Source organism: Burkholderia sp. BCC1999 (assembly GCF_905339975.1).
Taxonomy (GTDB): domain Bacteria; phylum Pseudomonadota; class Gammaproteobacteria; order Burkholderiales; family Burkholderiaceae; genus Burkholderia.
In genome coordinates, this window is sequence record NZ_CAJPHP010000031.1 from 1 (window position 1) to 57,671 (window position 57,671).

The window sequence follows — 57,671 nt, forward strand, 5'->3', positions numbered from 1 at the left end:
AGCGAACAGGAAGAGAAACGCGCGCGCTCAGCGCCCGCCCGTCTTCTGCACATTATCCGACTGCTTCCCCCGCACCAGCTTCCACACCGCGCCGAGCGCGACCGGCACGATCGCCGCACCGATCCCGACCAGCACGATCACGTTCAGGTACTGGCGGATGAACGGGATATTGCCGAAGAAATAGCCGAGCAGCACGAGCAGCAGCACCCAGACCAGCGCACCGATCACGTTGAAGAGCTGGAAGCGCGCGGCACTCATCGTCGACGCGCCCGCGACGAACGGCGCGAACGTGCGCACGACCGGGATGAAGCGCGCGAGCACGATCGTCTTGCCGCCGTGCTTGTCGTAGAACGAGTGAGTCTTCTGCAGCGCGGCGCGGTCGAGGAAACGCTCGAGCACCGGGATATGCGTATTGAACACCTTCGGGCCGACCCAGCGGCCGATCAGGTAGTTCACGGTATTGCCGGAGATCGCCGCGACGAGCAGCAGTACGATCAGCGCGCCGACGTTCATTTCGCCCGTCGCCGCGAACGCGCCGCCGATGAACAGCAGCGAATCACCCGGCAGGAACGGGAACACGACGAGCCCCGTCTCGCAGAACACGATCAGGAACAGCACAAGATAGACCCACGCGCCGTACTGCCGGATGAAGTCGCCGAGGAAGGCGTCGATATGCAGGACAAGGTTGACGAAATGAAGCAGCGTATCCAAATGCGATTCCTCGAAGGCGATAGGGCCGGAACGGCCGGAAAAGGCCAGAAATGGCGGAGGCGCCCGCCAGCCAAGGCGGCGCGCGCAACGGAGTCATGATACCGAAACTACCTTAAGGCTCCGTGAAAAAACGTAACGGTTCGCCGCCCCGGCACACCTGCGCGGCCTCGCTATAATTCGGCCATGTCCGAAATCACCGAAACGGCCGCGGGCGCCGCGCCCGCCCCTGCTCCGCGCCCGCTGCGCGCGATCCAGCCCCTGCCCGACCAGCTGATCAGCCAGATCGCCGCCGGCGAGGTCGTCGAACGCCCGGCGTCGGTCGTCAAGGAGCTGCTCGAGAACGCGATGGACGCCGGCGCGACGTCGCTGCGCATCGTGCTGGAAGAAGGCGGCGTGAAGCGCATCTCGATCACCGACGACGGCTGCGGGATTCCGCCCGACGAGCTGGCGCTCGCGCTGATGCGCCATGCGACCAGCAAGATCCGCTCGCTCGAGGAGCTCGAAGCCGTCGCGACGCTCGGGTTCCGCGGCGAAGCGCTCGCGTCGATCGCGTCGGTCGCCGAAATGTCGATCACGAGCCGCACGGCCGATGCCGCGCACGCGATGAAGATCGACGCGCAGACGGGCGTGCTGTCGCCCGCCGCCGGCTCGACCGGCACGACGATCGAGGTGCGCGAGCTGTACTTCAACACGCCCGCACGGCGCAAGTTCCTGAAAAGCGAGCAGACCGAATTCGGCCACTGCCTGGAAATGATCCGCCGCGCGGCGCTGGCGCGGCCGGACGTCGCGATCTCGGTGCTGCACAACGGCAAGGCCGTCGAGCACTGGAACGCGACCGAGCCCGCACAGCGTGTCGCGAAGATCCTCGGCGACAGCTTCGCGACCGCGCACCTGCCGCTCGACGAACAGGCCGGCCCGCTGGCCGTCTACGGCTGCGCCGGGCTGCCGACCGCAAGCCGCGGGCGCGCCGACCAGCAGTATTTCTTCGTCAACGGCCGCTTCGTGCGCGACAAGCTGCTGACGCACGCGGTGCGCGCGGCCTACGAGGACGTGCTGCACGGCGACCGCTACCCGTCGTACGTGCTGTTCCTCGACCTGCCGCCCGAAGCCGTCGACGTGAACGTGCATCCGTCGAAGATCGAGGTACGCTTCCGCGATTCGCGCTCGATCCACCAGTACGTGTTCCACGCGGTCCAGCGCGCGCTTGCGCGCCACGCGGGCGCGTCGCCGGAAACCACGGCGGGCGGCCACGCCGCGCATATCGAACCCACGCCGCGCGGGCCGTCGTCGTTCCTCGACACGCCGCTCGGGCAGAGCCAGGGCCACGCGACCGGCGGCAGCGCCGGCATCGGTGGTAGCGGCTTCTCGTCGCCGTCGTCCTCATCGTCAGGCAACACCTGGATGCGCCAGGCACGGATGACGCAGGGCACGCTGCCCGTCGCGCAGCCGCTCGCGCTCTACGACGCCATGTTCGGCCGCAAGGATGCGGGTGCCGGCACGCCGGACGGCACGACGACCATCGCAAGCGGTTCGGCCGGCGCACCCGTCGCGCCCTTTCCGGCCTTCACCGCATCGCCGATCGCGGCCACCACGCACGACGAGCAGCCGCTCGGCTTCGCGCTCGGCCAGATCCACGGCATCTACGTGCTCGCGCAAAACGCGTACGGCCTCGTGATCGTCGACATGCACGCGGCGCACGAACGGATCCTCTACGAACAGTTCAAGAACGCGCTCGCCGACCGCACGGTGGCCGTGCAGGCGCTACTGCTGCCGATCTCGATGACGGCCACGCCGGTCGAGATCGGTACGGTCGAGGAGGAACGCGACACGCTCGAGTCGCTCGGCTTCGACCTCGCGGTGCTGTCGCCGACGACGCTCGCGATCCGCGCGGTGCCGGCGCTGCTGAAGGATGCCGACCTGCAGTCGCTCGCGCGCGCGGTGCTCGCCGACCTGCACGCGTTCGGCGGCTCGCGCGTGCTCACCGAGCGCCAGCACGAACTGCTCGGCACGCTCGCGTGCCATCACGCGGTGCGCGCGAACCGGCGCCTGACGCTCGACGAGATGAACGCGCTGCTACGCCAGATGGAGGCGACCGAGCGCGCCGACCAGTGCAATCACGGTCGGCCGACCTGGTATCAGCTCACGCTGAACGATCTCGACCGCCTGTTCATGCGTGGCCAATGAGCGCTTCACCGCAGTCCTCTCCGACGACGATCGCCTGCCTGCTCGGCCCCACTGCTTCAGGCAAGACGGCCGCGGCACTGGCGCTCGCCGCGCGCCGCCCGATCGAAATCGTCAGCGTCGATTCGGCGCTCGTCTACCGCGACATGGATATCGGCACCGCGAAACCGTCGCGCGAAGAGCGTGCGAGCGTGCCGCACCACCTGATCGACATCATCGACCCGGCCGACGCGTATTCGGCCGCGGAATTCCGCACGGACACGCTGCGCCTGATCGGCGAGATCATCGCGCGCGGCCGCACGCCATTGCTCGCAGGCGGCACGATGCTGTACTACAAGGCGCTGACGCAGGGGCTCAACGACCTGCCCGGCGCCGATCCGGACGTGCGCGCGACGCTCGATGCCGAAGCCGAGCGCGACGGCTGGCCCGCGCTGCATGCGCGGCTCGCGCAGGTCGATCCCGACACGGCCGCGCGGCTCGCACCGAACGATTCGCAGCGGATCCAGCGTGCGCTCGAGATCTTCATGCTGAGCGGGCAGCCGATGTCGGTGCTGCTCGCCGCACCGCGCCGCACCGACGATGCGGCCGCGGCGTTCCGCTTCGTGCCGGTCGCGCTCGAACCGTCGGATCGCGCGGTGCTGCACGCACGGATCGCGCAGCGCTTCGACGCGATGCTCGATGCGGGCTTCATCGACGAAGTCGAACGGCTGCGCCGCCGCGAGGATCTCCATCCCGACCTGCCGTCGATGCGCTGCGTCGGCTACCGGCAGGCGTGGGAATTCCTCGACGGCGACACCGATTACCGGACGATGCGTGACAAGGGCATCTTCGCGACGCGCCAGCTGTGCAAGCGCCAGATCACGTGGCTGCGCGCCATGCCCGAGCGGATCGTCGTCGACTGCATCGCGCCAGACTCGACGGCCCGCGCGCTCGACGCGCTCGAACGCGCGCTCGACGGCAGCACGCCGGAAGGCTGACCGCGTCAGCCCGCGTGACGCGCCGCAAGACGTGCACGCGCGCCGTCGACGATCCACGCGATGCCATGCTCGAACGCGTCGTCGCCGCTGCGCTCGCGCAGCGCGGCCCAGCCCTTCGCGAGCAGCGGATACTCGGCCGCATCCGGCAGCGAAGCGTCGGCATCGGCGTCCGGTTCCGCCTGCTCCTCCAGCACCCAGCCGACCACGAAGCGGCCTATCGCAACCATCACGTCGACCGCTTCGTCCGGCGTGAAGCCCGCTTCACCCAGCAGCGCGACCTTGCGCTCGATCGAACTGAAATGCAGCGCGCGCGGCCGCGTCCCGGCATGCAGGCGCGCGCCGTCGCGATAAGCCAGCAGCGCGCGACGGAAACTGCGCGCATTCTCTGCCAGCCACACATCCCACACGTCGCCCGATCGCGGTAGCGATGCATCGTGGCGCTCGAGCATGATCGCCTCGGCCATCGCATCGAGCAGCTCGGCCTTGTTCCTGAAATGCCAGTACAGCGTCGGCGACTGCACGCCGAGCCGCTCGGCGAGCCGCCGCGTCGACAGTCCATCGATCCCCACTTCATCCAGCAGGTCGAGCGCCGCGCGCAATACCGTGTCGCGCGTCAGTCGCGCCCCTGTGTCCTTCATCTCTATCACCGATAGGGAAACTATGGAATAATCGTCACTCTATCACTGATAGAGTCACCTCTTGAATCCATCCCTGATTGCCATCCTGGCCACGGTCCTGCTCGACGCGATCGGCGTCGGGATCGTGATGCCGATCCTGCCCGGGCTGCTGCGCTCGCTCGCCGGCGCGGGCAGCATCGACGCCCATTACGGGATCCTGCTCGCGCTGTACGCGTTTGCGCAGTTCCTGTGCGCGCCGCTGCTCGGCGCGCTGAGCGACCGCTTCGGCCGCCGCCCCGTGCTGCTCGCGTCGCTCGCGGGCGCCGCGCTCGACTACCTGCTGATGGCGCTTGCGCCAACCCTCGCGTGGCTTTACGTCGGGCGGCTGGTCGCGGGCATCACCGGCGCAAACGTCGCGGTCGCGACCGCCTATGTGACCGACGTGACGGCCGAACCCGACCGCGCCCGGCGCTTCGGCCAGCTCGGCGCAATGATGGGTATCGGCTTCATCGCCGGCCCGCTGATCGGCGGGTTGCTCGGCGCGCTGCACGTGCGCGCGCCGTTCGTCGCGGCCGCGCTGCTCAATGCGCTGAATCTCCTGCTCGTATGGCGCGTGCTGCCGGAATCGCGGCCGCGCTCGGCCCGCGAAGGCCGGACGGTCGGCGCGCTCAATCCGTTCGCGAGCCTGCGCCGGCTGCGCGGCGCGCCTGCGCTCGTGCCGCTGATCGGCATCTACGTGATCGTGGCGCTCGTCTCGCAGGCGCCCGCGACGCTGTGGATCCTGTACGGCCAGGAACATTTCGGCTGGTCGACGCCGGTCGCGGGGCTGTCGCTCGCCGGCTACGGCGCGTGCCACGCGCTTGCGCAGGCGTTCGCGATCGGCCCGCTGATCGCGCGGCTCGGCGAGCGGCGTGCGCTCGCGCTGGGCCTCGCGGGCGACGCGCTCGGGCTCGCGGTGATCGCGTTCGCGACCGCCGCATGGGTGCCGTTTGCACTGCTGCCGCTGTTCGCGGCCGGCGGCATGACGCTCCCGGCGTTGCAGGCGATGCTCGCGCGGCAGGTCGACGATGCGCGCCAGGGCGAACTGCAGGGCACGCTCGCGAGCGTGGCCAGCCTGATCGGTGTCGCGGGGCCGCTGGTCGTCACCGCAACCTATGCGGCGACGCGCGCGACATGGCCCGGGCTCGTGTGGGCCATGGCTGCCCTGCTCTACCTGCTCGTGCCACCGTTGCTGGCCGGCGCGCGTCCGGCTGGCGCGCGGCAGTCGGCATGAGCATCTGCGAGCAGGGCGACGGCGCCCGCGCCACCGCGCTCAGTGCACGAGCGTCACGAGATTCGCGTCGCGCACGAGCTGCCAGCGGCCGTCGGTCTTGCGGAAGATCGTCAGCGTATGGCCCGAACGACGGATCGTGTCGCCGCCCGGCGGCGTCGCCTCGATTTCGATGAAATTGCGCATGTACGCCCAGTCGCCGATCACGCGCAGTTCGTCGATCCGGTAGCGGCCGTCGACCTTCGGCGCGTGCTCGGCGCCCACGTTCGCGTCGCGCGACGCAGCCGCGAACGCCGCCTTGTCGAACGGCGGCTTGCCGGCCACCATGAAGATCGCGTCGTCGGCGATCAGGTCGAGCACGGTGGCCAGATCGCCACGCCGGCTCGACACGAACCAGTTTTCCACGAGCGTGCGGATCGCATGTTCGTCTTCGGTCATCGTCGTCCCTCCTTCATCGTCGCGCGTCCGCATGCCACGCGGTGCCCGAAAAAAAAGCCGCCCGGATCGACTCCGGGCGGCTTTCATTGCTGCATCTGCTGCTGCGGCGGTCAGACCACGACCGTCTGCGCCTCGCCTTCGCGGGTCGCACGCACGGTGCCGATCTTCCACACCTGTTCGCCGGCGGCGGTCAGGTCGGCGATCGCTGCGTCGGCATCGGCCGCCGAGACGATCACGGCCATGCCGATGCCGCAGTTGAACACGCGGTGCATTTCCGCATCGGCGACGCCGCCGTGCTCCTGCAGCCACTTGAACAGCGGCGGCAGCGGCCATGCGTTCTGGTCGAGCTCGGCGGTGAGGCCTTCGCGCAGCACGCGCGGGATGTTCTCGACGAGACCGCCGCCCGTGATGTGCGCCATGCCCTTCACCGACAGCTTCTGCATCAGCGCGAGCAGCGGCTTCACGTAGATGCGGGTCGGCGCCATCAGCGTGTCGGCGAGCGAGCGGCCATGGAAATCGGCCGACAGGTCGGGGTTCGCGCGCTCGATGATCTTGCGCACGAGCGAGAAACCGTTCGAGTGGATGCCGCTCGATGCGATGCCCAGCACCACGTCGCCTTCGGCGATCGTGCTGCCGTCGATGATCTTGCTCTTCTCGACCGCACCGACCGCGAAGCCGGCCAGGTCGTATTCGCCGTCCGGGTACATGCCCGGCATTTCAGCCGTTTCACCGCCGATCAGCGCGCAGCCCGACAGTTCGCAACCCTGCGCGATGCCCTTGACGACCGTGGCGGCCGTGTCGACGTCGAGCTTGCCGCACGCGAAGTAGTCGAGGAAGAACAGCGGCTCGGCGCCCTGCACGAGGATGTCGTTCACGCTCATCGCGACCAGATCCTGGCCGACCGTGTCGTGTTTGTTCAGATGAAACGCCAGCTTGAGCTTGGTGCCCACGCCGTCGGTGCCCGACACGAGCACGGGCTCCTTGTACTTCTTCGGCACTTCGAACAGCGCGCCGAACCCGCCGATGCCGCCGAGCACGCCGTCGCGCAGGGTTTTCTTCGCAAAAGGCTTGATCTTGTCGATGAGCGCGTCGCCCGCGTCGATGTCGACACCTGCGTCGCGATAGGACAGACCCTGAGCGTCAGGAGCGGATTTCGGAGGATTCATGGGGGAATGCGAGAAGGTCGGTAAAATGCGATTTTACCCGAAGCCGGCCCGTTGGCCGGAATTCCCAGCACCGAATCGTCAGGGATTGCATCTTGGTCAACACGTCCCCGTTTTCAACGCCGAGCAAACCGCGCCGAAACCCGCGCGGCGCCGTGCGTGCGGCCGCGCGTGAAGCCCACGGATCCGCAGCCCCCGGCGCGTGCCCGGCGTACGGCGCGCGTATTTTCAACCGACCCGCATTGTGACTGTTGTGTCCCGTCAACTGACGCTCGATCTCGGCACGCCGCCGCCCGCCACGTTCGACAACTTCATCATGAACGAGGAGAACGACGAGCTCATCTCGCGCCTGCAGAAGCTCGACCTCGCGCTCGCGGCGGGCCCCGTGCCGGACCGGTCGTTCTACATCTGGGGCGAGCCCGGCAGCGGCCGCACCCACCTGCTGCAGGCGCTCGTGAGCGACGCGTCGTACGGCTATGCGCGCTATCTCACACCGCAAAGCCCGCTCGGCGCGTTCACGTTCGACCCGCGCATCGGCATCTACGCGATCGACGACTGCGACCGGATGAGCGACACGCAGCAGGTCGCGCTGTTCAACCTGTTCAACGAAGTGCGCGCGCACCCGTCGAGCGCATTCGTCGCGGCGGGCCCCGCGGCGCCGCTCGCGCTCGACGTGCGCGAGGATCTCCGCACGCGCCTCGGCTGGGGGCTCGTGTTCCACCTGTCGCCGCCGTCCGACGCCGGCAAGATCGCGGTGCTCAAGCTCGCCGCGAAGGAGCGCGGGATCGCGCTCACCGACGACATCGCCGCCTACCTGCTGACCCATTTCCGCCGCGACATGCCGAGCCTGATGGCGCTGCTCGACGCGCTCGACCGCTTCTCGCTCGAGCAAAAACGCGCGGTCACGCTGCCGCTGCTGCGCCGGATGCTCGCGCGTCCGGGTGACGACATCACACCATCGGGCACGGGCCCGAACCGCTTCGAGTAAAATGCGCTCCCATGACTAATCTGGCACTCTTTGACCTCGATCACACGCTGATCCCGACCGATAGCGACCACGAATGGGGTCGCTTCATGGTGAAGCTCGGCATCGTCGACGCGGAAAGCTTCTCGCGCCAGAACGATCAGTTCTTCGCCGACTACAAGGCCGGCAAGCTCGACATCCACGCGTACCTGACGGCGATGCTCACGCCGCTCGCGAAGTACTCGCGCGCGCAGCTCGCCGAATGGCACGAGCAGTACATGCACGAGGTGATCCGGCCCGCGATGACGCCCGCTGCGCTCGAACTCGTGCGCAAGCACCTCGATGCGGGCGACCTGTGCTGCGTCGTGACGGCGACCAACGAATTCATCACGCGCCCGATCGCGACCGCGTTCGGCGTCGATACGCTGATCGCGTGCGAGGTCGAGACGACCGACGGACATCCCGACTCACCGTACACGGGCCGGCCGACCGGCACGCCGAGCTACCGCGAAGGTAAGATCGTGCGGACGGAAGCGTGGCTCGCGTCGCTCGGCAAGCACTGGGACGACTTCGCGCACAGCTATTTCTACAGCGACTCGCACAACGACATCCCGCTGCTCGAGAAAGTCACCGACCCGATCGCGACCAACCCTGACGACACGCTGCGTGCGCATGCAAGCACCCGCGGCTGGCGTATCCTCGATCTCTTCTGAACGTCGTGATCAAAAAATTCATCCGCAAGCTGCTCGGCCAGGACGAAACCGAGCAAACGTCACCCGCAGCGGCCCCGGCCGACGAAGCGGCCCCTGCTGCCCCGCGCGCGCCGAAGGGCACTCGCGGCGGTGGCGCGAAAAAGCCGCGCAGCAACCATGAGCCGACCGTCGTGCCGGCCAGCGTGCACGGCATCAATCCGGCGCTGATCTCGAAGAACGCCGTGCGCGTGACCGACACGCTGCAGCAGGCGGGTTTTCGTGCATTCATCGTCGGCGGCGCGGTACGCGACCTGCTGCTCGGCATCGCACCGAAGGACTTCGACGTCGCGACCGACGCGACGCCGACCGAAGTCCAGCGCCTGTTCCGCCGTGCGCGCCTGATCGGTCGCCGCTTCCAGATCGTCCACGTGCAGTTCGGCCAGGAACTGATCGAGGTGTCGACGTTCCGCGCGCTGGTCGATGCGCCGCCCGAGGCAGCCGCCGCCGAGCCGCCGAAGCGCCTGAAGCGCGACGAACTCGATCGCCGCACGCACGCGGTCGACGCGAGCGGCCGCGTGCTGCGCGACAACGTGTGGGGCGAGCAGCATGAAGATGCCGCGCGCCGCGACTTCACGATCAACGCGATGTACTACGACCCGTCGACGCAGACGGTGCTCGACTACCACGACGGGATGGCCGACATGCGCGCCCGCCTGTTGCGGATGATCGGCGATCCGGCCACGCGCTTCCGCGAGGATCCGGTGCGGATGCTGCGCGTCGTGCGTTTCGCGGCGAAGCTCGGTTTCGAGATCGAGCCGCATACGCGCGAGCCGATCAACGCGCTCGCCGACCTGATCAACAACGTGCCGGCCGCGCGCCTGTTCGACGAAATGCTGAAGCTGCTGCTGTCGGGCCACGCGCTCGCGTGCCTGACGCGGCTGCGCAAGGAGGGCCTGCACCACGGGCTGCTGCCGCTCCTCGACGTCGTGCTCGAACAGCCGCAGGGCGAGAAGTTCATCACGCTCGCGCTGAACAACACCGACGCACGCGTACGGGCCGGCAAGCCGGTGTCGCCGGGCTTCCTGTTCGCGACGCTGCTGTGGCACGACATGCGCCAGCGCTTCGAGCAATACACGGCCGAAGGCGAAATTCCGGTGCCGGCGCTCCATCGCGCGATGGACGACGTGCTCGACATGCAGACCGAGAAACTGGCGATCCACAAGCGTTATTCGGCCGACATGCGCGAGATCTGGGGCTTGCAGCTGCGCCTCGAGAAACGCTCGGGCCGCAGCGCGATGCGGCTGCTGGAACACCAAAGGTTTAGAGCGGGGTATGATTTCCTCCTGTTACGCTGCGAATCCGGCGAGCTCGATGCGGAAGTCGGACAGTGGTGGACGGATTTCATCGAAGGCGACGCGGCTGCTCGCGAGGCATTGCTCACGCAGGGCGGCTCAAAGGAAAAATCGCCCCGCAAGCGGCGCCGCCGCGGCGGTGCGCGAAACCGCAATCCGGGTGAAGGTGCCGCCGAGCAGGCACCGGATACCTCGGGCGGGTCCGACGACTGACGCGCTCGCCGGCGAACGACGTAGGAAGTGATGCCATGACGGTTGCATATATCGGACTGGGGGCGAATCTCGGCGATGCGCGCCAGACCCTGAAGGACGCGGTGGTGTGCCTCGCGCAGCAGCGCACCATCTCGATCCTCGGCAAATCGAGCCTGTATCGCACGGCGCCCTTCGAAGCGGGCGGCGACGACTACTACAACTGCGTCGTCAAGCTCGACACGACGCTGTCGGCGCGCGAGCTGCTCGCGCTTTGCCAGAAGATCGAACATCACTTCGGGCGCGAGCGCCCGTATCGCAATGCGCCGCGCACGCTCGACCTCGACATCCTGCTGTTCGGCACCGATTCGATCGACGAACCCGACCTGATCGTCCCGCACCCGCGCCTCACCGACCGTGCGTTCGCGCTTGTGCCGCTCGTCGAGATCGACCCGGCGCTCGACATCCCCGCGCGCGGTCGTGCCGACGCCTTCCTCGCCGCCGTGGCAGACCAGCGCGTCGAGAAGGTGCAAACCTGCCAGTGCCTGATGCAGAAGGCGCTCGCCGCCGGCGAAGACGCCGACAAGACCCGCTGCCGATGAACTCGACTCCGCTGACCGTCACCGCGCCCGACCTGCGCGCCCCGCACCGCTACCTCGTCATTGAAGGCCCGATCGGCGTCGGCAAGACGACGCTCGCGCGCCTGCTCGCCGAGCGCTGGTCGATGCAGACGCTGCTCGAACGCCCGCAGGACAATCCGTTCCTCGAACGCTTTTACCGCGACACCGCGCGCTACGCGCTGCCCGCGCAGCTGTCGTTCGCGCTGCAGCGCGCGCAGCAGGCGCGCGAGCTGATCGGCGCGCTCGAAACGGGCCGCCCCGTCATCGCCGATTTCATGCCGCAGAAGAACGACATCTTCGCGCGGCTGAACCTGCCGGAAGACGAATGGCAGCTGTATCGCTCGGTCGCGACACACGTCGACGTGCCGCAGGCGCCGTCGCCCGACCTCGTCGTCTATCTGCAGGCGAGCCCCGAAGTGCTGTTCTCGCGCATCCAGAAGCGCGGGCTGCCGATGGAGCTGCAGATCAGCGATGCGTACCTGCGCTCGCTCGTCGACGCGTACAACGAATTCTTCTACCACTACGACCGCACGCCGGTGCTGACGGTCGCCGCGGAACATCTGAACCCGCTGGATTCCCCCGAAGATCTCGCCCTGCTGGTCGAGCGCATCGAGACGATGCGCGGCCGCAAGGAATTCTTCGTCAAGGGCGAGACGACGCGCTGACGCGTCCCGCCTGTCGTTCTTCACCCATCGACCCGGATTTCCCATGACCTATCTCCAGGAATCGAGCCGACCTGCCGTGACGGTACCGAAGCTGCAGGCAATGCGCGACGCCGGCGAGAAGATCGCGATGCTCACCTGCTACGACGCGAGCTTCTCCGCGCTGCTCGATCGCGCGGGCACCGACGTGCTGCTGATCGGCGATTCGCTCGGCAACGTGCTGCAGGGCCACACGACCACGCTGCCCGTGTCGCTCGACGACATCGCGTATCACACGGCCTGTGTCGCACGCGCGCAGCCGCGTGCGCTCGTCGTCGCCGATCTGCCGTTCGGTACGTACGGCACGCCGGCCGAGGCATTCGCGAACTCGGTCAAGCTGATGCGCGCGGGCGCGCAGATGGTCAAGCTCGAAGGCGGCGAATGGCTGGCCGATACGATCCGCTTCCTCGTCGAACGCTCGGTGCCCGTGTGCGCGCACGTCGGCCTCACGCCGCAATCGGTGCATGCGTTCGGCGGCTTCAAGGTCCAGGGCAAGACCGAAGCCGGCGCCGCGCAGCTGCTGCGCGACGCACGCGCGATCGAGGATGCAGGCGCGCAGCTCGTCGTGCTCGAAGCGGTGCCGACGCTCGTCGCGTCCGAAGTCACGCACATGCTGAAGATTCCGACGATCGGCATCGGCGCGGGCGTCGACTGCTCGGGGCAGGTGCTCGTGCTGCACGACATGCTCGGGGTGTTCCCCGGCAAGCGGCCGCGTTTCGTGAAGGATTTCATGCAGGGCCAGCCGAATATTCAGGCGGCCGTCGAATCTTACGTGAGCGCGGTGAAGGACCGGTCGTTCCCCGGTCCGGAGCACTCATTCTGAAGCAGAGGGCAGGATAAAAAAGCGCGGCGCCCTTTGCGGGGCGCCGCGCTTTTTTGTTTGTGCGCTGAAAGTCCGGATGCCGGCGCGAGCGCCGTGCCGGCTCCGTCACATCGTCATCTCAAAACCGCGTCGAGCGCACCGCGCAATGCATTGGTCAGCAGCAGCCCTTGCGCGCGTGCAAGATCGTCCTGGGTCACGACGCGCTCCACCGCACCGAACGCACGGTCATCGAGCAGCACGCCGCGCATCACGCCCGGCAGCACGCCGGACGCCAGCGGCGGCGTCACCCACTGGCCGTCGAGCTTCACGAACAGGTTCGAGCGCCCGCCTTCCGTCACCTCGCCGCGTTCGTTGACGAACAGCATGTCGAAACCGCCGAGCGCCTCGGCTGCCTGCCACGCGCGGTCATATTCGGCGCGGCGCGTGGTCTTGTGCAGCAGCAGCGCGTCGCTCGCGCGGGTCGGCGCGAAACCGTGCGCGGACGCCAGCATCACGCCGACGGGCCCCGCCGGCAACGGCTTGAGCGGCGCCGCGATGATCTCGATCGTGCCGTCCTTCGCGAGCGCGAGCTTCATCCGGTAAGCATCGTCGCCGTCGAGCGCCGCGCAGCGCGCATCGATCTCGCCGCGCAACGCATCGACGTCGAAGCGGAAGCCGAACGCGTCCGCGCTGCGCTGCAGCCGCGCGAGATGGCGCTCGAGATGCCGGATGCCGTCCGCACGCGTGGCCGCGGTCGTTTCGAACAACTGGAAGCCGGGATCGGCATCCGTCAGGAATCGCGCTTTCAATTCGCACTCCGCATATTCGTCGGCCGCGACGCTGTCGAGCACGATACCCGCGCCGACACCCATCGTGCCGTGGTGCCGCGTTGCCGAACCGGATGTGTCGACATCGGCGTCAGCCCCGTCGAGCGTCAGCGTACGGATCGCAACCGACAGGCAGAAATCGCCGCAACCGGCCGCGTGGTCGCCAGGCGCGTCGAGCCAGCCGATTGCGCCCGTATAAAGGCCGCGCGGCGTCGATTCGATCGTGTCGATCAACTGCATCGTCTTGTACTTCGGCGCGCCCGTGATCGACCCGCACGGAAACAGCGCGCGCAGCATCTGCGCGAACGTCGTGCCGTCGCGCCAGCCGGCCTCGACCGTCGACGTCATCTGCCACACCGACGCATACGGTTCGACGGAGAACAGCGCCGGCACCTTGACGGTGCCCGTGCGCGCGATCCGCGACACGTCGTTGCGCAGCAGGTCGACGATCATCACGTTTTCGGCGCGGTTCTTCGGATCGTTCGCGAGGAACGCGGCAGCCGCCGCATCGTCGCGCGGATCGGCCGAACGCGGCGCGGTGCCCTTCATCGGCCGCGCGCGCAGCACGTCGCCGTGCTTCTCGACGAACAGCTCGGGCGAGCACGACACGACCCACGCGCCGCCGGGCAGCGCGATCAGCGCGCCGTACCGCACGGGCTGGCGCGCGCGCAGCCGCCGGTACAGCGCGAGCGGCGTGCCGAATACGTCGAAATTCAACCGGTACGTGTAGTTGACCTGATACGAATCGCCCGCGCGCAGTGCATCGTGCACCGCGCCGATCGCCGCGTCGAACGCATCTCGCGACACGCTCTTCGCGACATGCGCGACGCCCGCGATCGACGGCGCGCCATCGCCGTCGCGCTGCGCGAGCCATGCGTCGACTTCGTCGCGCGACAGGCGCTCGCAATGCGCATACAGCAAAAAGCGCAGCGGGGCATGGCCCGGCTGCGCTCGTTGCAGGTTGCGTCCGAATTCGTAATCGCCGACGACGACCGCATGCAGCCCGTCGCGCAGGTCCTGTGCGACCGCCGCATCGATTTCGTCGAGCCGCGCCGGATCCGTGCACACGCGTTCGCGCACGAATCCCGAATACAAACGACTCGACCGCGCGGACGCGGTCGAGTCGCAATCGTCCAAGAGCGCGAACGACGCGCTCTCGTTGCCTTCAGTCATGCTTTACTCGAAGAAACTCTTCACACGGTCGAACCAGCTCTTGCTCTGCGGGCTGTGACGCGCACCGCCCTCGGCCAGCGACTTCTCGAACTGCTTGAGCAGGTCGCGCTGGTTGTCGGTCAGCTTCACGGGCGTCTCGACCTGCACGTGCACGTACAGATCGCCCGCGATGCTCGAACGCAGCCCCTTGATGCCCTTGCTGCGCAGGCGGAACGTCTTGCCCGACTGCGTGCCTTCCGGCACCGGGAACGACGCACGGCCGGCCAGCGTCGGCACCTCGATCTCGCCGCCGAGCGCGGCGGTCGTGAACGGGATCGGCATCTGGCAGTGGAGATCGTCGCCGTCGCGCTCGAACACCGAGTGCGGCTTGATGTGAATCTCGACGTACAGGTCGCCCGGCGGCCCACCGTTGATGCCCGGCTCGCCGTTGCCGGCCGAGCGGATCCGCATCCCGTCGTCGATCCCGGCCGGGATCTTCACTTCGAGCGTCTTGGTTTCCTTCACCTTGCCCGACCCGTGGCAATGCACGCACGGCTCCGGGATATAGGTGCCCGTGCCGTGGCACTTCGGGCAGGTCTGCTGGATGCTGAAGAAGCCCTGCGACATGCGCACCGTGCCCTGGCCATGACAGGTCGGGCAGGTTTCCGGCTTCGTGCCGGGCTTCGCGCCCGACCCGTGGCAGACCTCGCACGACACCCAGCTCGGCACGCGAATCTGCGTGTCGTAGCCGTGCGCGGCCTGCTCGAGCGTGATTTCCATGCTGTAGCGCAGGTCGGCACCGCGATACACCTGCGGGCCGCCACGGCCACCGCGTGCGGCGCCGCCCGCGGCCTGGCCGAAGATGTCGCCGAAGATGTCGCCGAACGCATCCGCGAAGCCGCCGAAACCCTGTGCACCCGCACCGCCCATGTTCGGATCGACGCCCGCGTGGCCGTACTGGTCGTACGCGGCCCGCTTCTGGCCATCCGACAGCATTTCATAGGCTTCCTTCACCTCTTTGAAATGCTCTTCCGCATCCTTGCTGTCCGGATTGCGGTCAGGGTGATACTTCATCGCAAGCTTGCGATATGCCTTCTTGATTTCGTCGTCGCCCGCATTCTTCGCGACGCCCAGAACCTCGTAGTAATCCCGTTTCGCCATATCGATTCACTGTGCCGCCACGCATCGCGCACGCGGCGGCTCCTTTCGCCTGCAGTAAAGTCTCTCGACTCGTCTGGCGCTGCGCCGTCCGCGGACGGCTCGCGCAGCACCCGCCAAAAAACAAATGTGCCCGGAGGGCCGCGAAGCCCGCCAGGCGTGGAGTCGATCCGGCCATCCGGAAGGAAAGACAGACCGCTTTTCAGCCGCTGGTCAGTCGCGCCGCGCGCGTTTCCACGCGCGGCGTGCGGTGCCATTGCAACCCGGCTTAGTCCTTCTTCACTTCCTTGAACTCGGCGTCGACGACGTCGTCGGCGGCCTGCTGCGCGCCACCTGCCTGCGCCGCGCCTTCAGCTGCACCGGCCGCGCCGGCTGCACCTGCCTGCTGGGCCTGCATGTCGGCGTACATCTTTTCGCCGAGCTTCTGCGACACCTTGCCGAGTTCCTCGACCTTCGCGTCGATCGCAGCCTTGTCGGCCGACGTGTCCTTCAGCACTTCCTCGAGCGACTTCAGCGACGCTTCGATCGCTTCCTTCTCGCCCGCGTCCAGCTTGTCGCCGTACTCGGTGAGCGCCTTCTTCGTGCTGTGGACGAGTGCGTCGCCCTGGTTGCGCGAATCGGCCAGCTCGCGCAGCTTGTGGTCTTCCGCTGCGTTCGCTTCCGCGTCCTTGATCATCTGGTCGATTTCAGCCTCGGACAGACCCGAGTTGGCCTTGATCGTGATCCGGTTTTCCTTGCCGGTCGCCTTGTCCTTCGCGCCGACGTGCAGGATGCCGTTCGCGTCGATGTCGAAGCTCACTTCGATCTGCGGCACGCCGCGCGGTGCGGGCGGGATGCCTTCGAGGTTGAACTCGCCGAGCAGCTTGTTGCCCGCTGCCATTTCGCGTTCGCCCTGGAACACCTTGATCGTCACGGCACCCTGGTTGTCGTCGGCCGTCGAGTACACCTGGGCGTGCTTCGTCGGGATCGTCGTGTTCTTGCTGATCATCTTCGTCATCACACCGCCGAGCGTCTCGATACCGAGCGACAGCGGGGTCACGTCGAGCAGCAGCACGTCCTTGCGGTCGCCCGACAGGACCTGGCCCTGGATCGCCGCGCCGACTGCGACGGCTTCGTCCGGGTTCACGTCACGGCGCGGATCCTTGCCGAAGAACTCCTTCACCTTTTCCAGCACCTTCGGCATGCGCGTCTGGCCGCCGACCAGGATCACGTCGTCGATGTCCGACACCTTGACGCCTGCGTCCTTGATCGCGATGCGGCACGGTTCGATCGTGCGCTCGACGAGGTCTTCCACCAGCGCTTCCAGCTTCGCGCGGGTGATCTTCAGGTTCAAGTGCTTCGGGCCCGACGCGTCTGCCGTGATGTACGGCAGGTTGATTTCGGTCTGCTGGCTCGACGACAGCTCGATCTTCGCCTTTTCAGCGGCTTCCTTCAGGCGCTGCAGCGCGAGCACGTCCTTCGACAGGTCGACGCCCTGCTCTTTCTTGAACTCGCCGATGATGTAATCGATGATGCGCTGGTCGAAGTCTTCGCCGCCGAGGAACGTGTCGCCGTTGGTCGACAGCACTTCGAACTGCATTTCGCCGTCGACGTCTGCGATCTCGATGATCGACACGTCGAACGTACCGCCGCCGAGGTCATACACGGCGATCTTGCGGTCGCCCTTCTCGGCCTTGTCGAGGCCGAACGCGAGCGCGGCTGCCGTCGGCTCGTTGATGATCCGCTTGACTTCGAGGCCCGCGATGCGGCCGGCGTCCTTGGTCGCCTGGCGCTGGCTGTCGTTGAAGTACGCCGGCACCGTGATCACGGCTTCCGTGACCGGCTCGCCGAGGTAGTCTTCGGCCGTCTTCTTCATCTTGCGCAGCACTTCCGCCGAAACCTGCGGCGGTGCGAGTTTTTCGCCGTGCGCTTCGACCCATGCATCGCCGTTGTCGGCCTTGACGATGCTGTAAGGCATCAGGCCGATGTCCTTCTGGACTTCCTTCTCTTCGAAGCGGCGGCCGATCAGGCGCTTCACCGCGAACAGCGTGTTCTTCGGGTTGGTCACCGACTGACGCTTGGCCGGCGCGCCGACGAGCACTTCGTTGTCGTCCATGTAGGCGATGATCGACGGCGTGGTGCGCGTGCCTTCCGAGTTCTCGATGACCTTGACCTGGTTGCCTTCCATGATGGCGACGCACGAGTTCGTGGTGCCGAGGTCAATACCGATGATCTTTCCCATTTTTTCCTAATCTCCAGAAATGCCTGTTTGCTGCACGAAACCCCGCGTTTTTGGGCGGTTTCGCACGCCAGAATTCAACTCTGTTCCCGAAATGCGTCCGTCCGGTCCGTTTTCAAGACCCGACAAGCGATGCGGATATTAAATTTTTTCAATCGCCGCCGGCTAGCGGATCGCTGCCTGCCGAATCACCGGCCACCGCCGCCGCGACCTTCGCCCGCGCCGCCGACACGGCCGCCTGGAACTGCGCGAGGCCATGCCAGCCCGTCGCGCGGCCCAGCCGCTTGCCGCGGTGGAAGAAGAACCACGTCGGCACGCCGTGCAGCCCGAAGCGGCGCCCCAGCTGATGGTGTTCGTACACGTTGCAATGGAACCACTTCAGGTCCAGTGCGCGGATGGCGTCCGACTGGGCGAGCATCGCCTTCTTCGCGATCTCGCAGTTGAAGCAGTCGATGCCCCAGAAGAACACCACCGCGAGCGCGTCGCCCGCGCCGTCGATGGCCGCGTCGAACGTGCTGGCGTCGAGCGCCTGCATGTCGAACGCGTCGAACGCGGCCGGATCGACGCCGGCGGGCACCATCCCGGCGGCCTTACTTCGGCTGGGCGACGGTGACGAGCGCCGGACGCAGCACGCGGTCGGCGATCGTATAGCCCTTTTGCAGCACGGTGACGACGGTGTTCGGCTCCTGGTCGGCCGGTACCATCGAAATCGCCTGGTGCTGGTGCGGATCGAACTTCTCGCCGACCGGGTTGAGCGCGACGACGCGGCCCTTCTCGAGCGCGCTCGTCAGCTGGCGCAGCGTCAGCTCGACGCCTTCACGCACCTTCGCGATATCGCCGGACGTATCGTTGACGGCCGCTTCCAGGCTGTCCAGCACCGGCAGCAGGTGTTCCGCGAAGCTCTCGATCGCGAACTTGTGCGCCTTCGAGACGTCGTCCTGCGCGCGACGGCGGACGTTCTCGGTCTCGGCCTTCGCCCGCAGGTAGCTCTCCTGCAGCTCGGCGACCTTGGCTTGAGCCTCCGCGAGCGCCGCGTCGGCTGCTTCGGCGGCGGGAGCAGCGCCTTGCGCCGCCTGCTTCTCGCTACCGATGTCTTCGGCCGATTGGGTAGCCGGGTTCTCTTGCGTGTTTTCCATGTCGCTGAAAGTCGATTAGAGGTTGAAGCCAAATCGGCAACCGCCAGACCGTATACCCGGCGGCACCGCACATTGTTGGTGCAAATAAGGGTGAAAACTGCGATTTCAAGAGGGTTATTCGCCGGCATTCTCCAATGCCGCGAAACAACCGTGCTGCCCGACGGTGCGTTGCCCGCATAGTCCGCCAGATCGGGCGAAACTGGCTGTAACAACGCTTACCTGGCAAGTACTAGCTTGGCACAGGCCCGCTGCACTACACTCCACTCAAGCGTCGAAAAAGCGTGTTTACCCTTAGCTGACCGACGCCTTACAACCACCACCTGGCGCCGTTTTCACCCTTCTTCTCGAGGGGAGTACCGTGAAACTGACCTTTGCGATTTCGGTGGTCGCGCTGGTACTCATTGCCGGCACCACCACCATCTGCCTGTCGGGAGCCGTCACCGACCGCACGACCGAATACGGGAGCGCGCGGGCGACGTTCGACCAGATGTTCAGCTCCCACCAGAAAATCTGTCGATGATGCGCCGGTCGCGCTTCGTCGGCCGGCCGTGCAGTTCGGCCGCCGGCTCGCGATACGTGCGACGCCGCTCCAGTTCGGCGAGCCGCGCGGCCCGCCCCGCTTCCGTTTCCGTATAAAGCGTCTGGGCAACGCTCGCCGGCCCGCGCACGTCGCACACGCCGAGCACGGCAATGTGCCAGACGATGCCGTCCATCGCAATCTCGACCTCGTCGCCGACGCGCACTTCCTTGGCCGGCTTGACCGCCGCGCCGCCGATCTTCACGTGCCCCTTGTCGACCGCATCGGTCGCGAGCGAGCGCGTCTTGAAGAAGCGGGCCGCCCATAGCCATTTGTCGATGCGCAGCTTCGCGCCCGGTTCTGTCGAAATCTTGTAATTCATCGCACTTCACTCACCGTTTCGGGCTGCGCGGCCCTGACGGGCCAGCCCTGCAGATTCTCGGCGACGATCTCGCCGAGTGCGCCGATCCATGCGGGCGCGCCGTTCAGGCACGGAATGCGGTGGAATGTCTTGCCGCCGCCGGCCAGGAACTCGTCGCGCACTTCCATGCCGATCTCCTCGATCGTCTCCAGGCAATCGGCCGTAAAACCGGGACAGAACACGTCGGCGCGCCGCACGCCGGCCTCGCCGAACTCGCGCAGCGTCGGTGCGGTGTAGGGCTGAAGCCATTCGGCCTTGCCGAAGCGTGACTGGAACGTGACACGGCATTCGGTCGTCGACAGTCCGAGCGCAGCCATCAGCAACGCGCCCGTCTGCTGGCACTGGTCGTGATACGGGTCGCCGAGGTCGAGCGTGCGCTTCGGCACGCCGTGGAAACTCAGCACGAGCTTGTCGCCGGCCGCGAAGTCGGGCCGGCCGTGCTGCGCCCAGTACTGGCGCACCTGCTCGGCCAGCGCGTGGATATAGGCCGGATGGTCGGCGTAATGCCGCACGGTGCGCACTTCCGGCTGGTTGCGCATGCGCGCGAGCGCGTCGAAGGCGGCATCGAAGGCGGTGGCCGTGGTCGACGCCGAATATTGCGGATACATCGGCATCAGCAACACGCGCTCGACGCCCGCGCGCTTGAACTGCGCGAGTGCGTGCGAAATGTTCGGGCTGCCGTAGCGCATCGCGTAGTCGACCATCACGTGATAGCCGTTCGACGTGAGCAGGTGCCGCACGGCGTCGGTCTGGCGCTCGGTATGGACGCGCAGCGGCGAGCCTTCGGGCATCCAGACGGCCGCGTATTTCTTCGCGGACGCGCGGCCGCGCAGCGGCAGGATCAGCGTGCGCAGCAGCACCTGCCAGACGGCCTGCGGAATCTCGACGACTCGCGGATCCGACAGGAATTCGGCCAGGTAGCGCCGCACCGCGCGCGGCGTGGGTGCGTCGGGCGTGCCGAGATTGATCAGCAGCACACCGATGCGATGGGCGGCCGCGATGCTCGAAGGCGGCTCAAGATCGAAACGCATGGGCAAGAACGTGCTCGGGGCACGGGACCGGACGGCTCTCAATTATAGCGGGCCACCCCGTACCGTTCGGCCGACTGTCGGCGCGTGCGGCATTGCGACACGATGACGGGGCGGGATCAGGTTGCCGATCGCCGGCTATTGCTGGCTCAGCGTGAGCGACAGCAGGCGCGCGGTGATGTCGACGATCGGTATCACGCGGTTGTACGCCATGCGGGTCGGGCCGATCACGCCGAGCGTGCCGACGATCTGCCCGTTCACCTCGTACGGCGCGGTGACGACGCTCATTTCCTCGATCGGCACGAGCGTCGATTCTCCGCCGATGAAGATCTGCACGCCCTGGGCGTGGCTCGACACGTCGAGCAGTTGCAGGAGGCCCGTCTTTTGGTCGAACACGTCGAACAGCTTGCGCAGCCGCGCCATGTCGGACGAAAGATCCGCCACTTCGAGCAGGTTGCGCTCGCCGGAAATCAGCACGGTGTCCTCGGTGTCGGGCACCTCGGTACTGGCCGTCACGGCCGCGTGCATCAGCGTGGTCATGTCGCCGCGCAACTGGTCGATCTCGTCGCGCAGGCGGCGGCGCACCTCGTCGAACGACAAGCCGGCGAAATGCGCGTTGATGTAGTTGGACGCCTCGGTCAGCTGCGACGGCGAATAGTCGCGCGGCGTGGCGAGCATCCGGTTCTGCACGTCGCCCTCGGGCGTGACGATGATCAGCAGGATGCGCTTGTCGGACAGGCGCATGAACTCGATCTGCTTGAACACGTGGCTGCGGCGCGGCGTCAGCACGACGCCCGCGAACTGCGACAGGTTCGACAGCACGCTCGCGGCGGCCGCGACCACACGCTGCTGTGGCTCGCCGGCCTGCAGCGTGTTCTGTACCTGCCGCGCGACGGCCTCGGCGTCGATCGGCACCTCGACCGTCAGCATCGTGTCGACGAACAGCCGGTAGCCGCGCGGCGTCGGCACGCGGCCGGCCGACGTGTGCGGGCTCGACACGAGGCCGAGCTCCTCCAGGTCGGACATCACGTTGCGGATCGTCGCCGGGCTCAGCTCGAGCCCGGAGTAACGGGACAACGTGCGCGATCCGACTGGCTGACCGTCGGCGATATACCGTTCGATCAGGGTTTTCAGGAGGGTTCGTGCGCGAGGATCTAGCATGGTGGAAAATTTTAGCGCAACCGCGCGACCGCGGCGAGTGGCGTCGCCCACCGTTGCGCGGGCCGGCCCGATCCGGCCCCGTCGGCGCGCGGCCGGTTCTTTTCGTCAACGAGCTATGGTGTAATGCCGGCATGAAAACCGGTAATCAGTTCAATACTGTCGCGCTCGTCGGCCGGAGCAACACGCCCGTGATCGCCGAACCGCTCGCCACGCTGGCTGCCAGCCTCGCGAAGCTCGGCTTCGAGGTCGTGTTCGAAGGCGATACCGCGCGCGAGATCGGCATCACCGGCTACCCGGCGCTCACCCCGGCCGAAATCGGGGCGCGTGCGGACGTGGCGGTCGTGCTCGGCGGCGACGGCACGATGCTCGGCATCGGCCGCCAGCTGGCGCCGTACCGGACCCCGCTGATCGGGATCAACCACGGGCGGCTCGGCTTCATTACGGACATCGCGGCCGCCGACATGCACACGCTCGTCCCGGTGCTGCTGTCCGGCAAGTTCGAGCGCGAGGAGCGCGCGCTGCTCGAGGCGCGGATCATGCGCGACGGCGAACCGATCTACCACGCACTCGCGTTCAACGACGTCGTCGTGAACCGCAGCGGCTTCTCCGGGATGGTCGAGCTGCGCGCGTCGGTCGACGGCCGGTACATGTACAACCAGCGTTCGGACGGCCTGATCGTCGCGACGCCGACCGGCTCGACCGCCTACGCGCTGTCGTCGGCCGGCCCGATCCTCCATCCGCAGCTGGCGGGCATCGTGCTCGTGCCGATCGCACCGCACGCGCTGTCGAACCGGCCGATCGTGCTGCCCGACGATTCGAAAATCGCGATCCAGATCGTCGGCGGACGTGACGTCAACGTAAACTTCGACATGCAGTCGTTCACGTCGCTCGAACTGAACGATACGATCGAGGTGCGCCGCTCGAAGCACACGGTGCCGTTCCTGCACCCGATCGGCTACAGCTATTACGCGACGCTGCGCAAGAAGCTGCACTGGAACGAACACGCCTCGAACGAAGACGACAAGGCGTCCTGACGCCACCCCGCCCCACATCATGCTCCGCCACCTCTCGATCCGCGACTTCGTCATCGTCGCCGCGCTCGATCTCGAATTCGACAGCGGCTTTTCCGTCTTTTCCGGCGAAACAGGCGCCGGGAAATCGATCCTGATCGACGCCCTTGCCCTTGCGCTCGGCGAACGCGCCGACGCGAGCGTCGTGCGCACCGGCTGCGGCCGCGCCGACATCACGGCCGAATTCACGCCGCACGACCGCGTCGCGCGCTGGCTCGACGAACACGCGTTCGACACCGAGGACACCGTGATGCTGCGCCGTGTGATCGACGCAAACGGCCGTTCGCGTGCGTTCATCAACGGCACCAGCGCGACGCTCGCGCAGCTGCGCGAACTCGGCGAGATGCTCGTCGACATCCATGGCCAGCACGCGCACCAGCTGCTGATGCGGCCCGACGCGCAGCGCGAGCTGTTCGATACGCACGCGGGGCTCGTCGCCGATGCGGCGAACGTCGCACGTGCCTGGCGCGTGTGGCGCGACGCGACGCAGGCGATCGACGCCGCGAAGGCGCACGAGCGCGAGCTGCAACTCGAACGCGAAAAGCTCGCGTGGCAGCTCGCCGAGCTCGACAAGCTCGCGCCGCAGCCCGGCGAATGGGACGAAGTCAGCAACGAGCACAAGCGACTGTCGCATTCGGCGAACCTGATCGAAGGCGTGCGCGGCGCACTCAACGCGCTGTCCGAGTCCGACGATGCGATGCTCGCGCAACTCGGCGCGATCGTGTCGAAACTGCGCAGCCTGGCCGACTACGACACCACGCTCGGCGACGCGCTCGCGTCGCTCGAACCGGCCGAGATCCAGCTGCAGGAAGCCGTCTATTCGCTGTCGCACTACGCGCAGCGCGTCGATCTCGATCCCGAGCGGCTCGCGCAGGTCGAGACGCGCCTCGATGCGCTGCACTCGACCGCCCGCAAGTTCCGGCTGCCGCCCGACACGCTCCACGAGGAACATGCGGCGCGCCGCGCGCAGCTCGCCGCGCTCGACGCGGCCGCCGATCTCGGCGCGCTCGAGGCGACGCAGGCCAAGGCGCGTGAAGCCTATCTCGCCGACGCCCGGCACCTGTCCAAGGCGCGCGCGCAGGCCGCGAAGGTGCTCGGCACGGCCGTCACGGCCGGCATGCAGGAATTGTCGATGGCGGGCGGCAGCTTCGAAGTCGCGCTCGCGCCGCTCGCCGACGGCGGTCCGCACGGGCTCGAACAGGTCGAATTCCGCGTCGCCGGGCACCCGGGCGTGCCGCTGCGACCGCTTGCGAAGGTTGCGTCGGGCGGCGAACTCGCGCGGATCAGCCTCGCGCTCGCGGTCATTGCCAGCGCGGCAAGCCCAACGCCGACATTGATCTTCGACGAAGTCGATACGGGGATCGGCGGCGGCGTCGCCGAAGTGGTCGGTCGCCTGCTGCACCAGCTCGGGCGCGACCGCCAGGTGCTGTGCGTGACGCACCTGCCGCAGGTCGCCGCACGCGGCGACCATCACTTCCAGGTCGCGAAGGGCAGCGACGATCGCGGCGGCACGGTGTCGACGGTCGTCGCACTCGACCGCGCCAACCGGATCGAGGAAGTCGCGCGGATGCTCGGCGGGCTCGAGATCACGGCCACGACGCGCAAGCACGCGAAGGAAATGCTGGCGGCCTGACGCCAGCCATTCGTTATCCGTTCATCGAATGCGAAAAGACCGGCGCACGCGCCGGTCTTTTTTCGCAGGAAGCGGCCGCTTGGGCCCGCCAGCCCTACTCCGCCGAATCGGACATTCGATTCGAACGCCCGATTCGAACACCGGATTCAAACGACAGCTTCAAGCACTCGTTTCAACCGCGCCGAACACACGCTCCCACAGCGCCGTCACCGCCGCCCGCTCGTCGGCCACCACGGCCGGCTCGACGCGCGCCTTCTCCATCCCGTCGAGCCGCAGCTTGTGCTGCAGCTTCCGGTACTTGCGGTACGCGGCGCCGACGCGCTCGGCCTCGTCCTCCCCCATCAGCCCGAAGCGCGCGACCTCGCGCAGCAGCGCGATGTTGCCCGTGTTACGGATCAGCTCGGCGTCGCTCGACGCATGCAGCAGCACCCAGTACTGGACGATGAACTCGATGTCGACCATCCCGCCGCGATCGTGCTTCAGGTCGAACAGCTCGGTCTGGTTCGGATGGCCGGCAAACACCTTGCCGCGCATGTCGACGATCTCCTTCGCGAGCACACTGCCGTCGCGTGGCGTCGTCAGCACCTGCTGGCGGATCGCCTCGAAATCCTCGCCGATCTGCGCATCGCCCGCGCTGTAGCGGGCGCGCGTCAGCGCCTGGTGCTCCCACACCCACGCCGTGTTCGCGGCATCGCCCTCGCGCAGCTGGTAGCGGCGGAACGCATCGAGATCGGTGACGAGCAGCCCGGCCTCGCCGTTCGGCCGCAGCCGCAGGTCGATGTCGAACAGCGCGCCGGCACCGGTCGCGGTCGTGAGCCAGGTGATGAGCCGCCGAGTGAAGGTCGTGTAGACATCCGCCGAGCGCTCGTCGGGGTCGTCGTACAGGAAGATCAGGTCGAGATCCGATGCGTAGCCGAGCTCCTTGCCGCCCAGCTTGCCGTATGCGATCACCGCGAACTTCGGCACGTCGCGATGGCGCTTCGCAAGCTGCGACCAGACCACTTCGATCGTCACGTCGAGCACCGCGTCGGCCAGCTCGGACAACCGGTCGCTCACATGCTCGACCGACAACTGCCCGGCCAGGTCGATCAGCAGGATCCGGAACACTTCCGCGTGCTGTGCATGGCGCAGCAGGTCCATCTGCTGCTCGGGGCCGTCGGCCGCCGCGAGGCGCGCGCGCAGCGCGTCCTTGAACACGGGCCAGTCGAACGGGCTCGCGATCGCCTCGTCGTCGAGCAGTTCGTCGAGCAGCTGCGGATGACGGATCAGGTAGCCGCCGCCCCAGCGCGTCGCGCCGAGCACCGACAGCACGCGGTCGAGCGCGGCCGGATATTCGGTCAGCAGCGCGAGATAGACGCCGCGCCGGCTGACCGTCTCGAGCAGGTCGAACAGGCGCACGATCGTGTCGTCGCGGCGCGCGGCATCGATCTTCGGCGCGGCGTCGAGCGCCCGCTGCGCGACGCTGTCGAAGCGCTGCCGGCTCTTTTCCGGCAACCCCGTGTAGCGCGACGATTGCCAGATCGCGCGCAGCCGCGCGAGCACGGTGGCCGGATCGGCAAAGCCCAGGCCGTCGAGGCGCGCGACCAGCGCGTCGTCCTCGCCGTCGTCGGCCAGCGCGCCGCTCCAGATCCACGCAGCTGCCGTGTCGTCGCCGGCCGCACACGGGGCGCCGCTCACCTTGTCGGCGAAAATCTGGTGGAACTGCGCCTCGACGAAGGTCCGGTGGCCGTCCAGCACCGTCATCAACGCCGCATAGTCGGCAAAGCCGAGCGACGCAGCCAGCGCCGCGCGTTCATCCGGTTCGACCGGCATCGCGTGCGTCTGCGCGTCGTTGCGGTACTGCAGCCGGTGCTCGAGCGTGCGCAGGAAATTGTAAGCATCGGACAGGCGTGCCCGCACGTCCTCGCCGATCAGCCCGCGCGCCTGCGCATGACGCAGTACCGCGAGCGTCGGCCGCACGCGGAATTCGGCATCCTGGCCGCCGCGGATCAGCTGGAACACCTGTGCGCTGAACTCGATCTCGCGGATCCCGCCGCGCCCGAGCTTGATGTCGTCGGCCTTGTCGGGCCGCATCGACGCGCGGCGCGCGGCTTCCTGCCGGATCTGCTGGTGCAGCGACCGGATCGCGCCGATCACGCCGAAATCCAGATAGCGGCGGTAGACGAACGGTTTGACGATCGACTCGAGCTGCGACTCGAGCCGCTGCGCGGCGTCGCTGTCGCCTTCCGACACGAGCCGCCCCTTGATCCACGCATAGCGCTCCCACTCGCGCCCCTGTACGTAGAAATACTCCTCGAGCATCCCGAGGCTGCACACGAGCGGCCCCGAATCGCCGTTCGGGCGCAGCCGCATGTCGACGCGAAACACGTAGCCGTCGGCCGTGACTTCGGACAGCACGCCGATCAGGCGCCGGCCGAGCCGCGTGAAGTATTCCTGCGTGGACAGCGGCGAACGCGTGCCGCCGGTCGTCTCGCCGTCGTCCTCGTAGACGAAGATCAGGTCGATGTCCGACGACACGTTCAGCTCGCGGCCACCGAGCTTGCCCATCCCGACCACGCCGAGCACGACGCGCTGGCCGTCGGCGCCGCGCGGCTCGCCGTACATTGCCTCGAGTTCGGCCGACAACAGCGCGAGCGAGCGCTGCACGGCCACTTCGGCGAGATCGGTCATCGCGCCCGTCACCTCGGCGACGTCGGCCAGCCCGCGCAGGTCGCGCTCCGCGACCGCGCCGAACGTCTCGGCGCGCAGTTGCCGCAGTGCGCGCTTCAGTTGCTCCTCGTTCGGCGCGGCCGTGCCGGCCGGCATCGCGAGCAATTCGGTGAGGCGCGCGTCGAGCTGCGCGCGGCCGAGCGGCGCGGCCGCCCACGCGGCCACCTGCTCGGCGAGCGCGGGCCGCGCGGCAGCCGCGCGGGCAAGGTATCGGGAATAGGACGTGCTGATCAGGGCGGAAGCGTCGGTCATCGAGAAGCGGGCCTGGCGGAAAGGCCGGCCGGCGCGGGCCGGCGCGTGCGCGCCCCGCTGCCGACCGGCCTCATGAACTCGGCGCGGCATCGCGGGACGCACGTGCGTCCGTCGCGAAACCGCGCGCCGGAAAGCCCGTGCCGCGCTGCCGCAACGGCCGCCGGCACGAACCCGTGTGATACATTTCAACGTCAGTCTGCAAAACTACCATATCGCCGCCCGTCCGCCGCATGTCCGACCGTCAGGAATCCGCCGTAGCTGCGCCCGAAGCGGGACCTCCGAAGCACGATCATCCGGTCCTGCGTCGCGTGTTCAGGGTGACGCTGGCAGTCGGGATCGGCACCTACTTCGTCGCGTCCGGCGCGTTCCTCGGGCTGCGCTATGTCCTGCTGCCCCGCATCGACGAATTCCGCCCGCGCATCGAGCGCGCGGTGTCCGACAAGCTCCACGCGCAGCTTTCGATCGGCAAGCTTTCCCCGAACTGGTCCGGCATGCAGCCGGGCGTCGAACTCACGAACCTGACGATCCGCGGCCGCGACGGCAAGGTTGCGCTGTCGGTGCCGCACGCGACGGCCGCGCTGTCGTGGATGTCGCTGCTGCGGCTGTCGCCCGCGCTGTCGAGCCTGATCGTCGACCAGCCCGACCTCGTCGTCGCGCGCGCCGCCGACGGCTCGCTGAGCGTCGCAGGCGTCGGCGTGGCAACCACCCACGGCGGCAACGACACGTTCGGCACCTGGCTGCTGAAGCAGGAAGCGATCGTGCTGCGCGGCGGCACGCTGCGCTGGCGCGACGCGCAACACGACGCACCCGAGCTCGTGCTGTCGGGCATCCGGCTCGCGGTGCTCAACAACGGCCGCGTGCACAAGGTCGCGCTGCAGGCGCCCGCGAACGGCACCCTGCTGCTCGGCCCGCTCGATTTCCGCGCACGCTTCAGGCACAAGCCGCTCGCGCCGATCGGCAAGCCGTCGAACTGGACCGGCGACGCGTACCTGTCGACGGGGCCCGTCGACCTGCAGACGCTGACGCGCTACCTCGACGTGCCACTGACGATCCATGCGGGCCGGATCGACAACGCGATCTGGGCGACCTTCAGCGATGGCCACCTGCGCTCGGCGGGCGGCGACCTGCAGGGCGCCGACGTCGCGCTGCGCGTGCGCCCGACGCAACCGCGGCTCGACGTGCCGACGGTCGGCTTCGGCTGGGACATGGTGCTCGACGCCGGTCACGACTACACGCTGCACCTGACACGCTTCAACGCGGAGCTCGGCCAGCTGCCGCTACCGGACGGCACGCCGCTCGCGCGTTCGCTCGCGCTGTCGACGCTGACGGCGCGCTACCGCGTACCGACCGCGACGCAGGGGCAATTGATCAGCGTCGTCGGCGACCGCGTCGATCTCGGCATCCTCAGCGAGTTCATCCGCGGGCTGCCGCTGCCGGCGCGCCTGCGCAACGAGCTGATCAAGATCGACCCGCGCGGGATGATGCAGAACTATCAAATCGAGGTCGAGCGCGCGAAACCCGCGCGGGCCGACCTCGCCGACGAAGAGCGGCGCACGGGCGCCGCACCGATCGTTCGCTACCGGTTCCTCGGCGACCTGCAGGGCATCAGCTTCGCCGCCCAGGAGCCGCCGCCCGGGCTCTCGCCGCGCGGCCACCCGCGCGCCGGCTGGCCGGGCATCGAGAACCTGTGGGGCCGCGTCGACGCGAACGAAACGGGCGGCAACGCGCATTTCGACACGGTCAATGCGGCCGTCACCGTGCCCGGCGAATTCGACGAACCGCGCCTGACGTTCGACCGGCTGCGCGGCAACGCCAAGTGGGTCATCACGCCCGCGCCCGGCGAGAAGCACGCGCGCGTCGACGTATCGCTGCCCGACCTGCTCGTGTCGAACCCCGATGCCGAAATCGCGGTGTCGGGCTCGTACACGAATCCCGGCTACGGCCGCGGCACGCTCGACCTGCGCGCCGATTTCGCGCGCGCGTCGGTGGCACGCATTCCGCGCTACCTGCCGACCGGGATGTCCGAGCATCTGCGCGACTATCTCGGCCACGCGCTGCAGGACGGCAAGGTGACCAAGGGCGCGTCGATCGTCGCGCGCGGCCCGCTCGAGAAATTCCCGTTCGAACACGAGCCCGACGCCGGCGTGTTCCATATCGTCGCGCCGTTCACCGGCGGCCGCTTCGAGCCGACGCCCTACCCGCCGCGCAAGCTCGCGAACGGCACGCCGAGCGTCTGGCCGGCGCTCGACGGGATCGACGGCGTCTTTGAGCTCACGCAGAACAAGCTGCGCTTCGACATCGACCGCGCGCACTACAAGCGCGTCGCGCTGACGAAGGTCGCGGGCCGTATCGACGATCTCGGCAATCCGTCCCACTCGCCGCTGATCATCGACGGCCATGCACAGGGCCCGCTCGCCGACCTGATCGATTACGCGGACAACAGCTCGCTCGGCACGATGAGCGGCCATATCGGCCAGCGGATCGATGCGCAGGGGCCCGCGTCGCTCGCGCTCAAGATCACGATTCCGCAGCACGTCGCACATCCGCATACGCACATCGAAGGCGCGCTCGCGTTCGGCGGCAACACGCTGTCGACCAGCGGCGTGCCGCCGCTGTCGGCGCTGCGCGGCAGCGTCCGCTTCACCGAGGCCGGCGCGTCGCTGCACGACCTGTCGGGACGCTTCCTCGGCGGCCCGGTGTGCGCGAACGGCAACTTCCAGTCGCATGGTCCGTACACCGTGGACGTCGACGGCCGGCTCGCGCTCGACGCCGCGCGCGGCCTGAACCTGCACGGTCCGGCGGCCGCGCTGCTCGAACACGTGGTCGGCGATGCGCCGTACAAGGTCGCCGTGCGCGGCGCGCCGGGCCGCCTGCCCGACATCAGCGCGCATTCCGACCTGACCGGCGTGGCACTGAATTTCCCCGCGCCGTTCGCGAAACCGGCCGGCACGCCGATGCCGTTCAGCTTCACGCTGCAGCCGGCGCCGCAAGCGGACGGCAAGCGCCTCGAGCATGCCGACCTGACGCTCGGCCCCGTGTCGGCCACCTACCTGCTCGATGCGACGCGCGGCCAGCCGCTGCGCGCGGTGCGCGGTGCGATGGGCATTCACCGGATGCCCGACCTGCCGCAAGACGGCGTGAGCGCGGCCGTGGACGTCAGCGAGCTGGACGCCGACGCGTGGCTCGCGCTCGCCCACACGCTGAAACCCGACACGCCGCGCGCGCCGGAGCCGCAGGCCGCGCCACGCGTCGATTTCGCGAGCTTCGCGCCGAAGCGTTTCGCGCTCCATTTCGGCACGCTGAAGCTGCTCAAGCGCAACTGGGAAAACGTGATCGTCGGTGCGTCGCATGTCGACGATCTCTGGCAGGCGAACATTGCGTCGAACCAGGTGTCGGGCTACCTGTCGTGGGCGCCGGGCGGCGGCCACAACGGCGCAGGCGTGCTGAACGCGCGGCTCGCGAAGCTGGTGGTGCCGCAGAGCGCGCAGCACGACCTCGTCGGCCGTGCGATGAACCTGCCGACGCCGACCGATCGCCCGATGCCGTCGATCGACCTGATCGTCGACCAGGTCGTCGCGCGCGACCACGACATCGGCCGGCTCGTCGTCAACGCACGCAACATCGACGAAGACGGCACGCCCGTGTGGCAGCTCGACAAGCTGGAGCTGTCGAACCCGGCCGCGAAGCTGACGGCGACCGGGAACTGGCGCACGTCGCGCCGCGCGCTCGCCCGCGGCGCTGACGAGAACGACGCGCCGCGCCGCACCGTGTTCGACTTCAAGCTCGACATCGACAACGCGGGCGCACTGCTCGACCGCGTCGGCCTGCCGCGCACGCTCGCGGACGGCCACGGCACGGTGACGGGCAAGGTCGGCTGGCGCGGCGGCCCGACCGCGCTCGATTTCCCGTCGCTCGGCGGCCAGGTCGCGCTCGACCTCGAGCACGGGCAGATCCTGAAGGTCGATCCGGGTGCGGCGAAACTCCTCGGCGTGCTGAGCCTGCAGAGCCTCGCGCGCTTCCTGACGCTGAATTTCCGAGACGTGGTCGGCAAGGGGCTGCCGTTCGACAAGATCACCGGTACCGGCCGGATCTCGAACGGAATCGCGCGCACCGACGATTTCTCGATGATGACGGGGCCCGCGAACGTCACCGTGCGCGGCGCGGTCGATCTCGGCACCGAGACGCAGGACCTGCATGCGCACGTCGCGCCGAAAATCAGCGCGGGCGCAGCCGCGATCGGGGCGGCCATCATCAATCCGCTGCTCGGCATCGGCGTGCTGGCCGCGAACTACGCGCTGTCGGAGACGCTGTCGCACGCGTTCGCGCTCGACTACGCGATCACCGGCTCGTGGGCGCACCCGCATATCGAGCGGGTGCGGGGCGATCAGGGTAAGATGAATCACGGTCCGGCCGATGCAGCGAACCCGAGTCATTGAGCCGCGCATGGCGCCGGGCCGCACCCCATTTATGATGCAACCGATCCCGCGATGACCGACCACACCCGTTCCGCCACACCCTTCCGGGTTGCCGCGCTGCAGATGGTGAGCACGCCGGACGTCACACGCAATCTCGCCGAAGCGCGCCGCCTGATCGCGGAAGCCGCCGGCGAAGGCGCACAGCTCGTGCTGCTGCCCGAGTATTTCTGCTTCATGGGCCATCGCGACACCGACAAGCTCGCGCTCGCCGAGCCGTATCAGGACGGCCCGATCCAGCGCTTCCTCGCGGACGCCGCGCGCCGCCACGGCATCTGGGTGATCGGCGGCACGCTGCCGCTGAAGGCGCCCGAGCCCGATCGCGTGCTGAACACGACGCTCGTGTTCGATCCGTCCGGCAACGAGGCCGCGCGCTACGACAAGATCCACCTGTTCAACTTCGAGAAAGGCGACGAATCGTTCGACGAGGCCCGCACGATCCGCGCGGGCGACACCGTCGTCGCGTTCGACGCGCCGTTCGGGCGGGTCGGCCTGTCGGTCTGTTACGATCTTCGCTTTCCGGAGCTGTATCGCCGGATGGGCGACTGCGCGCTGATCGTCGTCCCGTCGGCATTTACGTACACGACCGGCCGTGCGCACTGGGAAACGCTGCTGCGCGCGCGGGCCGTCGAGAACCAGTGCTACGTGCTCGCGGCCGCGCAGGGCGGCAAGCACGAGAACGGCCGGCGCACCTGGGGCCACAGCATGCTGATCGACCCGTGGGGCGAGATCGTCGCGGTCCGCGATGTCGGCGCGAGCGTCGTGCTCGGCGCGATCGATCCGCAACGCATTGCCGACGTGCGCCAGAGCCTGCCCGCGTGGCGGCACCGCGTACTGACCTGAATTCGCCGCGCCGCTTGAAACGCCGCGCGGCCAACCCATCTGCCCAGCAGCACCCGACAACTTTTTGAGAAACCCCGATATCCGCATGAACATCATCGAACCCGGCATCCGCAACCTCGCGCTGGCGAAGGACATCCTGCTCACGCCGTACGGCCTCGACGAAAGCCTGCTCACGCGCACGATCGCCGATATCTTCACGCACCGCGTCGACTACGCGGACCTGTACTTCCAGGCGACCCGCAGCGAAGCGTGGAGCCTCGAGGAAGGCATCGTCAAATCGGGCAGCTTCAGCATCGACCAGGGCGTCGGCGTGCGCGCGGTCGCGGGCGACCGCACCGCGTTCGCGTACTCGGACGACCTGTCGCCGGAAGCGATCGCGCAAGCCGCCGCGGCCACCAAGGCGATCGCGGCAGCCGGTGGCGGCCGCCAGAAGATCAAGGCCGCGACGTCGCTAAAGGGCATCTCGGGCCGCGACCTGTACCTGCCGTCCGATCCGCTCGCGTCGCTCGACGCGACGGCCAAGGTCAAGCTGCTCGAGCGCATCGAGCAGATGGCGCGCGGGCGCGACCCGCGCATCACGCAGGTGATGGCCGGCCTCGCCGGCGAATACGACGTCGTGCTGGTCGCACGCAGCGACGGCGCGCTCGCGGCCGACATCCGTCCGCTCGTGCGCGTGTCGGTCACCGTGATCGCCGAGCAGAACGGCCGCCGCGAGATCGGCTCCGGCGGCGGCGGCGGCCGCTTCGACTACGGCTACTTCACCGACGATGTCCTGTCGCGCTACGTCGACGACGCCGTGCACGCCGCACTCGTCAACCTCGACGCCCGCCCCGCACCGGCCGGCGCGATGACGGTCGTGCTCGGGCCGGGCTGGCCGGGCGTGCTGCTGCACGAGGCGATCGGCCACGGCCTCGAAGGCGACTTCAACCGCAAGGGTTCGTCCGCGTTCGCGGGCCGGATCGGCGAGCGGGTTGCAGCCAAGGGCGTGACCGTCGTCGACGACGGCACGCTGCCGAACCGCCGCGGTTCGCTGAACATCGACGACGAAGGCAACCCGACGCAGTGCACGACGCTGATCGAGGACGGCATCCTGAAGGGGTACATCCAGGACACGCTGAACGCGCGCCTGATGAAGATGCCGGTCACGGGCAACGCGCGGCGCGAGTCGTACGCGGCGCTGCCGATGCCGCGCATGACGAACACGTACATGCTGAACGGCGACAAGGATCCGCAGGAAATCATCGCGTCGGTGAAGAACGGCCTGTACGCGGTGAACTTCGGCGGTGGCCAGGTCGACATCACGAACGGCAAGTTCGTGTTCTCGGCATCCGAGGCGTACATGATCGAGAACGGCAAGATCACCTACCCGGTGAAGGGCGCGACGCTGATCGGCAGCGGCCCCGAATCGCTGAAGGACGTGAGCATGATCGGCAACGACATGTCGCTCGACTCGGGTGTCGGCGTGTGCGGCAAGGAAGGCCAGAGCGTGCCGGTCGGCGTCGGCCAGCCGACCCTGCGGATCGACCGGATGACGGTCGGCGGTACGGCATAACCGCATCGCAGCGCAGACAATCCGCGTATTTTGAAGAAAACGCGCGGATTTTCCGCATTTTCGACCGATCCCGGTTGCCAGCGGCCCGGCGACGCGGTATAAATTCCGAATCAACTTTTTTGACGAACCGAATTCCCGTCATGTCCGCCAAGTTTTACTTTTACTTTTTTTGGTATCTCAGACCGCTGGCGGATCGAGAGGGTTGATGGCGCGTAAAGCGCAACCGAAATTCCCGAAAAAACCGCCGGCGAACCCGGCGGTTTTTTTTCGCCCTTCGCCACCCGGTTGCCGCCGCAGCGGTCCCGCGGCCCCGACCGAAACCACTGAATCGCTTGAATTGATGAATCTGCCGCACGCCCACTGATCGAACGGCGCCCGGAACCAAGGAGAAACAGCATGCCCCCGCACAACACCGACGACGTCCGCATTCGCGAACTCAAGGAACTGACGCCGCCCGCCCACCTGATCCGCGAATTCGCGTGCTCCGAAGCCGCGTCCGAGCTGATCTACAACTCGCGCCAGTCGATGCACCGCATCCTGCACGGGATGGACGACCGGTTGATCGTCGTCGTCGGGCCGTGCTCGATCCATGACACGAAGGCGGCGATCGAATACGCGGGCCGGCTCGTGAAGGAGCGCGAGCGCTTCAAGGGCGAACTGGAAATCGTGATGCGCGTGTACTTCGAGAAACCGCGCACGACGGTCGGCTGGAAGGGGCTCATCAACGATCCGCACCTCGACAACAGCTTCAAGATCAACGAAGGGCTGCGCACCGCGCGCGAGCTGCTGCTGCAGATCAACGAGATGGGGCTGCCGGCCGCGACCGAATACCTCGACATGATCAGCCCTCAATACATCGCCGACCTGATCTCGTGGGGCGCGATCGGCGCGCGCACGACCGAGTCGCAGGTACACCGCGAGCTCGCGTCGGGGCTGTCGTGCCCGGTCGGCTTCAAGAACGGTACCGACGGCAACGTGAAGATCGCGGTCGACGCGATCAAGGCCGCATCGCAGCCGCACCATTTCCTGTCGGTGACGAAGGGCGGCCACTCGGCGATCGTGTCGACGGCCGGCAACGAGGACTGCCATGTGATCCTGCGCGGCGGCAAGGCGCCGAACTACGACGCGGACAGCGTGAACGCCGCCTGCGCGGACATCGGCAAGGCCGGCCTCGCCGCGCGCCTGATGATCGACGCGAGCCACGCGAACAGCTCGAAGAAGCACGAGAACCAGATCCCCGTTTGTGCGGACATCGGCCGCCAGATCGCGGCCGGCGACGCCCGCATCGTCGGCGTGATGATCGAGTCGCACCTCGTCGAGGGCCGCCAGGACCTGAAGGAAGGCTGCGAACTGACCTACGGCCAGAGCATCACCGACGCGTGCATCGCGTGGGACGACAGCGTGAAGGTGCTCGAAGGCCTCGCGGAATCGGTCAAGGCACGCCGCGTCACGCGCGGCAGCGGCAACTGACGGACGCAAACCGGCTGCACCGCGTGGCCCCCGCCTGCCGGCGGGTTGGCCATGCGGTCAGCCCGCGGTCGTCGTGTCGTTCCGCTGGACTAGCCAACATCATCCAGCTACCCAGCGAATCGACCATGCCGACCGTCAACATGCACGACTATTGGCCGCCGACCGCCGGCCGGTACGTCATTCGAGCGCGCCCGAACCGAAGATCTCGGTGTTGATGCGTTCCGGCGCGACGCCCAGCGCGACCAGCGCATCGCGTTGTGCCTTCATGAACGCGATCGGGCCGCAGACGTAGTAGTCGGCGTCCGGCACCAGCGCGTAGTGCTGCACGCGTTCCGGCGTGAGGCGCCCTTCCAGGTCATGGTCGACGCCGACGCGATCGTTCGGGCCGACCAGCTCGTACAGCACCGTCCGCTTGACGTTCGCATGCGTGCGCACCGTGTCGTTCAGCCAGTCGCGGAACGCATGCACCGCGCCCGAGCGGCATGCATGGACGAACCGCACTTCACGCGGACTACCTTCCTCGACCAGCGTCGACGCCATCGACACCATCGGCGTCAGGCCGACCCCGCCGGAGATCAGCACGACCGGCGTCTCGACGCCACGCTTCAGCGAGAATTCGCCCATCGGCGCAGTGACCTCGACGATCGCGCCCTCTTCCACACCGTCGTGCATCAGCGTCGACACCTTGCCGGCCGGGATCACTTCCGGCTGGCCGCCCTCGCGCTTTACCGAAATGCGCAGCCACTTGCCGTGCGGCGCATCGGACAGGCTGTACTGGCGCGGCTGGTCGACGCCGAGATCGCCGACGAAACGCTTCACCGTGAGGTACTGGCCCGGCTCGAAGGTCGGCGCCGCGCCGCCGTCGGCGGGCGTCAGGTAGAACGACGTGATCTCGTCGCTCTCGCGCACCTTGCGTGCGACCTTGAACGGGCGGAAGCCGCTCCACGCGGCGCCCGCGTACAGGTCGGCCTCGACGCCGATCAGGATCTGCGCGAGCTGGCCGTACGCGACGCGCCATGCCTCGAGCGTCTCGGCATCGACCGCGTCGCCGAGCACTTCGACGATCGACGCGAGCAGGTTCTCGCCGACGATCGGGTAATGCTCCGGGCGGATGTTCAGGCTCGCGTGCTTGTGCGCGATGTGCGACACCGCCCCGCCCAACGCACCGAGATTGTCGATGTTCGCCGCATACGCATAAACGGCCTTCGCGAGCGTTTCCGGCTGGCTGCCGGTCTTCTGGTGCGTCTGGTTGAACAGGTTCTTCAGTTCCGGATGGCGCGCGAACATGCGCTGGTAGAAGTGCTTCGTGATCGTCGCGCCGTGAACGGCAAGAACAGGGGCAGTGGCCTTCACGCGAGCCATCTGGTCAGCGGTGATGTGGGTCATGTTCGTTCTCCGTTAAACATGCACACACAATACATGTTTAAAAACAAGCTTTCCTCGGGCAAATTGTCGCAGTGCGCAAACGTACCGCGACGGATTAGCGGACGCGGCCGCGCTCCCACAGCACGTCCGCCCCGCCGCCGGCACGGTTCAACACGCGCGCCAGCACGAACAACAGGTCGGACAGCCGGTTCACGTAGCGCCGCGGTGCGTCATTGAGCGTGTCGGAGCGCCCGAGCGCGACGATCGAGCGCTCCGCACGGCGGCACACCGTCCGGCACACGTGCGCGAGCGACGCCGCGCGCGAGCCGGCCGGCAGGATGAATTCCTTCAATGGCGGCAGCGTCGCGTTGTAGTCGGCAAGCCACTGGTCGAGGCGCGCGAGATGCGTGTCGTCGAGCACCGTGTGGCCGGGAATGCACAACTCGCCGCCGAGATCGAACAGGTCGTGCTGGATCGTGACGAGCGCCGTGCGCACGTCGTCCGGCAGCGTCTCGGCGAGCAGCACGCCGAGGTTCGAATTCAGTTCGTCGACGTCGCCGATCGCCGCGATCCGCGCGTCGTCCTTGCCGATGCGCCGTCCGTCGCCGAGGCCGGTGGTGCCGTCGTCGCCGGTGCGCGTGGCGATCTTGCTCAAGCGGTTGCCCATGCGAATGTCCTCTCGTGCGCGGCCGTGATGCGGCCCGGTTGGCTGGAACGCGATTATCGCAGCCCGCGGCGGCGGGCGCAGCGGACGTTACAGCGTAGAATGGGCCGAAAGTTCGACAAGCCGTCAGGAGACATTCGTGAATCACCCTGCCCCGCCGGCCACCATGCGCCGTCCGCTGCCTCCCGCCATGCTCGATGCGCTGCGCGCCGCCTTCGGCGAGCGCGTGTCGACCGCCGACGCGGTCCGCGCGCACCACGGCCGCGACGAATCGCCGTTCGATCCGCAACTGCCCGATGCCGTCGTGTTCGCGCACAGCGCGGACGACGTGCGCGAAGTCGTGTCGCTGTGCTCGCTCTACAGCGTGCCGCTGATTCCGTACGGCGCCGGCTCGTCGCTCGAAGGCCATCTGCTCGCGGTGCGCGGCGGCGTGTCGCTCGACCTGTCGGAAATGAACCGCGTGCTGTCGATCAACGCCGAAGACCTGACCGTGACGGTCGAGCCGGGCATCACGCGCAAGGCGCTCAACGAAGCGCTGCGCGACACCGGCCTGTTCTTCCCGATCGATCCGGGCGCCGACGCCAGCATCGGCGGAATGACCGCGACCCGCGCATCGGGTACCAACGCCGTGCGCTACGGCACGATGCGCGAGAACGTGCTCGGCCTGACCGCGGTGCTCGCCGACGGCCGCGTGGTGAAAACCGGCTCGCGCGCGCGCAAGTCGTCGGCAGGCTACGACCTCACGCGCCTGTTCGTCGGCTCCGAAGGCACGCTCGGCGTGATCACCGAAATCACGCTGCGCCTGCACCCGCTGCCGGAAGCCGTGTCGGCCGCGATCTGCACGTTCCCGACGATGGGCGACGCGGTGCGCACCGTGATCGAGACGATCCAGATCGGCGTGCCGATCGCGCGCGTTGAGTTCGTCGATGCGCTCGCCGTGCGCTCGATCAACCGCCATTCGAACCTGACGCTCACCGAAGCGCCGACGCTGTTTTTCGAATTCCACGGCACCGAGGCCGGCGTGAAGGAGCAGGCCGAACTCGTGCAGACGCTCGCCGGCCAGAACAACGGCCAAGGCTTCGAATGGGCGACACGCCCCGAAGACCGTACCCGGCTCTGGGCCGCGCGCCACAACGCGTACTTCGCGATGCTGCAGCTGAAACCGGGCTGCCGCGCGGTGACGACCGACGTGTGCGTGCCGATCTCGCAGCTCGCCGCGTGCGTCGAGGAAACCGAAGTCGACCTGCGCGCGTCGTCGCTGCCCTGCCCGATCGTCGGCCACGTCGGCGACGGCAATTTCCACGTCGCGATCCTGATCGATCCCGACAAGCCCGAGGAACTCGCGGAAGCCGAACACATCAACGACCGGATCGTCGAGCGCGCGCTGCGCCTCGGCGGCACCTGCACGGGCGAGCACGGCGTCGGGCTGCACAAGATGCGCTTTCTGCCGAAGGAGCACGGCGACAACGCGATCGACACGATGCGGGCGATCAAGCTCGCGCTCGATCCGCGCAACCTGATGAATCCAGGCAAGATTTTCACGTGCTGAGACGGCGGCGCGACGCCGCGCCGCCTGCTGCAGGAGACCCAATGAACGCTCCCGTCGAACTGTCGAGCGCCGCCCGCGCGCAGCGTCAGCGCGAAGTCGTGCAGGCGCTGATGGCCGTGCTGCCGACGCACTGCCTGCTGTACCGCGACGAAGACACCGCGCCGTACGAATGCGACGGCCTGTCGGCGTACCGCCGCCTGCCGCTCGCGGTCGCGCTGCCGGAAACGGAATCGCAGGTGCAGCGGATCGTGCAGATCTGCCGCCGCATGGAAGTGCCGATCGTGCCGCGCGGCGCGGGCACGAGCCTGTCGGGCGGCGCGCTGCCGATCGCGCTCGGCGTCGTGCTGTCGCTCGCGCGCTTCACGCGCATCGTCGAAGTCGATCCGTACGCGCGCACGGCGACCGTGCAGCCCGGCGTGCGCAACCTCGCGATCTCGGAAGCCGCCGCGCCGTATGGCCTCTATTACGCGCCCGATCCTTCGTCGCAGATCGCCTGCACGATCGGTGGCAACGTCGCGGAAAACTCCGGCGGCGTCCATTGCCTGAAATACGGGCTGACCGTGCACAACGTGATGCGCGTGCGTGCGGTGACAATCGACGGCGAGATCGTCGAATTCGGCTCGCTCGCGCTCGACATGCCGGGCCTCGACCTGCTCGCGGTGATGATCGGCAGCGAGGGGATGTTCGCGATCGTCACCGAGGTCACGGTGAAGCTGATCCCGAAGCCGCAAACGGCCCAGCTCGTGATGGCGAGCTTCGACGACGTCGTCAAGGGCGGCGAGGCCGTCGCGGCGATCATCGCGTCGGGCATCATCCCGGCCGGGCTCGAGATGATGGACAAGCCGGCCACGCAGGCCGTCGAGGCGTTCACGCACGCGGGCTACGACCTCGATGCGAAAGCGATCCTGCTGTGCGAATCGGACGGCACGCCGGAAGAAGTCGCCGAGGAGATCGTGCGGATGACGGCCGTGCTGCGCGAACACGGCGCGACGCGCATCCAGATATCGCGCAACGAACAGGAGCGGCTGCGCTACTGGTCGGGCCGCAAGAATGCATTTCCGGCCGCCGGCCGCATTTCCGCGGACTATTACTGCATGGACGGCACCGTGCCGCGCCGCGCGATCGGCCCGCTGCTCGCGCGCATCGAACAACTCGAGACGCGCTACGGGCTGCGCTGCATCAACGTGTTCCATGCGGGTGACGGCAACATGCACCCGCTGATCCTGTACAACGCGAACGATCCGGACGAGTTGCACCGCGCCGAGCAGTTCGGCGCGGAAATCCTCGAATGCTGCGTGGAATTCGGCGGCAGCGTGACGGGCGAGCACGGCGTCGGCATCGAGAAGCTCAATTCGATGTGCGTACAGTTCTCGCCGCAGGAGCGCGACGCGTTCTTCGCGGTCAAGCGCGCATTCGATCCGGCCGGCCTGCTGAACCCGGACAAGGGTATCCCGACCCGCGCGCGCTGCGCAGAGTACGGCCGCCAGCATGTGCGCGGCGGGCTGCTGCCGCACCCCGACCTGCCGCGCTTCTGAGCGGTGCGCGGGTCGCGGTCCGTGCCCGCGCGGCCCGTTCGCGCGGTGACGCGAGCATACGATCCGCGATACGGGGCTTAGGGATAGTCGCGATGTGGAATCGCGCCACCCCGGTACAATCGACCGAACAACAAGTCGAGGCAGCAACAGAACATGGAAGAGGACGACATCGTCGCCGGATGGGCCGAGCGCATTCGCGCAGCCAGTGCCGACGGCCGGCCGCTGCGGATTCGCGGCGGCGGCACCAAGGACTGGTACGGCCAGGCGCTCGAGGGCGAAATACTCGACACGCGCGCGTTTCAGGGCATCGTGTCGTACGACCCGGCCGAACTCGTCGTCACGGTGCGCGCGGGCACGCCGCTCGCGCAGCTTGAAACCGTCCTCGCCGAGTGCGGCCAGATGCTGCCGTTCGAGCCGCCGCACTTCGGCCGCGCGGCCACGGTCGGCGGCTGCGTCGCGGCCGGTCTCGCGGGCCCGCGCCGCGCCACCTGCGGCGCACCGCGCGATTTCGTGCTCGGCCTCACGCTGATGAACGGCCGCGGTGAAATGCTGCGCTTCGGCGGGCAGGTCGTGAAGAACGTCGCCGGCTACGACGTGTCGCGGCTGATGGCCGGCGCGCTCGGCACGCTCGGGCTGATGCTCGACCTGTCGATCAAGGTGCTGCCGATGCCCGTCGCCGAGGTCACGCTGAAGTTCGAGATGACCGCGACCGATGCGGTACGCAAGCTCAACGAATGGGGCGGCCATCCGCTGCCCGTCAGCGCGAGCGCCTGGCGCAACGGCACGCTCGTGCTGCGCCTGTCGGGCGCCGAGGCGGCCGTGAAATCAGCAAAGACGCTGCTCGGCGGCGAAGTCGTCGACGCGGTCGAAGCCGAGCGCTTCTGGGCCGGCCTGCGCGAGCATACCGACCCGTTCTTCAACGGCATCCCGCCCGGTTACGCACTATGGCGCCTCGCGCTGCCGTCGATCACCGAACCGATGCACCTGCCCGGCACCCAGCTGATGGAATGGGGCGGCGCGCAGCGCTGGTGGATCACCGACGCCGATGCGCAGACCGTACGCATGAGCGCGAAGCAGGCCGGTGGCCACGCGACGCTGTTTCGCGCGGGCGACGCGTACGACCGCAGCGCGGGCGTGTTCACGCCGCTTCCCGCCCCGATGATGAAAATCCACCGCGGGCTGAAGGCCGCGTTCGATCCCGCGCGCATCTTCAACCGCGGCCGGCTCTACCCTGATCTTTGAGCGATGCAAACGAACCTCGCCGATTTCATCCGCAACACGCCCGACGGCGACGAGGCCGACGCGATCCTGCGCAAGTGCGTGCACTGCGGGTTCTGCACCGCGACCTGCCCGACCTACCAGCTCCTCGGCGACGAACTCGACGGCCCGCGCGGACGCATCTACCTGATCAAGCAGATGGTCGAAGGCGCGCCCGTGACGCGCAGCACGCAGCAGCACCTCGACCGCTGCCTCACGTGCCGCAGCTGCGAGACGACCTGCCCGTCCGGCGTCCAGTACGGCCGGCTCGTCGAGATCGGCCGCAAGCACGTCGAAGCACAGGTGCAGCGCCCCGCGCAGCAGCGGCTCATGCGCCGCGTGCTCGCGAGCCTCGTGCCGAACGCCGCGCTGTTCTCGCCGGTGATGCGGCTCGGCCAGCATGTCCGGCCGCTGCTGCCGAAGCGGCTGCGCGACAAGGTGCCGCCGCGCACGCGGCTGCTCGAATGGCCGCACCGCACGCATCCGCGCAAGATGCTGATGCTCGGCGGCTGCGTGCAGCCGTCGATGCTGCCGAACATCAACATCGCGACCGCGCGCGTGCTCGACGCGCTCGGCATCGAGACGGTCGTCGCGCCCGACGCGGGCTGCTGCGGCGCGATCCGCCTGCACCTGAACTATCACGACGAAGCGCTCGACGACGCACGCCGCAACATCGACGCATGGTGGCCTCACGTCGAACAGGGCGCCGAGGCGATCGTGATGAACGCATCGGGCTGCGGCGCGACGGTGCTCGAATACGCGCACCTGCTGCGCGACGATCCGGCTTACGCGGAGAAGGCGCAGCGCATCGTGTCGCTGACGCGCGACATCTCCGACGTGCTGCTCGCGTTCGAGGCCGAACTCGCGACGCTCGCGCGGCGCCGCGCGATCCATACGGTCGCGTACCACCCGCCGTGCACGCTGCAGCACGGCCAGCAGTCGCGCGGCAAGGTCGAGCGGCTGCTCGAGACGCTCGGCATCGACGTGCGGCTGCCGGCCGACAGCCATCTGTGCTGCGGTTCGGCCGGCACCTATTCGCTGACGCAGCCGTCGCTGTCGTACCGGTTGCGCAAGCAGAAGCTGCTGAAGCTGCAGGCACTCGAACCGCAGATGATCGTGTCGGGCAACATCGGCTGCATCGCGCACCTGCAGAGCGGCACGCAGATTCCGGTCGCCCACTGGGTCCAGCTCGTCGAGCATTTGCTGTACGGCTAGCGCGACGGGCCGCCGCAGCCGGATCTCGCGCGCGGCGTCCGTATAATGAGCGGATCGATGCGCAGCGTGCCGCGGCGCATCGGCTTCATGCCCGCTTCCGTGCCAGCTTTCGTGCCCGTCATGTCCGATCTCGCCGCCCGTCTCGAATCCGTTCATCGCCGCATCGCCGACGCCGCCCGCGCGGCCGGCCGCGATCCCGCCACCGTGTCGTTGCTCGCCGTCTCGAAAACGTTTCCTGCCGCCGACGTGCGCGCCGCGCATGCGGCCGGGCAACGCGCATTCGGCGAAAACTACGTGCAGGAATCGATCGACAAGATCGACGCGCTCGCCGACCTGCGCACGAGCCTCGAATGGCATTTCATCGGGCCGCTGCAATCGAACAAGACGCGCCCGGTCGCCGAGCGCTTCGACTGGGTTCATTCGGTCGACCGGCTGAAGATCGCGCAGCGCCTGTCGGAACAGCGCCCCGCGCACCTGCCGCCGCTCAACGTGTGCGTGCAGGTGAACATCAGCGGCGAGGCGTCGAAGAGCGGCGTCGCGCCGGCCGACGTGGCCGAGGTCGCACGCGCGGTCGCCGCGCTGCCGTCGCTGCGGCTGCGCGGCCTGATGGCGATTCCCGAACCGGCCGGCGACACCGAAGCGCAACGCGCACCGCACCGCGCACTGCGCGCGCTGTTCGACACGTTGCGCGCCGACGGCCTGCCGCTCGACACGCTGTCGATGGGCATGTCCGCCGATCTCGACGCGGCCGTGCTCGAAGGTGCGACGATCGTGCGCGTCGGCACCGCGATCTTCGGCGCGCGCGATTATTCGCACTGAACGCCGCGCCCTTTTCCGCCTTTCCGTTCACTCACTTGCTCATTCGGACATCATGAAAATCGCATTCATCGGCGGCGGCAACATGGCCGCGGCCCTGATCGGCGGCCTGATCAAGCGCGGCGTCGCCGCCGACGGCCTGTATGCCATCGACGTCAACGAAGACGTTCGCGCGCGCGCCGCGCAGCAATTCGGCATCCGCACCGGCGCGGCGATCGACGCGACGCTCGCCGGTTACGACGCGGTCGTGCTCGCGGTGAAGCCGCAGGTGCTGAAGGACGTCGCGCAGGCGCTCGCACCGCACCTGACGTCGCAGCTCGTGATCAGCATCGCGGCCGGCATCCGCGGCACGGATCTCGCGCGCTGGCTCGGCGACTACGCACGCGTCGTGCGCACGATGCCGAACACGCCCGCGCTGGTCGGCATGGGCGTGACGGGCCTCGCCGCGCTGCCGGGCGTCGACGCGGCGCGCCGCGAACTCGCATCGAACGTGCTCGGCGCGGTCGGCGAGATCGTGTGGTTCGACGACGAATCGCAGCTTGACGCCGTCACGGCCATTTCGGGCAGCGGCCCCGCTTACGTGTTCTATTTCATCGAAGCGCTGCAGGAAGCCGCGCGCCGCCTCGGCATGAACGACGAACAGGGCCGCGCGCTCGCGGTCGCGACGTTCACGGGCGCCGCGCAACTGGCCGCGCAATCGGGCGAGCCGGCGAGCGTGCTGCGCGAGCGCGTGACGTCGAAAGGCGGCACGACGGCCGCCGCGCTCGCGGCGTTCGACGCGCAGGGCGTGAAGGAAGCGATCGTGCGCGGCGCGCTCGCGGCCGAAGCGCGTGCGAAGGAAATGGGCGACGAACTCGGCCGGGCGTAAGCGCCGCGACCGCCCGGGCTTCCCTTCCGGCACCGGCAACAAAAAAGCGGCCTCGGCCGCTTTTTTGTTGGCATCGCGCGCCGGCGCGTGACCGCTTCAGTTGCCCGCCGGACCCGCCAGCAAGTAATGCGCGGCGATCCCCGCGAACAGCACGCCGCCGAGCCAGTTGTTGTGCCGGAATGCCGCGAAGCACGGCATCCGTTCGCGATCCTTGATCAGCGTGTAGTGATACAGCGCGCAGCCGACCGCGGCCGCCCAGCCGGCCCAGTACACGAGACCGAAGCCGAGCGTCACGCCGACCCACACGTAGATGCCGAGCGTCGCCGCATAGCATGCCATCACGGCCGCGACGTCGAAGCGGCCGAACGTCAGCGCGGACGTGCGGATGCCGATCTTGATGTCGTCGTCGCGGTCGACCATCGCGTACTCGGTGTCGTATGCAACCGACCAGAAGATGTTCGCGACCAGCATCACCCACGCGATCGTCGGCACCGTGTCCTGCACGGCCGCGAACGCCATCGGAATGCCGAAGCCGAACGCAATGCCCAGATAGGCCTGCGGAATCGCGAAGAAGCGCTTCATGAACGGATACGAGCCCGCGACGAACAGCGCGACGACGGACAGCTCCTTCGTCAGCGTGTTCAGCGGCAGGATCAGCAGGAACGCGATGAACGACAGCCCGACCGCGATCGTGACGGCCTCCCATGCCTGGATCTTGCCCGACGTCAGCGGCCGGTCGGCCGTGCGCTTCACATGGCGGTCGAAATCGCGGTCGGCGTAATCGTTCATCGCGCAGCCGGCCGAGCGCATCAGCAGCGTGCCGAGCGTGAAGATCACGAGCAACGGCCAGCGCGGGTGGCCATCCGACGCGATCCACAGCGCGTTGAGCGTCGGCCACAGCAGCAGCAGGCTGCCGATCGGCTTGTCCATCCGGACGAGCCGTAAATACAAGGGAAAGCGGGCAAGCATGGCGAAGCACCGGGAAGATAACCCCGGCATTTTAGAGCCGAGCGGCCCTTCGCGTCATGTCGGGACGGCCCGCAGCCGGCTGGCGGCGGACGCGCATACACCGCCCGGGCCCGCTGCACGCGGCTGGGCAGCGACGCGCATCAATCAAGGGACAGATTCGACACCTCGGCAGACCGGATCGAAGGGCGCCTCCCCGGCCGTGCCGCGCCTACGCGAGCAGCGACCGCAGCATCCACGCGGTCTTTTCATGCGTCTGCAGGCGCTGCGTCAGCAGGTCGGCAGTCGGTTCGTCGCTCGCCGCATCGGCGATCGGGAAGATGTCGCGCGCGGTGCGCACGACCGTCTCGTGTCCTTCGACGAGCTGGCGGATCATCTCCTCGGCGGCCGGCACCCCCTTCGCTTCCGGCACCGACGACAGTTTCGCGAAATCGGCGAACGTGCCGGGCGCGACGACGCCGAGCGTACGAATGCGCTCGGCGACCGAATCGACCGCGAGCCACAGTTCGTTGTACTGCGCCTCGAACATCAGGTGCAGCGTGTTGAACATCGGACCCGTGACGTTCCAGTGGAAGTTGTGGGTCTTCAGGTACAGAGAAAACGTATCGGCGAGCAGGCGCGACAGGCCGTCCGCGATCTTCTTGCGATCCTTGTCGCCGATGCCGATGTTGATCGGCGTGGCGCGAGCCTTCCTGTTCATGTTACGGACTCCTTATTCAATGAGCCAAGGCAATGAAAGCGAATCGGGCTACCTTCCTGCCGACCCCGCGCCGCGTTCAGGCGGCCGCGATCGCGCGCAGCGCTTGCGACACCAGTTCGGCCACACCGCCGATCACGATCGCGAATCCCACTACATACCGCGCGATCTCGGCCGGCGCCCGCACCTTTGGCGCCGCCAGTGCGGCGCGCATGTTCAATATCATTTGCGTCATGATCGTCACTCCTTCAACGAAACCCGTGGTCCAGTAGAAACGGCCGGTCGGACGACCGGCCGTTTCCCGTTACTGCCTCACTGCGCTACTGCACGGCGACGTTCATGCGAGGTCGAAGCGGTCGAGGTTCATCACCTTGTTCCAGGCCGCGACGAAGTCGCGTGCAAACTTCTCCTTCGCGTCGCCGCTGCCGTACACCTCGGCCAGCGCACGCAGTTGCGCATGCGAGCCGAAGATCAGGTCGACGCGCGTGCCCGTCCACTTGACCTTGCCCGTCGCGCGATCGCGCCCTTCGAACACGTCGTTCGCGGCCGACACCGGCTTCCATTCCGTGCCCATGTCGAGCAGGTTCACGAAGAAGTCGTTCGTCAGCGCTTCCGGACGATCGGTGAACACGCCGTGCTTCGCGTCGCCCGCATTCGCACCGAGCACACGCAGGCCACCGACCAGCACCGTCATTTCCGGCGCGCTCAACGTCAGCAGTTGCGCCTTGTCGACCAGCAGCGCCTCGGCCGGCGTCTTGTACGCGTGCTTCAGGAAGTTGCGGAAACCATCCGCGACCGGTTCGAGCACGGCCATCGCTTCGATGTCGGTCTCTTCCTGCGTCGCATCCGCACGGCCCGGTGCAAACGGCACCGTCACCGCGACGCCCGCGTTCTTCGCTGCCTGCTCGACGCCGGCCGCACCGGCCAGCACGATCAGGTCGGCGAGCGACACCTTCTTGCCGCCCGTCTGCGCGTCGTTGAACGCCTTCTGTACGCCCTCGAGCGTCGCGAGCACCTTCGCGAGTTCAGCCGGACGGTTCACTTCCCAGTCCTTCTGCGGGGCCAGGCGGATACGGGCACCGTTCGCGCCACCGCGCTTGTCCGAGCCGCGGAACGTTGCAGCCGACGCCCATGCGGTCGACACGAGCTGCGACACCGACAGACCCGATGCCAGCACCTTCGCCTTCAGCGCGGCGATGTCGGCATCGTCGATCAGCTTGTGGTCGACGGCCGGGATCGGGTCCTGCCACAGCAGATGCTCGGCCGGCACTTCCGGGCCGAGATAACGGGCGCGCGGCCCCATGTCGCGGTGCGTGAGCTTGAACCATGCACGCGCGAACGCGTCGGCAAACTCGGCAGGGTTCTCGTAGAAGCGGCGCGAGATTTTTTCGTAGGCCGGGTCGAAACGCAGCGACAGGTCGGTCGTCAGCATCGTCGGGCGATGCTTCTTCGACGCGTCGAACGCATCCGGGATCACGTCGCCGGCATCCTTCGCGACCCACTGGTGCGCGCCGGCCGGGCTCTTCGTCAGCTCCCACTCGTAGCTGAACAGGTGCTTGAAGAAGTCGTTGCTCCACTTGGTCGGCGTCGACGTCCACGTGACCTCGAGACCGCTCGTGATCGCGTCCTTGCCCTTGCCCGTGCCGAACGTGCTCTTCCAGCCGAGACCCTGCTCTTCGAGGCCCGCGGCTTCCGGCTCGGCGCCGACGTTCGACGCCGGACCGGCGCCGTGCGTCTTGCCGAACGTGTGGCCGCCCGCGATCAGCGCAACCGTTTCCTCGTCGTTCATCGCCATCCGCGCGAACGTCTCGCGAATGTCGTGCGCGGCGGCCACCGGGTCGGGGTTGCCGTCCGGGCCTTCCGGGTTCACGTAGATGAGGCCCATCTGCACCGCGGCAAGCGGGCTTTCGAGGTCACGCTTGCCCGAGTAACGGCTGTTCGGGCCGCCGCTCAGTTCCAGCCAGATCTTTTCCGAGCCCCAGTACACGTCGTCCGGTTCCCACGTGTCGACGCGGCCGCCGGCGAAGCCGAAGGTCTTGAAGCCCATCGATTCGAGCGCGACGTTGCCGGTCAGGATCAGCAGGTCGGCCCACGAGATGCTGCGGCCGTATTTCTGCTTGATCGGCCACACGAGCCGGCGTGCCTTGTCGAGGCTCACGTTGTCCGGCCAGCTGTTGAGCGGCGCGAAGCGCTGCTGCCCGCCGCCCGCGCCGCCGCGGCCGTCGGCCGTGCGGTACGTGCCGGCGCTGTGCCAGGCCATCCGGATGAACAGGCCGCCGTAGTGACCGAAGTCAGCCGGCCACCAGTCCTGCGACGTCGTCATCAGCGCGTGCAGGTCCTTCTTCACTGCCGCGAGGTCCAGCTTGTTGAATGCTTCGGCATAGTCGAAATCCTTGTCCATCGGATCGGACAGCGCCGAATGCCGATGCAGGATGTTCAGGTTCAGCTGATTCGGCCACCAGTCCTTGTTCGTCGTGCCGCCACCAGCGGTGTGGTTGAACGGGCACTTCGTTTCGTTCGACATGCGATTTCTCCTTGGCTTGCTCGTATGACTCCACCGGTTCGCTCCGACGGCATGCCGGGCGCGGTTGGTGAAGTGTCATTGCGGGGATAAGAAACGCAACAGGTTGGTCCTCCTGTCGTACTACGGGATGTCGTGCGTGGCGATCGGCTCGCGTTCCCGCCGCGACGCGCCGCAGGCGGGACGCTCGGGGAAGCGGCTGCCGGCAGGTGTCATGCCGGCGAGGTGCGTGGTGTTCCAGTCTTCGGACATGCGATGCTCCCTCATGGCTTGACGGCAGATGAATCGGGGGAACAGGAAACCGGCGTGCGGCGGCGCTCACCCACCATACACACGGTCCGCCAGATACGCGAACGCAATCGGACGCAGGCTGCGAACCGCCGCCCTGGCGCGATGTACGACCGCGTCGCGCGACGGGATGTTCCGCTGCGCGCGCTGCAATACCGACCGCATCATGACATCCTCCTTTGACGCTTGCATTCCACGTGCAAATCGGACGCCGACATGACGCCGATCCATGTAGAAGATTGTATCTACATCTATCGATTACTTGAATTTAATAAATTTCATCTATGCGATAGAGAAAAATAAACGGGGTCGCAAGACCCCGTTCATCATGCTGCCACACGTGCGTGCAGCACGCGCTCAGTTCATCGTGGCCGGCATGTCGAGCTTCGCGACGCCCGGCAGGTCGCACGCGGAAATCGCGTCGCTGATCGCGTCGATCGCCGGCATCCGCGTGAAGCTCTTGCGCCACACGAGCACCACGCGGCGGTCGGGCACCGGTTCGTTGAACGGCACGTACGACAGCAGCTCGGCATCGGGACCGTTCGCACGCGGGCCGACCTCGGCCACCGACATCCGCGGCAGCACCGTGATGCCGACGCCGCTCGCGACCATGTGGCGAATGGTTTCGAGCGACGAGCCCTCGAAGGTCTTCTGGATGCCGTCGGCCGTCTGCGAGAAGCGCATCAGCTCCGGGCACACGCCGAGCACGTGATCGCGGAAGCAATGGCCGTTGCCGAGCAGCAGCATGGTTTCCTGTTTCAGGTCCTCGGCGTCGATTTCCTCGCGCTTCTCCCACGGATGGCCGGCCGGCAGCGCGACGACGAACGGCTCGTCGTACAGCGGACGCACCATCAGGCCGGTTTCCGGGAACGGCAACGCCATGATCGCGGCGTCGATCTCGCCCTGCTTCAGCAGTTCGAGCAGCTTCAGCGTGTAGTTCTCCTGCAACATCAACGGCATCTGCGGGACACGCTGGATCATTTGCTTGACGAGCGTCGGCAGCAGGTACGGCCCGATCGTGTAGATTACGCCGAGGCGGAACGGGCCGACCAGCGGGTCCTTGCCCTGCTTCGCGATCTCCTTGATCGCGAAGGTCTGCTCGAGCACGCGCTGCGCCTGCGTGACGATCTGATCACCGATCGGCGTCACGCTCACTTCGCTCGCGCCGCGCTCGAAAATCTGCACGTTGAGCTCGTCCTCGAGCTTCTTGATCGCCACCGACAGCGTCGGCTGGCTCACGAAGCAGGCTTCGGCCGCACGGCCGAAATGCCGTTCGCGCGCGACCGCGACGATGTATTTCAATTCAGTCAGCGTCATTGTGGGTCAATCAGAGATATACAGGCGATAGGTTTAATTTATACACCCTCCGGCACCGGTTCGCCAAGTTTCTCAGCATCGCGATGCGTCGATCGACGACTTTTTGATCCGGCCCCAGGCAGGTAAATCAGGCCTTCAGGTACTGCTCCCGCGCGCCAAGCCAGCGTGCGAGATGCTGCGTGACGATGTCGGGGTACGCGTCGATCAGCCGCGTCGCGGCGTCGCGGGCCGGGTCGATCAGCCAGCCGTCAGTTTCGAGGTTCGCAAAGCGCAGCATCGCCGCGCCCGACTGACGCGCGCCGAGGAATTCGCCGGGGCCGCGGATTTCGAGGTCGCGTCGCGCGATTTCGAAGCCGTCGGTCGTCTCGCGCATCGTCTTCAGCCGCTCGCGGCCGGTCAGCGACAGCGGCCCCGTGTACAGCAGCACGCACACCGACGCCGCGGTGCCGCGCCCGACCCGGCCGCGCAGCTGGTGCAGCTGCGCGAGGCCGAAACGCTCCGCGTGCTCGATCACCATCAGCGACGCGTTCGGCACGTCGACGCCGACTTCGATCACGGTCGTCGCGACGAGCAGCTGCACCTCGTTGCGCGTGAACGCCTCCATCACGGCGGCCTTGTCGGCCGGCGACAGCCGGCCGTGCACGAGCCCGACCTTCAGCTCGGGCAGCGCGGTGGCCAGCGTCTCGTAGGTCTCGACGGCCGTCTGCAGTTGCAGCGTCTCGCTCTCCTCGATCAGCGGGCACACCCAGTACACCTGGCGCCCGGTCAGCGCGGCCTCGCGCACGCGGGCGATCACCTCCTCGCGCCGCGCGTCGCCGACGAGGCGCGTCAGCACGGGCGTGCGGCCCGGCGGCAACTCGTCGATCGTCGAGACCTCGAGATCCGCGTAGTACGTCATCGCGAGCGTGCGCGGGATCGGCGTGGCCGACATCATCAGCTGGTGCGGCTGGAAGTCGCGCGCGCCGTTGGCCGCGTTCGCGGCCTTCGCGCGCAGCGCAAGACGCTGCTCGACGCCGAAACGGTGCTGTTCGTCGACGATCACGAGGCCGAGCCGCGCGAATTCGACCGTGTCCTGGATGATCGCGTGCGTGCCGATCACGAGCTGCGCGGTGCCGAGCGCGGCCGCCTCGATCGCCGCGCGCTTCTCCTTCGCCTTCAGGCTGCCCGCGAGCCACGCGACCGTGACGCCGAGCGGCTCGAGCCACGCGCGCAGCTTGCGCGCGTGCTGCTCCGCGAGGATTTCGGTCGGCGCCATCAGCGCGGCCTGGTAGCCGGCGTCGATCGCCTGCGTGGCGGCCAGCGCCGCGACGACGGTCTTGCCGCTGCCGACGTCGCCCTGCAGCAGGCGTTGCATCGGGTGCGCGAGCGTGAGGTCGTGCGCGATCTCGTCGACGACGCGCGCCTGTGCGCCCGTCAGTGTGAACGGCAGCGCCGCGTATAGCCGCGTCGTCAACGCGTCGGCATCGCTCGCGGCGAGGCGCGGCATCGCCGGCGCCGCGCGCGTGCGGCGCTCCTCGTGTGCGCGCTTGAGCGACAACTGCTGCGCGAGCAGTTCCTCGAACTTGATGCGCGTCCACGCCGGATGCGAGCCGTCCATCAGCGCGGCTTCGTCGGAGTCGACGCGCGGGTGGTGCAGGATGCGCACGGCCTGCTCGAGCGTCGGCACGTCGAGCGGCTTCAGGTAGTCGCGCTGGATCTCGGGCGGCAGCAGCTCGGGCAGCGGCGTGCGCTCGACGGCATTCTCGATCGCCTTGCGCAGGTAGGCCTGCGACACGCCGGCCGTGCTCGGGTAGACGGGCGTGAGCACCTGCGGCAGCGGCGCGTCGGCTTCGACGACGCGCACGGCCGGATGCACCATCTCCATCCCGAAGAAGCCGCCGCGCACGTCGCCACGCACGCGCAGCCGCTGGCCGACGGCCATCTGCTTGACCTGCGACCCGTAGAAATTCAGGAAGCGCAGCACGAGGTGCTCGCCGTCGTCGTCCTGGATCTTCACGACGAGCTGGCGGCGCGGCCGGTACGCGACCTCGTTGTCGAACACGACGCCTTCGGTCTGCGCGATGCCGCCCGGCAACAGCTCGCCGATCGGCGTGAGCGTGGTTTCGTCCTCGTAGCGCATCGGCAGATGCAGCACGAGATCGATCGAACGCGTGAGGCCGAGCTTCGCGAGCTTGTCGACGGTCTTGACGGGTTTATCGGCGGCCGCCTTTTTCTTGCGCTTCGTGCCGGCCGCGCCGGCTTCGTCGCTGGCGGCGCCTTCGGCATCGGGCGCGGCGGCGGCCGGCTGCGCGAGCCGCCCGTCGGCGCCACGCTTCGGGCCGGCGCGGCGCGATACCGCACGCTCCGCTGCGTCTTGAGCGGGTAACGCTGCCGCCTCCGCGTCGAACGGGTCGGCGGAATCGGCAACAGCAGCGGGGGAACGGCGTGGTGACACAGGCATCGGATCGTCTGGGTGCTTCGCAAGGCAAGTACAATAGCGGCTTTCACGTCGTCCGAACGAACGACGCCGGCCAGGCCGCGCATCCCGCCATCATAGCGGCTCGCGCGCCCCATTTACGCGTTTCCGCCCTGCCGGCGACGCCCGCCGGCCGCTTCGAACCAGCCCGCATGTTCACGCTTTCCGATTTCGATTTCAATCTGCCGCCCGAGCTGATTGCTCAAACCGCGCTGCCCGATCGCACCGCGAGCCGCCTGCTCGAGGTCGACGGCACCGTCACGCCCGCGCGCCTCGTCGACCGCCATTTCGCCGAGCTGCCGTCGTGCATCGCGCCCGGCGACCTGCTCGTCTTCAACGATACCAAGGTACTGAAGGCGCGGTTCTTCGGCCAAAAGGCCAGCGGCGGCAAGATCGAGGTGCTGATCGAGCGCGTGACCGGCACGCACACGGCGCTCGCGCAGATCCGCGCGAGCAAGTCGCCGGGCGCCGGCACGACGCTGCGTCTCGCCGATGCGTTCGACGTGACCGTCGGCGAGCGCGTCGAGCCGTTCTTCACGCTGATCTTCCCCGAGCCGTGCCTCGACCTGATCGAGCAATTCGGCCGCCTGCCGCTGCCGCCGTATATCGAGCACGATCCCGATTCGACCGACGAGACGCGCTACCAGACCGTCTATGCGAGCAATCCGGGGGCGGTCGCCGCGCCGACGGCCGGGCTGCACTTCGACCAGCCGATGCTCGACCGGCTCGACGCGATGGGAGTCGAACGCGCGACGCTGACGCTGCACGTCGGCGCCGGCACGTTCCAGCCGGTGCGCGTCGACAACATCGCCGAGCACAAGATGCACAGCGAGTGGTACGACCTGCCGCAGTCGCTGGTCGACAAGATCGCCGCGACCCGCGCGCGCGGCGGCAACGTGATCGCGGTCGGCACGACGTCGATGCGCGCGCTCGAAGCCGCCGCGCGCTCGGCCGACGAAGCGGGCCGCCCGCTCGCGGCGACGCAGGCCGAGACCGACATCTTCATCACGCCCGGCTACCGGTTCCGCGTGGTCGACCGGCTCGTCACGAATTTCCACCTGCCGAAGTCGACGCTGCTGATGCTGGTGTCCGCGTTCGCGGGCGTCGAGACGATCCGCGCCGCGTACCGGCACGCGATCGAGCAACGCTACCGCTTCTTCAGCTACGGCGACGCGATGCTGCTCACGCGGCGCGACACGCCGGAGACGCCGGGCGCGTAAGCGCGGCGGCCCGCGCGGCCGCCGCCCCGTTTTCCCGCTGCGCGCGCTACGATGGCGCGCACCCTTTTCCTCGCCGCCGGCCTGCCGGCGGCGTTTCCAACATGCGCCGGACTGTTCTCCGGTGGCAAGGAGAATATAGCGATGACCGAAGGTTCATCCCACGATACGCACGATACGCACGCCCCCGTGCAGGACCGCCCGGCCAACGGGCTCGAATTCGAACTGCTGACGACCGACGGGCACGCACGCCGCGGCCGCGTGAAGCTCAACCACGGCGTGGTCGAGACGCCGATCTTCATGCCGGTCGGCACGTACGGCACCGTGAAGGCGATCCAGCCGCGCGAGCTGCACGAGATCAAGGCCCAGATCATCCTCGGCAACACGTTCCACCTGTGGCTGCGCCCGGGCCTCGACACGATCGACGCGCACGGCGGCCTGCACGCCTTCATGGGCTGGAACAAGCCGATCCTGACCGATTCGGGCGGCTTCCAGGTGTTCTCGCTCGGCGACCTGCGCAAGATCACCGAGGACGGCGTCACGTTCGCGTCGCCGATCAACGGCGACAAGCTGTTCCTGTCGCCGGAAGTGTCGATGCAGATCCAGAAGGTGCTGAACTCCGACGTCGTGATGCAGTTCGACGAATGCACGCCGTACGCGACCGACGGCGTGCCGACCACGCACAAGGAAGCGGCCGACTCGATGCGCATGTCGCTGCGCTGGGCGAAGCGCTCGCTCGACGAGTTCAACCGGCTCGGCAACCCGAACGCCCTGTTCGGGATCGTCCAGGGCGGGATGTTCGAGGACCTGCGCGACGAATCGCTCGCGGGCCTCGCGGAACTCGGCTTCCACGGCCTCGCGATCGGCGGGCTGTCGGTCGGAGAGCCGAAGGAAGACATGATGCGCGTGCTGCGCCACGTGGGCCCGAAGCTGCCGGCCAACAAGCCGCACTACCTGATGGGCGTCGGCACGCCGGAAGACCTGGTCGAGGGCGTCGCGAACGGCGTCGACATGTTCGACTGCGTGATGCCGACCCGCAACGCGCGCAACGGCTGGCTGTTCACGCGCTTCGGCGACGTGAAGATCCGCAACGCGACGCACAAGAACTCGCTGAAGCCGCTCGACGCGAGCTGCACGTGCTACACGTGCCAGAACTTCTCGCGCGGCTACCTGCATCACCTGCACCGCGTCGGCGAGATCCTCGGCGCGCAGCTCAACACGATCCACAACCTGCACTACTACCTGCAGCTGATGAGCGAGATCCGCGAGGCGATCGAAACGCATACGTTCGACGCGTTCCGCCAGCGCTTCGCGGAGGATCGTGCAAGAGGAGTCGACTGACCGGCCGCCGGGCCGCCCGGCGGCCCGCACCGCCCCAGTCACATAGGACGTGTACTAATTGACGCGATTCGATGGCCAGTCGCGATCGTGAAATATTACAATTACCTTTCCAAACAAGCCGCAACGGTATCGGTTCGTGCTTTAACAGCTTGATCCCAAAGCGCATTTGCCGATCCGTTTGCACATGGGGCCGGTGGTAGAATAACCGGCTTATTTTTCGATCTTCCCCTACGGAGAGACCAACGTGCCGTTCATTTCCAATGCCTTCGCGCAAGGCGCCGGTGGCGCCGAATCGAGCCTGATGAGCTTCCTGCCGCTCATCCTGATGTTCGCGGTGCTCTACTTCATCATGATCCGTCCGCAGATGAAGCGCCAGAAGGAACACCGCAACATGCTCTCGGCCATGGCCAAGGGCGACGAAGTCGTCACGAGCGGTGGCCTCGTCGGCAAGGTGACGAAGGTCACCGAAGGCTACATCGGCGTCGAAATCGCCGAAGGCACTGAAATCACCGTGCAGAAGGCTGCGGTCACGACCATTCTGCCGAAGGGCACGATCAAGTCGCTGTAAGCCCTTCACCGAGCGTCCGGCTCCCCGCGCCGTGCCCGCCTGAGAGAGCGGGCCGCCGCGGCGCCGGACGCGACGCTTTCACGCCAACCACCCGTTCGGCCCCCTCATGAATCGTTATCCACTCTGGAAATATGTCGTGATGGTCGTGGCGCTCGCCATCGGCCTTCTGTACACATTGCCCAACTTCTTCGGCGAAGCGCCGGCGGTGCAGGTGTCGAGCGGCAAGGCCACGGTCAAGCTCGACTCGACCACGCTGACCCAGGTCGAATCGGCGCTCGCGTCCGCGCAGATCACGCCGGACGACGTCACCTTCGAGAACACGGCGACCAACGCGAACATCCGCGTGCGCCTGAAGGACACCGATACGCAGCTGCGCGTCAAGGACCTGCTGCAGAAGTCGCTGAACGCCGACCCGAACGATCCGCAGTACGTCGTCGCACTGAACCTGCAGAGCGCGTCGCCGCGCTGGCTGACGGCCCTGCACGCGCTGCCGATGTATCTCGGCCTCGACCTGCGCGGCGGTGTCCACTTCCTGCTCCAGGTCGACATGACGGGCGCGCTCACGAAGAAGCTCGACTCCGACGCGTCCGACGCACGCTCGCTGCTGCGCGACAAGAACATCCGTGACGGCGGCGTGAGCCGCGTCGACCAGTCCGTGATCGTCAACTTCAGCGATGCGCAGACGGCGGAAGACGCCCGCAAGGTGCTCGCCGCGTCGATCACCGAACTGCAATGG

At 67.7% G+C, this 57,671-nt stretch carries 49 protein-coding genes (1 of these 49 running past the window's edge); 26 read left to right on the forward strand and 23 right to left on the reverse strand.

What is annotated here, in order from left to right; genetic code table 11:
• Positions 1-27: 27 nt before the first annotated feature.
• On the reverse strand, positions 28-711 hold the full coding sequence (locus U5809_RS31355) for a DedA family protein (protein WP_322089375.1): 684 nt from the start codon (positions 709-711) through the stop codon (positions 28-30).
• A gap of 183 nt (positions 712-894) precedes the next feature.
• On the opposite strand from U5809_RS31355, the gene mutL reads away from it, so the two are divergent.
• Both mutL and miaA read left to right on the forward strand, forming a co-directional pair.
• Complete coding sequence (mutL, locus tag U5809_RS31360; RefSeq protein ID WP_322089376.1) at positions 895-2,895, forward strand: DNA mismatch repair endonuclease MutL; 2,001 nt, start codon at positions 895-897, stop codon at positions 2,893-2,895.
• Positions 2,892-3,869: a tRNA (adenosine(37)-N6)-dimethylallyltransferase MiaA gene (miaA, locus tag U5809_RS31365; protein WP_322089377.1), complete on the forward strand. Its 978-nt coding sequence runs from the start codon at positions 2,892-2,894 to the stop codon at positions 3,867-3,869. Before mutL ends, miaA begins: the two co-directional genes overlap by 4 nt.
• A gap of 5 nt (positions 3,870-3,874) precedes the next feature.
• Here miaA and tetR read toward each other — a convergent pair whose 3' ends face one another.
• Positions 3,875-4,507, reverse strand: a complete 633-nt coding sequence (gene tetR / locus U5809_RS31370) for a tetracycline resistance transcriptional repressor TetR (protein ID WP_322089378.1) — start codon at positions 4,505-4,507, stop codon at positions 3,875-3,877.
• 61 nt (positions 4,508-4,568) lie between these two features.
• Here tetR and tet point away from each other — a divergent pair, with 61 nt between their 5' ends.
• Positions 4,569-5,759 carry a Tet(A)/Tet(B)/Tet(C) family tetracycline efflux MFS transporter gene (tet, locus tag U5809_RS31375; protein WP_322089379.1) on the forward strand — a complete coding sequence of 397 codons (1,191 nt, stop codon included), beginning with the start codon at positions 4,569-4,571 and terminating at the stop codon, positions 5,757-5,759.
• A 39-nt stretch (positions 5,760-5,798) separates the two neighbouring features.
• Here the strand turns inward: tet and U5809_RS31380 are convergent, their stop codons facing one another.
• Positions 5,799-6,194, reverse strand: coding sequence for a YybH family protein (locus tag U5809_RS31380; RefSeq protein ID WP_176050557.1), 396 nt, complete (start codon positions 6,192-6,194; stop codon positions 5,799-5,801).
• Positions 6,195-6,304: 110 nt separating this feature from the next.
• Complete coding sequence (purM, locus tag U5809_RS31385) at positions 6,305-7,360, reverse strand: phosphoribosylformylglycinamidine cyclo-ligase (protein WP_322089380.1); 1,056 nt, start codon at positions 7,358-7,360, stop codon at positions 6,305-6,307.
• A gap of 250 nt (positions 7,361-7,610) precedes the next feature.
• On the opposite strand from purM, the gene hda reads away from it, so the two are divergent.
• From hda to panB, 6 genes are read left to right on the forward strand one after another with little or no spacing between them, the layout of a single operon-like run.
• Positions 7,611-8,345, forward strand: a complete 735-nt coding sequence (gene hda / locus U5809_RS31390; protein WP_322089381.1) for a DnaA regulatory inactivator Hda — start codon at positions 7,611-7,613, stop codon at positions 8,343-8,345.
• A gap of 11 nt (positions 8,346-8,356) precedes the next feature.
• On the forward strand, positions 8,357-9,034 hold the full coding sequence (locus U5809_RS31395; RefSeq protein ID WP_034182802.1) for an HAD family hydrolase: 678 nt from the start codon (positions 8,357-8,359) through the stop codon (positions 9,032-9,034).
• 5 nt (positions 9,035-9,039) lie between these two features.
• A complete protein-coding gene (gene pcnB, locus U5809_RS31400; protein WP_322089382.1) occupies positions 9,040-10,578 on the forward strand; it encodes a polynucleotide adenylyltransferase PcnB in 1,539 nt (512 codons plus the stop codon).
• Between the two features lie 35 nt (positions 10,579-10,613).
• Positions 10,614-11,156 (forward strand): 2-amino-4-hydroxy-6-hydroxymethyldihydropteridine diphosphokinase, encoded by a 543-nt coding sequence (gene folK, locus U5809_RS31405; protein WP_322089383.1) that lies wholly within the window; start codon positions 10,614-10,616, stop codon positions 11,154-11,156.
• Complete coding sequence (locus U5809_RS31410) at positions 11,153-11,839, forward strand: deoxynucleoside kinase (protein ID WP_282506748.1); 687 nt, start codon at positions 11,153-11,155, stop codon at positions 11,837-11,839. Before folK ends, U5809_RS31410 begins: the two co-directional genes overlap by 4 nt.
• Positions 11,840-11,882: 43 nt before the next feature.
• Positions 11,883-12,698, forward strand: a complete 816-nt coding sequence (gene panB, locus U5809_RS31415; protein WP_322089384.1) for a 3-methyl-2-oxobutanoate hydroxymethyltransferase — start codon at positions 11,883-11,885, stop codon at positions 12,696-12,698.
• A gap of 113 nt (positions 12,699-12,811) precedes the next feature.
• Here the strand turns inward: panB and pabB are convergent, their stop codons facing one another.
• The 5 genes from pabB to grpE form a co-directional block, all read right to left on the reverse strand.
• A complete protein-coding gene (pabB, locus tag U5809_RS31420; RefSeq protein ID WP_322089385.1) occupies positions 12,812-14,677 on the reverse strand; it encodes an aminodeoxychorismate synthase component I in 1,866 nt (621 codons plus the stop codon).
• A gap of 3 nt (positions 14,678-14,680) precedes the next feature.
• Positions 14,681-15,817, reverse strand: a complete 1,137-nt coding sequence (gene dnaJ, locus U5809_RS31425; RefSeq protein WP_322089386.1) for a molecular chaperone DnaJ — start codon at positions 15,815-15,817, stop codon at positions 14,681-14,683.
• Positions 15,818-16,082: 265 nt separating this feature from the next.
• Complete coding sequence (dnaK, locus tag U5809_RS31430; protein ID WP_322089387.1) at positions 16,083-18,035, reverse strand: molecular chaperone DnaK; 1,953 nt, start codon at positions 18,033-18,035, stop codon at positions 16,083-16,085.
• 148 nt (positions 18,036-18,183) lie between these two features.
• Entirely contained in the window at positions 18,184-18,612 is a 429-nt protein-coding gene (locus U5809_RS31435; RefSeq protein WP_322089388.1) for a thioredoxin family protein, read from the reverse strand.
• A gap of 10 nt (positions 18,613-18,622) precedes the next feature.
• Positions 18,623-19,168, reverse strand: coding sequence for a nucleotide exchange factor GrpE (grpE, locus tag U5809_RS31440; RefSeq protein ID WP_176050547.1), 546 nt, complete (start codon positions 19,166-19,168; stop codon positions 18,623-18,625).
• A 358-nt stretch (positions 19,169-19,526) separates the two neighbouring features.
• Between grpE and U5809_RS31445 the strand changes: the two genes are divergently transcribed.
• The gene (locus U5809_RS31445; RefSeq protein ID WP_006476841.1) at positions 19,527-19,688 is read left to right on the forward strand and encodes a hypothetical protein; all 162 of its coding nucleotides are present in this window, start codon (positions 19,527-19,529) and stop codon (positions 19,686-19,688) included.
• Here the strand turns inward: U5809_RS31445 and U5809_RS31450 are convergent.
• The 3 genes from U5809_RS31450 to hrcA all read right to left on the reverse strand — a co-directional run bounded on the left by U5809_RS31450 (position 19,660) and on the right by hrcA (position 22,295).
• Positions 19,660-20,067 (reverse strand): RNA-binding S4 domain-containing protein, encoded by a 408-nt coding sequence (locus tag U5809_RS31450; protein WP_322089389.1) that lies wholly within the window; start codon positions 20,065-20,067, stop codon positions 19,660-19,662. The two genes, U5809_RS31445 and U5809_RS31450, sit on opposite strands and share 29 nt — an antisense overlap.
• Entirely contained in the window at positions 20,064-21,137 is a 1,074-nt protein-coding gene (gene hemH / locus U5809_RS31455; protein ID WP_322089390.1) for a ferrochelatase, read from the reverse strand. Before hemH ends, U5809_RS31450 begins: the two co-directional genes overlap by 4 nt.
• Before the next feature lie 135 nt (positions 21,138-21,272).
• Entirely contained in the window at positions 21,273-22,295 is a 1,023-nt protein-coding gene (gene hrcA / locus U5809_RS31460) for a heat-inducible transcriptional repressor HrcA (RefSeq protein WP_021162218.1), read from the reverse strand.
• A 131-nt stretch (positions 22,296-22,426) separates the two neighbouring features.
• Here hrcA and U5809_RS31465 point away from each other — a divergent pair, with 131 nt between their 5' ends.
• Together U5809_RS31465 and recN are read left to right on the forward strand one after the other, a co-directional pair.
• Entirely contained in the window at positions 22,427-23,329 is a 903-nt protein-coding gene (locus tag U5809_RS31465; protein ID WP_176050543.1) for an NAD kinase, read from the forward strand.
• Positions 23,330-23,348: 19 nt separating this feature from the next.
• On the forward strand, positions 23,349-24,998 hold the full coding sequence (gene recN, locus U5809_RS31470; protein WP_322089391.1) for a DNA repair protein RecN: 1,650 nt from the start codon (positions 23,349-23,351) through the stop codon (positions 24,996-24,998).
• Positions 24,999-25,157: 159 nt separating this feature from the next.
• Here the strand turns inward: recN and glnE are convergent, their stop codons facing one another.
• Entirely contained in the window at positions 25,158-27,959 is a 2,802-nt protein-coding gene (gene glnE / locus U5809_RS31475) for a bifunctional [glutamate--ammonia ligase]-adenylyl-L-tyrosine phosphorylase/[glutamate--ammonia-ligase] adenylyltransferase (protein WP_322089392.1), read from the reverse strand.
• Positions 27,960-28,189: 230 nt separating this feature from the next.
• On the opposite strand from glnE, the gene U5809_RS31480 reads away from it, so the two are divergent.
• The 3 genes from U5809_RS31480 (at position 28,190) to tldD (ending at position 34,826) form a co-directional block, all read left to right on the forward strand.
• Entirely contained in the window at positions 28,190-32,395 is a 4,206-nt protein-coding gene (locus U5809_RS31480; RefSeq protein ID WP_322089393.1) for a YhdP family protein, read from the forward strand.
• 51 nt (positions 32,396-32,446) lie between these two features.
• The gene (locus U5809_RS31485; protein ID WP_176050538.1) at positions 32,447-33,274 is read left to right on the forward strand and encodes a carbon-nitrogen hydrolase family protein; all 828 of its coding nucleotides are present in this window, start codon (positions 32,447-32,449) and stop codon (positions 33,272-33,274) included.
• Positions 33,275-33,359: 85 nt separating this feature from the next.
• Positions 33,360-34,826: a metalloprotease TldD gene (tldD, locus tag U5809_RS31490; RefSeq protein ID WP_174913396.1), complete on the forward strand. Its 1,467-nt coding sequence runs from the start codon at positions 33,360-33,362 to the stop codon at positions 34,824-34,826.
• A 110-nt stretch (positions 34,827-34,936) separates the two neighbouring features.
• On the opposite strand, the gene U5809_RS31495 is transcribed toward tldD, so the two are convergent.
• On the reverse strand, positions 34,937-35,224 hold the full coding sequence (locus U5809_RS31495; RefSeq protein WP_322089394.1) for a hypothetical protein: 288 nt from the start codon (positions 35,222-35,224) through the stop codon (positions 34,937-34,939).
• Between U5809_RS31495 and aroG the strand changes: the two genes are divergently transcribed.
• Entirely contained in the window at positions 35,223-36,296 is a 1,074-nt protein-coding gene (aroG, locus tag U5809_RS31500; protein WP_046544980.1) for a 3-deoxy-7-phosphoheptulonate synthase AroG, read from the forward strand. The genes U5809_RS31495 and aroG overlap by 2 nt on opposite strands.
• A gap of 177 nt (positions 36,297-36,473) precedes the next feature.
• Here the strand turns inward: aroG and hmpA are convergent, their stop codons facing one another.
• Both hmpA and U5809_RS31510 read right to left on the reverse strand, forming a co-directional pair.
• Positions 36,474-37,682 carry an NO-inducible flavohemoprotein gene (hmpA, locus tag U5809_RS31505; RefSeq protein WP_322089395.1) on the reverse strand — a complete coding sequence of 403 codons (1,209 nt, stop codon included), beginning with the start codon at positions 37,680-37,682 and terminating at the stop codon, positions 36,474-36,476.
• A gap of 94 nt (positions 37,683-37,776) precedes the next feature.
• Positions 37,777-38,328 carry a cob(I)yrinic acid a,c-diamide adenosyltransferase gene (locus U5809_RS31510; protein WP_322089396.1) on the reverse strand — a complete coding sequence of 184 codons (552 nt, stop codon included), beginning with the start codon at positions 38,326-38,328 and terminating at the stop codon, positions 37,777-37,779.
• A 136-nt stretch (positions 38,329-38,464) separates the two neighbouring features.
• On the opposite strand from U5809_RS31510, the gene U5809_RS31515 reads away from it, so the two are divergent.
• From U5809_RS31515 to proC, 6 genes are all read left to right on the forward strand, one after another.
• Positions 38,465-39,874 (forward strand): FAD-binding oxidoreductase, encoded by a 1,410-nt coding sequence (locus tag U5809_RS31515; protein WP_322089397.1) that lies wholly within the window; start codon positions 38,465-38,467, stop codon positions 39,872-39,874.
• A 41-nt stretch (positions 39,875-39,915) separates the two neighbouring features.
• Complete coding sequence (locus U5809_RS31520; protein ID WP_282506733.1) at positions 39,916-41,409, forward strand: FAD-linked oxidase C-terminal domain-containing protein; 1,494 nt, start codon at positions 39,916-39,918, stop codon at positions 41,407-41,409.
• 153 nt (positions 41,410-41,562) lie between these two features.
• On the forward strand, positions 41,563-42,651 hold the full coding sequence (glcE, locus tag U5809_RS31525) for a glycolate oxidase subunit GlcE (RefSeq protein ID WP_322089398.1): 1,089 nt from the start codon (positions 41,563-41,565) through the stop codon (positions 42,649-42,651).
• A gap of 3 nt (positions 42,652-42,654) precedes the next feature.
• Positions 42,655-43,881 (forward strand): glycolate oxidase subunit GlcF, encoded by a 1,227-nt coding sequence (gene glcF, locus U5809_RS31530; RefSeq protein WP_176050531.1) that lies wholly within the window; start codon positions 42,655-42,657, stop codon positions 43,879-43,881.
• 120 nt (positions 43,882-44,001) lie between these two features.
• Positions 44,002-44,700 carry a YggS family pyridoxal phosphate-dependent enzyme gene (locus tag U5809_RS31535; RefSeq protein ID WP_322089399.1) on the forward strand — a complete coding sequence of 233 codons (699 nt, stop codon included), beginning with the start codon at positions 44,002-44,004 and terminating at the stop codon, positions 44,698-44,700.
• A gap of 52 nt (positions 44,701-44,752) precedes the next feature.
• Positions 44,753-45,565: a pyrroline-5-carboxylate reductase gene (gene proC, locus U5809_RS31540; RefSeq protein ID WP_322089400.1), complete on the forward strand. Its 813-nt coding sequence runs from the start codon at positions 44,753-44,755 to the stop codon at positions 45,563-45,565.
• A 96-nt stretch (positions 45,566-45,661) separates the two neighbouring features.
• Here the strand turns inward: proC and ubiA are convergent, their stop codons facing one another.
• The 7 genes from ubiA to recG form a co-directional block, all read right to left on the reverse strand.
• Entirely contained in the window at positions 45,662-46,534 is an 873-nt protein-coding gene (ubiA, locus tag U5809_RS31545) for a 4-hydroxybenzoate octaprenyltransferase (protein WP_322089401.1), read from the reverse strand.
• Positions 46,535-46,742: 208 nt separating this feature from the next.
• Entirely contained in the window at positions 46,743-47,231 is a 489-nt protein-coding gene (locus tag U5809_RS31550) for a Dps family protein (RefSeq protein WP_322089402.1), read from the reverse strand.
• Positions 47,232-47,307: 76 nt separating this feature from the next.
• Complete coding sequence (locus tag U5809_RS31555; RefSeq protein ID WP_176050526.1) at positions 47,308-47,463, reverse strand: hypothetical protein; 156 nt, start codon at positions 47,461-47,463, stop codon at positions 47,308-47,310.
• Between the two features lie 102 nt (positions 47,464-47,565).
• A complete protein-coding gene (katG, locus tag U5809_RS31560) occupies positions 47,566-49,752 on the reverse strand; it encodes a catalase/peroxidase HPI (RefSeq protein WP_322089403.1) in 2,187 nt (728 codons plus the stop codon).
• 120 nt (positions 49,753-49,872) lie between these two features.
• Positions 49,873-50,001: a hypothetical protein gene (locus U5809_RS31565; protein WP_322089404.1), complete on the reverse strand. Its 129-nt coding sequence runs from the start codon at positions 49,999-50,001 to the stop codon at positions 49,873-49,875.
• Between the two features lie 393 nt (positions 50,002-50,394).
• Positions 50,395-51,354: a hydrogen peroxide-inducible genes activator gene (locus U5809_RS31570; RefSeq protein WP_122944516.1), complete on the reverse strand. Its 960-nt coding sequence runs from the start codon at positions 51,352-51,354 to the stop codon at positions 50,395-50,397.
• Positions 51,355-51,481: 127 nt separating this feature from the next.
• On the reverse strand, positions 51,482-53,794 hold the full coding sequence (gene recG / locus U5809_RS31575; protein ID WP_322089405.1) for an ATP-dependent DNA helicase RecG: 2,313 nt from the start codon (positions 53,792-53,794) through the stop codon (positions 51,482-51,484).
• A 167-nt stretch (positions 53,795-53,961) separates the two neighbouring features.
• Here recG and queA point away from each other — a divergent pair, with 167 nt between their 5' ends.
• The 4 genes from queA to secD all read left to right on the forward strand — a co-directional run.
• On the forward strand, positions 53,962-55,029 hold the full coding sequence (gene queA / locus U5809_RS31580; protein ID WP_322089406.1) for a tRNA preQ1(34) S-adenosylmethionine ribosyltransferase-isomerase QueA: 1,068 nt from the start codon (positions 53,962-53,964) through the stop codon (positions 55,027-55,029).
• Between the two features lie 141 nt (positions 55,030-55,170).
• On the forward strand, positions 55,171-56,367 hold the full coding sequence (tgt, locus tag U5809_RS31585) for a tRNA guanosine(34) transglycosylase Tgt (RefSeq protein WP_166956810.1): 1,197 nt from the start codon (positions 55,171-55,173) through the stop codon (positions 56,365-56,367).
• A gap of 244 nt (positions 56,368-56,611) precedes the next feature.
• Positions 56,612-56,935, forward strand: coding sequence for a preprotein translocase subunit YajC (gene yajC, locus U5809_RS31590; RefSeq protein WP_048250795.1), 324 nt, complete (start codon positions 56,612-56,614; stop codon positions 56,933-56,935).
• A 106-nt stretch (positions 56,936-57,041) separates the two neighbouring features.
• Positions 57,042-57,671, forward strand: the 5' portion of a protein-coding gene (gene secD / locus U5809_RS31595) for a protein translocase subunit SecD (RefSeq protein WP_322089407.1). 1,392 nt of this gene lie beyond the right edge of the window; only the first 630 of its 2,022 coding nucleotides appear in the window; it begins with the start codon at positions 57,042-57,044; its stop codon lies beyond the right edge, outside the window.

What these genes read in the sequence shown, in the direction of transcription:
- dnaK (WP_322089387.1), bottom strand. Translation starts at nt 18,035, where the DNA reads ATGGGAAAGATCATCGGTATTGACCTCGGCACCACGAACTCGTGCGTC.
- glcE (WP_322089398.1), top strand. Translation starts at nt 41,563, where the DNA reads ATGGAAGAGGACGACATCGTCGCCGGATGGGCCGAGCGCATTCGCGCA.
- U5809_RS31495 (WP_322089394.1), bottom strand. Translation starts at nt 35,224, where the DNA reads ATGCTGTTTCTCCTTGGTTCCGGGCGCCGTTCGATCAGTGGGCGTGCG.
- U5809_RS31520 (WP_282506733.1), top strand. Translation starts at nt 39,916, where the DNA reads ATGAACGCTCCCGTCGAACTGTCGAGCGCCGCCCGCGCGCAGCGTCAG.
- U5809_RS31465 (WP_176050543.1), top strand. Translation starts at nt 22,427, where the DNA reads ATGAAAACCGGTAATCAGTTCAATACTGTCGCGCTCGTCGGCCGGAGC.
- U5809_RS31485 (WP_176050538.1), top strand. Translation starts at nt 32,447, where the DNA reads ATGACCGACCACACCCGTTCCGCCACACCCTTCCGGGTTGCCGCGCTG.
- hmpA (WP_322089395.1), bottom strand. Translation starts at nt 37,682, where the DNA reads ATGACCCACATCACCGCTGACCAGATGGCTCGCGTGAAGGCCACTGCC.
- panB (WP_322089384.1), top strand. Translation starts at nt 11,883, where the DNA reads ATGACCTATCTCCAGGAATCGAGCCGACCTGCCGTGACGGTACCGAAG.
- U5809_RS31480 (WP_322089393.1), top strand. Translation starts at nt 28,190, where the DNA reads ATGTCCGACCGTCAGGAATCCGCCGTAGCTGCGCCCGAAGCGGGACCT.
- U5809_RS31435 (WP_322089388.1), bottom strand. Translation starts at nt 18,612, where the DNA reads ATGGTGCCCGCCGGCGTCGATCCGGCCGCGTTCGACGCGTTCGACATG.
- recN (WP_322089391.1), top strand. Translation starts at nt 23,349, where the DNA reads ATGCTCCGCCACCTCTCGATCCGCGACTTCGTCATCGTCGCCGCGCTC.
- U5809_RS31550 (WP_322089402.1), bottom strand. Translation starts at nt 47,231, where the DNA reads ATGAACAGGAAGGCTCGCGCCACGCCGATCAACATCGGCATCGGCGAC.
- hemH (WP_322089390.1), bottom strand. Translation starts at nt 21,137, where the DNA reads ATGCGTTTCGATCTTGAGCCGCCTTCGAGCATCGCGGCCGCCCATCGC.
- hrcA (WP_021162218.1), bottom strand. Translation starts at nt 22,295, where the DNA reads ATGCTAGATCCTCGCGCACGAACCCTCCTGAAAACCCTGATCGAACGG.
- U5809_RS31555 (WP_176050526.1), bottom strand. Translation starts at nt 47,463, where the DNA reads ATGACGCAAATGATATTGAACATGCGCGCCGCACTGGCGGCGCCAAAG.
- U5809_RS31380 (WP_176050557.1), bottom strand. Translation starts at nt 6,194, where the DNA reads ATGACCGAAGACGAACATGCGATCCGCACGCTCGTGGAAAACTGGTTC.
- U5809_RS31535 (WP_322089399.1), top strand. Translation starts at nt 44,002, where the DNA reads ATGTCCGATCTCGCCGCCCGTCTCGAATCCGTTCATCGCCGCATCGCC.
- aroG (WP_046544980.1), top strand. Translation starts at nt 35,223, where the DNA reads ATGCCCCCGCACAACACCGACGACGTCCGCATTCGCGAACTCAAGGAA.
- dnaJ (WP_322089386.1), bottom strand. Translation starts at nt 15,817, where the DNA reads ATGGCGAAACGGGATTACTACGAGGTTCTGGGCGTCGCGAAGAATGCG.
- recG (WP_322089405.1), bottom strand. Translation starts at nt 53,794, where the DNA reads ATGCCTGTGTCACCACGCCGTTCCCCCGCTGCTGTTGCCGATTCCGCC.
- tgt (WP_166956810.1), top strand. Translation starts at nt 55,171, where the DNA reads ATGACCGAAGGTTCATCCCACGATACGCACGATACGCACGCCCCCGTG.
- U5809_RS31410 (WP_282506748.1), top strand. Translation starts at nt 11,153, where the DNA reads ATGAACTCGACTCCGCTGACCGTCACCGCGCCCGACCTGCGCGCCCCG.
- proC (WP_322089400.1), top strand. Translation starts at nt 44,753, where the DNA reads ATGAAAATCGCATTCATCGGCGGCGGCAACATGGCCGCGGCCCTGATC.
- tetR (WP_322089378.1), bottom strand. Translation starts at nt 4,507, where the DNA reads ATGAAGGACACAGGGGCGCGACTGACGCGCGACACGGTATTGCGCGCG.
- U5809_RS31565 (WP_322089404.1), bottom strand. Translation starts at nt 50,001, where the DNA reads ATGTCCGAAGACTGGAACACCACGCACCTCGCCGGCATGACACCTGCC.
- purM (WP_322089380.1), bottom strand. Translation starts at nt 7,360, where the DNA reads ATGAATCCTCCGAAATCCGCTCCTGACGCTCAGGGTCTGTCCTATCGC.
- grpE (WP_176050547.1), bottom strand. Translation starts at nt 19,168, where the DNA reads ATGGAAAACACGCAAGAGAACCCGGCTACCCAATCGGCCGAAGACATC.
- miaA (WP_322089377.1), top strand. Translation starts at nt 2,892, where the DNA reads ATGAGCGCTTCACCGCAGTCCTCTCCGACGACGATCGCCTGCCTGCTC.
- U5809_RS31510 (WP_322089396.1), bottom strand. Translation starts at nt 38,328, where the DNA reads ATGGGCAACCGCTTGAGCAAGATCGCCACGCGCACCGGCGACGACGGC.
- glcF (WP_176050531.1), top strand. Translation starts at nt 42,655, where the DNA reads ATGCAAACGAACCTCGCCGATTTCATCCGCAACACGCCCGACGGCGAC.
- glnE (WP_322089392.1), bottom strand. Translation starts at nt 27,959, where the DNA reads ATGACCGACGCTTCCGCCCTGATCAGCACGTCCTATTCCCGATACCTT.
- tldD (WP_174913396.1), top strand. Translation starts at nt 33,360, where the DNA reads ATGAACATCATCGAACCCGGCATCCGCAACCTCGCGCTGGCGAAGGAC.
- pabB (WP_322089385.1), bottom strand. Translation starts at nt 14,677, where the DNA reads ATGACTGAAGGCAACGAGAGCGCGTCGTTCGCGCTCTTGGACGATTGC.
- U5809_RS31395 (WP_034182802.1), top strand. Translation starts at nt 8,357, where the DNA reads ATGACTAATCTGGCACTCTTTGACCTCGATCACACGCTGATCCCGACC.
- U5809_RS31570 (WP_122944516.1), bottom strand. Translation starts at nt 51,354, where the DNA reads ATGACGCTGACTGAATTGAAATACATCGTCGCGGTCGCGCGCGAACGG.
- ubiA (WP_322089401.1), bottom strand. Translation starts at nt 46,534, where the DNA reads ATGCTTGCCCGCTTTCCCTTGTATTTACGGCTCGTCCGGATGGACAAG.
- queA (WP_322089406.1), top strand. Translation starts at nt 53,962, where the DNA reads ATGTTCACGCTTTCCGATTTCGATTTCAATCTGCCGCCCGAGCTGATT.
- katG (WP_322089403.1), bottom strand. Translation starts at nt 49,752, where the DNA reads ATGTCGAACGAAACGAAGTGCCCGTTCAACCACACCGCTGGTGGCGGC.
- mutL (WP_322089376.1), top strand. Translation starts at nt 895, where the DNA reads ATGTCCGAAATCACCGAAACGGCCGCGGGCGCCGCGCCCGCCCCTGCT.
- folK (WP_322089383.1), top strand. Translation starts at nt 10,614, where the DNA reads ATGACGGTTGCATATATCGGACTGGGGGCGAATCTCGGCGATGCGCGC.
- U5809_RS31450 (WP_322089389.1), bottom strand. Translation starts at nt 20,067, where the DNA reads ATGAATTACAAGATTTCGACAGAACCGGGCGCGAAGCTGCGCATCGAC.